Genomic DNA, 53,358 nt, shown 5'->3' on the forward strand with positions numbered 1-53,358 from the left:
TAACTGTAAATCAATTAGTTAATAATTCCGTTTTACGAAATCGGAAATTGTTCGGACAGATATGGTAAAAAATTTAATCTTCAACAATCTCACTGTTAAGCGAGGGTTGCTCCACTATTTCTTCTTTAAAATATACTTTTTGGTATATTAAAATCATTATCACACCTACAGATATTGCAGAATCTGCAATGTTAAATACCGGCCTAAAGAAAATAAATTCTTCTCCAGCCCAAATAGGAAACCATTGCGGGAAGTTACCTTGTAATATTGGGAAGTAAAACATATCAACCACTCTGCCGTGGAAAAGTTTTTCGTAATTATAAATTATGCCGTAAAAAACAGAATCAATAATGTTTCCTAATGCGCCTGCGAAAATAAGCGAAACGTTTAAAATTAAACCACGGTGGTATTTATGCTTAATTAAATGGTGTAAACCATATCCAATGCCCGCAACTGCTACAATCCTGAATAAAGAGAGTGCTAATTTTCCGGCTTCGCCACCAAATTCCATCCCAAAGGCCATCCCATTATTCTCTGTAAAGTGGATAATGGCAAAATTTTTAATTAAATGAAACTCTTGCCCAATAAACATATTAGTTTTTACCCAAGTTTTTAAAACCTGATCAGCAATTAATATAAAAAATATGGCAATAAGTGGCTTTGTGTAACCCTTCATTAATTTTGTTTTAATTTAGCCTCCATACTTAGTGTTGCATGTGGTACAGCCATTAAGCGTTCTTTCTGAATTAAATTCCCAGTTTCCCTGCAAATACCATAAGTTTTATTTTCTATACGTACCAAGGCAGCTTCTAAGTTTTCAATAAATTTTTTCTGACGAGAAGCTAATTGATTAATTTGCTCTTTTTCCAAAGTTGCAGAACCATCTTCTAAAGTTTTATAAGTACCAGCAGTATCATCAGTTCCGTTTTTGTTAGGATTGCTTAATGAACTGGTTAGGCTATAAAGTTCGTCTTTAGCACTTGTTAATTTATCAGTAATTAACGCTTTAAAATCTAATAAGTCAGCGTCTGAGTAACGGTTTTTTGCGGTTTTGTTTTCCATAATTAGTCCTTCGTAATCAATATCAATAATTCTGTTTCTTCTATTTCTATTTTTTGCCCTTCAATTAAGTTTTTACTTAAAGTTAAAGAAGTAGCTAATATCTCGGCGCAAATATAAGATAAATTATTATCCACAGCGTTGGCAATTAAGCTATTATACTGTAAGGTAACTTGTATTTTATCCGTTACTTCAAAGCCTAAATCTTTTCTTAAATTTTGTATTCTGTTTACCACCTCACGGGCAATGCCTTCTTCTTTTAAGCTTTCGCTGATATTCACATCTAACGCAACTGTTAATTTGCCCAAATTAGTTACTTGCCATCCTGGCACATCCTCGGCAATAATTTCAACATCTTCTGGTAAAATAGTATAAACAGTATTCTCTGCATTTAAGTCAGCAAATCCTTTTTCTTCAAAAGCAATGATATCAGCATCCGTGAAAGCATTAATCATACCACCAATCACTTTCATATCCTTTCCTAATTTTTTTCCTAAAGATTTGAAGTTAGGTTTGATTTTCTTTTTAATTATTCCGGCTGTATCAGTAATATACTCAATTTCTTTGATATTGGTTTCTGATAAAATAAGTTCTTTTACGTTTTCTACTTTACTTTCAAAATCTTTATCTAATACGGGCAATAAAATTTTAGCCAAAGGCTGACGAACGTTTATACCTACTTTTTTACGTAAAGAAAGTATCATCGAAGAAATATCTTGAGCCAAAGCCATTCTTTCTTCTAAATCTTTATTTACCAAACTATTATTGTAAGCAGGAAAGTTTGCCAAATGAACCGATTCGCAATTTTCTTTTTTAGTAACGGCATTTAAATCGTTATATAAATTATCAGAAAAGAAAGGTGCAATTGGCGACATTAACTTACTAATGGTAATTAAACAAGTATATAATGTCTGGTATGCAGAAATCTTATCTTCAGTATAATCACCTTTCCAAAAACGACGACGACTTAAACGTACAAACCAATTGCTTAAATGCTCATCAACAAAATTTTGGATAGAACGAGCAGCTTTTGTAGGCTCAAAATCATTATAAAACTCGTCAACCTCTTTGGTTAAAGTGTTTAATAAAGAAATCACCCATTGGTCAATTTCTGGTCTGTTTTCTAAATCAATTTCTGGTTCTGCATAGCTAAATTTATCAATGTTAGCATACAAAATAAAGAAAGCATAAGTGTTATAAAGTGTTCCAAAAAACTTACGTCTAACCTCGTCAATACCTTCAATGTTAAACTTTAGGTTATCCCATGGCGATGCGTTTGAAATCATATACCAACGGGTAGCATCAGCACTGTAAGTTTCTATAGTGCTAAATGGATCAACTGCGTTGCCTAAACGTTTAGACATTTTGTTGCCGTTTTTATCTAGCACCAATCCGTTAGATATTACATTTTTAAATGCAATTCCTTTATTATGGTTTTTCTCGTTAACTTCTTTTATTTCGTCGCTAGTTTCGCTCAACATGGTTGCAATAGCATGTAAAGTAAAAAACCAACCACGGGTTTGGTCAACTCCTTCGGCAATAAAATCTGCTGGGTAGGCAGCTTCAAATTCTTCCTTATTTTCAAAAGGATAATGCCATTGTGCGTAAGGCATTGCACCACTATCAAACCAAACATCAATAAGGTCTAATTCGCGGAACATTTTTTTGCCTTTGGCAGATACTAAAACCAAATCATCAACATAAGGGCGGTGCAAATCAAATTCCCCACCTCCAATAGATTGCAAGTATGTATTGTTTTTTAAAGCTTCATCAGTAGTTAAAATATCGCTATCTAAAACAGCTGATATTTCGTCTTTAAGTTCTTGTACAGAACCTATACATTTCTCTTCGGCTCCATCTTCAGTTCTCCAAATTGGCAAAGGCGTTCCCCAATATCTTGAACGAGAAAGATTCCAATCCACTAAATTTTCTAACCAGTTACCAAAACGCCCAGTTCCTGTGCTTTCTGGTTTCCAATTAATGGTTTTGTTTAATGCAACCAATTTATCTTTAACAGCAGTTGTTTTAATAAACCAACTATCTAAAGGATAATATAAAATTGGTTTATCTGTACGCCAGCAATGTGGGTAGCTGTGTTCGTATTTTTTAACATCAAAAGCTTTGTTTTCCTCTTTCAGTTTAATGGCAATTAAAACATCAGTAGGTTTAAAATCAGCTTCTTTGCGTTCTTCATCGCTGTAATATTCTTCTTTTACATAACGGCCAGCAAAGTCGGTTACTTCATCAACAAATTTACCTTGCTTGTTAACTAAAGGAAATTCGTTTCCGTTTTCGTCTTTAACCATTACCGATGGCACACCTGCTTCTTTGGTAACTCTAAAGTCATCAGCACCAAAAACAGATGCAGTATGTACTACACCAGTACCGTCTTCTGTGGTTACAAAATCGCCAGCAATAACTATAAAAGCATCTTTTTCTAATTCTTCGTTGCTTACATAAGGCATTAATTGCTCGTAACGTAACCCTAACAATTCAACACCTTTAAACTCGGCAGCAACTTCCCACGGAATTACTTTATCTCCGCCTTTGTAATCTTGAAAAGAGGCATCTTTACCTTCGGCTTTAAAATGTTTAGCCAATAAATCTTTAGCTAAAATTACGCTTATAGGTAAAAAAGTGTATTGATTAAAGGTCCTTACCTTTACATAGTCTATTTTTTCGCCAACGGCTAAAGCACAGTTTGATGGCAATGTCCACGGAGTTGTTGTCCAAGCGATAATGCTGGTATTTTCATCCGGAGTATCAAATAACACATTTGTTAAAGGGTGCACTTGATTGTTTTTTACCTTAAACTGCGCAACAATAGAAGTGTCTTTAACATCTCGGTAAGTACCTGGTTGGTTTAACTCATGAGAACTTAAACCTGTACCTGCGGCAGGCGAATAAGGTTGTACCGTGTAGCCTTTATATAAAAATCCTTTTTGGTGTAATTGTTTTAAAATCCACCAAAGTGATTCAATGTAATCATTTTTATAAGTGATGTATGGGTCTTCTAAATCAACCCAATAGCCCATTTTTTCTGTTAAATCGTTCCAAACATCAGTATAACGCATTACCTCTTTGCGGCAAGCGTCATTATATTCTTTTACTGATATTTTTTTACCGATGTCTTCTTTTGTGATGCCTAATGATTTTTCTACAGCCAATTCAATTGGTAAACCATGCGTATCCCATCCACCTTTACGTTTAACTTGAAAACCTTTTAATGTTTTATATCTACAAAAAATATCCTTTATAGACCTAGCCATCACATGGTGAATGCCGGGCATTCCGTTTGCAGATGGTGGTCCTTCAAAAAAAGTATATGGTTTAGATGCTGGTCTGTTTTGAATGCTTTTTTCGAAAATATCATTCGCTTTCCAACTCTCTAAAACGTCTTTCCCTATTTGTGATAAATTTAATTGTTTATATTCCTTATACATCTTTAGCGATCTCCAAAATTTAAGGTTGCAAATTTACGAAATCGTTTGATAAATAAGCTATTTTTAAGCATTTGCAATGTTAAATTTTAAACATATTAAACGGGTTAATAGTTGACTTAAGTATTGTGTTAAGGTACAACAGGTTTTTAATAAGATTAATTTTTAGGATTTCTCATCATGTTTTTAGCGAAGCATGAAAATTTGCTGAATGGATAACTAATTTTTAAAAATTTTAGAACCATTTAATTGCTCTTTCCGTAATAGCAAGAAAGTATTTTAAAAATTAAAAATCTTAGTATGAATATGAAAAAACACCTACTTGCAATTATTCTAATATCAATTAGTTTTAATGGCTTTGCTCAAATCGGTTATACCTTTAACGGAGCAAACAATACATCCATAACAAGTTCAGATCTTAAAAATAAGATATCCAATTTAAACGGATTAACTGTGGAGTTTTGGGCGAAAATGAGTTCTTTAGATAATCAATCTTTTATCAATATAACGGTACCGAGTTTACCTGCAAATGCAGGAGGGTTTAGCTTTTTGCAGGGTAAAATGGCGGTGTCTTTGAGTACGGATTACGGTAGCTTCACTCAGTCCAATGATATAAGTAGTTCCATAGTAACCAATACATGGAACCATTTCGCATATGTTTTTAACAATGGAATCTGGTCTTTTTATTTAAATGGAATAAATGTAGGCTCGTTAGCAGATCAGGAAGTTAGTCCGTCAACTTTTGATTATGCAAGTTTAGGGGCTACCTATTTTGAGTTTGGTAAAGTGCAAACTCCCAATTCATATACAGTACTATTTAAGAGTCTAACTGGTGCAATGGATGAAATCAGGATTTGGAACACAGCCAGAACGGTAACAAACATTTCAAGCAATAAAGACACAGAGTTAACTGGTGCTGAAACCGGGCTTATACTTTATCATAAATTGAATGAAACTTCAGGACAGATAGTTTTAGATAGCAGTCCAAGCAACTTAAATAGCGTATTAGGAAGCACAAGTTCCATAGAAACATCAGATCCGGTAATTAACCAGACAGGAATTGTAACTAACCCAGTTTTACCTGTTGAACTTGTGAAATTTGACTTGTTACAAAGTACAAACGGAGAAGTGGTTATAACTTGGAAAACTGCCTCTGAAAAAGAAAATAGCCATTTTGAAATTTTAAAATCTGATGATGGTAAAAATTTTAAGTTTTTAAGTTCTGTGAATTCATCTAAGATATACAGCGTTACAGATAGAAATCCATATAACGGAATCAGCTATTATCAATTGGTTCAATATGATTTAAATGGTGATAAAAGTATTCTTTCAACTAAAAGTGTCAAATCGGTATTTGAAGAAAGCATAAAAGTTTACCCAAACCCTACAACTGATTTTGTTAATTTATTTTTAAATAATTCTGATTTTACAAAAGTTAGCTTAACAGATGTTAAAGGAAATATATTAGAAACTATAGAGATAAAAAAAGAAACAAAATTGTTAAAATTTGATATTTCTCGTTTTACAAACGGAATATACTTTGTGAATTTAACAGGCGATGGAAAGGTGAAAACTCTGAAAGTTTTGAGAACTGACTTGTAAAAGGACAGATTAGTATTGACAACTTTCGAGAATAAAACTCTTTCAAAAAGGTTATTATGCTTTAAATAACGCTTGATAGAAAGCGAGACTTTGAATTAGGATAAAAATAAAGCATTATTAATTATAGCGATGCCATAAGCACCTGCATATATTTGTAGGTGCTTTAAATAGTTGGAAACATATTTGCTATTAAATTATAAAAAGGAGGATTTATGTTAATGTTAAGGAAATCTATTCCAATTTTTAAAATTGGAGTTATTGTTATTGCAGCCGGAGTGGCTTTATATTTTTACAATGATAATTATGGGAAGTACTTGTTAGGATTAGGAATGATGATTTTATCAGTAGCAATTGTATTTTACATATTATTTATGTTTAAACGATATGGAGAAAAGAAAAGGAGCTAGTTAAATTTTAACAGGCTCTATGTCTTTTTTTAAGTACACACTAATGAGTAAAGCGGGTAAAAATATCAAGTTAAACAACATTGAAGTTAACAAGGTTATCGCTAACAATCCTCCTAAGGCAACAGTGCCTCCAAATGTTGAGAACATAAATACACCAAAACCAAAAAACAATATTATTGAAGTATAAATCATACTAAACCCAGTTTCTTTAATGGTGTTTTTTATAATGGTTAAAATATTAAAATTGCCGGCCTTTAATTCTTGTTGGTAACGCGTTAAAAAATAAATGGTTTGGTCTGATGCTATTCCTAAAGCAATACTGAAAATTAATACGGTTGATGGCTTTAAAGCTAAACCAATAAAACCCATTACACCAGCTGTAATTAGTAAGGGAATTAAATTAGGTATTAAAGAAATTAAAACCATTTTAATACTTCTAAATAAAAACCACATAACTAAGGAGATTAAAAATATTGCTAAAATTAAGCTCTGTTTTAAGTTTTTAACCAAATAATTTGTGCCTTCTACGTACATTATTACTGGTCCAGTTAGTATTACATCATATATTTTTGGGTTAAAAACAGAATCAACTCTGGGCTTTAATTTGGCAATCAAATTATTAACATTTTCAGAACCTATGTCTTTCATTTGTATAGTAAATCTTGTGCTTGATTTAGCACTATCAACAAAACTTTTAGTCATGTTAGTGCCTTTGCCAGAATTGCTTACATATTCTAATATAAAACTACCTTCAAACTGATTGGGTGTTCTGTAATAATTAGGATTTCCGTTGTAAAAAGTTTGAGTGGCATATTTAACGGCGTTATTTAGAGAAATAGCTTTGCCAAATGCAGGGTATTCCTTTAATAAACGCTCTAAATCGTCTATTTTATTTAAAGTACTTAATTTAATAATGTTGTTTTTTTTACGATTTGAAATCTCTAACTCCAGCGGTAAAACACCGTTAAATTTATCTTCAAAAAATTTTAAATCTTGATAAACTGCATTGCTTTTTGGCAAATCATCAACTACAAAACCATTTGTTTTAATTTGGTAAACGCCTAAAACAGCAATAATGATAAGTAATAATGTAGTAACGTAAATAGCTTTTAGTTTGTAAATCACTAATTTTTCTACCCACTCTAAAAATAGAGTAATCCATTTCTTTTCTACTAAAGGTTGGTGTTCTTTGATAACTGGCGGAGCTAAAAAAGAGAAAATAATAGGTAAAATTATCAAACAAATTAACCAAGTAAACATTACCCCAATAGCGGCCGTTATTCCAAATTCTTGTAAAACATTACTATTGGTAAAGTATAAAACCGCAAAACCAATAGCGGTGGTTAAATTGGCAATAAATATAGTTGCACCAATTTTTTCTATGGTTAATAAAAGCGCAGTTTTTTTATTTTGATGAATTTGATATTCAAATTGGTATTTATTGATGATTAAAATACTGTTTGGGATTCCAATTATCACCATTAATGGGGCAATAACACCGGTGAGCAAGGTAATGTTAAAGTCAAAAATCACCATAAAAGCTACACTCCAAATTACCCCGCAAATCACTAAAATTATGGGGTAAAATACAGATGAAAAGCTTTTGAAAAATATAGCTAAAAAACAGCCAGATATAAGAATGGTTAAGGCTAAAAAAAGAGCAAACTCTTTTGCTACCAACTCGCTTAAAACAGTTTTAATATACGCCAAACCAGAAATATGTACTTCTGTATTTTGTGCTTTTTCAAAGTTATTTACGTTTTTTTCAATCGCTTTAATTAGGGCTATTTTTTTTGCGCTTTTTAAAACATTGCTATCTAAAGTAATTGCCATTATGGTGGCAGTTTTGTTGTCGTTAAATAAAATATTTTTATAAAAAGGTAATTTGTAAAGTGTTTTAGCAATACTATCTAAGTAAATTGGTATTAAGGCAATTTTAGTGTCTGGTTTTATTAAATTGAAGCGTTTATTAATAGTGTCTTTTTGTAAAGAAACAAAATTGGAAATGCTTAAAACTTGTTTAACACCTTTTGTTTGCTCAATTTTGATATGTAGTTTTTGCCAATTCTGATAAAACTGTTGATGAAATAAGTTGTTATTCTGAACTCCTAAGACCATCACATTTCCATCATCGCCAAACTTTTGCCTAAAGTTTTGGTATTTTATGTAAGTAGAATCTGTACTTGGTAAAATTTTTCCGGGGTTAAAAGCTATCTTAATTTCACGGGCCTTCCAAAAAAATAACAGAGTGATTACAACAAATATAAAAAGTAAACTTTTGCGATTGTTAATGATAAAGTAGGAGAGTTTATTCCAAATCATTATAATTTTTTTTGTGAGTAAAACTATATAAATTAAATTCCAATATGTTCAGAAATACGTATTTTACATTTTTTTAGATGAACAGGCTTTTATTATTTCTTTTATTATTCTTTTATAATTGGGCAAATGCGCAAGAAGTAGCTTTAGGGCGGTGGAGAACGCACTTGCCATTTAATAATGTAGTTTCTATAGCTGTATCAGAAGAAAAAATATTTTGCGCAACAACTGGGGGTTTATTCACTGTAGATGCACAAAATGGAGAAATAAATAAATTTTCTACTATTAATGGTTTAGCAGATATCAATACCAAAAAAATTGCTTGGGATACGCAAACTAAACAACTATTAATTGCCTATAAAAACTCAAAAATAGATTTACTAGCTGGCGAAAAAATATATGCTTTGCCAGAGATTTTTGAAAAAAGTGGCTTAGGCGATAAAAGTATTAATGCCATAACTTTTAGCAGTGCCAACGCCTATTTAAGTTGTGGTTTTGGTATTGTAATTTACGATTTATTAAAACGAGAAGTAAAAGACACTTATTTTTTAGGTGTAGGCGGTACTAATTTGGCCGTTTTTGAAACCGCAATTATTGGGAATCAAATTTTGGCAGCTACTGCAAACGGTATTTATGAAACCAATTTACAAAACCCATTAATTGCAGATGCTAATACATGGAAAAAACATGGCATTCAACAAAATTACCCAAGTTCCAATCCAGCTTCTTTAGTTCCTTTTAACGGTTATTTTTACGCTTTATTTGATGATGCGATTTTTAGATACAAAGACAATACTTGGGTGCCTACTCAAATTTTTAGGCCTAATGTAAATAGTCTTAGTGTGAGTAATAACCAGTTATTAAGCATTTCTACTTTTAGAGTTATTAGCTATAATCAGCAAGAAGCGATTATTAAAAACATTCAAAATTCAAGTAAATTTAATGCCTTAAATGCTGCAATTATAGACGCTAATAATAACATTTATTTAGCTGATGCTGAAAAAGGCGTTTTGCTTACAAAAGAAGGGACAACTTTTAACTATTTATTGCCCAATGGCCCAAATACTTTAAATGTGAGCCAGTTAAATTATATAAACAATAAAATTTATTTAGCGCCGGGTGCTATTACACAAGCTTTTGCACCAGCCTTTTTTAATGATGGTTTTTCTGTTTTTTCTCAGAATGAATGGCAAGGTTATAGTGAAAAGAATAGTAATATTTTTAACGGTATTAAAGATATTGTTGCTACAACTTATAGTTCATCAGAAAATACTATTTATTTAGCGTCTTATGTTAATGGGCTTTTAGCTTTTGATGCAAACGGGATTTTAAAAGCTTTTGATCAAAACAATAGTAGTTTGCAATTAACCATTGGCGACCCAACAAATATTAGGGTAAATGGAGTAGCTTTTGATAGTAAAAAAAATCTTTGTGTTACGCAGTATGGCGTAAATAAACCTTTATCTGTTAAAAAAAACGACGGTAGCTGGACTGCTTATGATTTTCCAGCTGATTTGCCAAACCCTGTAACTAGTATTACAGGTTTATTGATTGATGGTTCTGATAATAAATGGTTAATGCTTAGAAGCGAAGGTTTATTGATTTTTGATGGTTCAAAAACAAGAAAAATAGGTTTTTCATCAAATAATGGCGCATTACCGGGTTCAAATGTAAATGCTTTAACACTTGATAAAGATGGGGCTATTTGGATAGGGACTAACCAAGGTGTTGCAGCGGTTTTTAATGCTTCAGATTTGTTTTCTGGAGCAAATGTTGAAATTCCTAATTTAATAGAAAATGGATTTCTAAAGCCTTTATTAGCCGACCAAAACATTAAATGTATTGCTGTTGATGGTGCAAATAGAAAATGGATTGGCTCAGATAACGGTGTTTGGCTTTTCAACAGTGCGGGCACTCAACAAATTCAATATTTTAATACTGGAAATAGTCCGCTTTTAAATAATAGTGTAATTAGTATTACAATTGATGATGTTAACGGAGAAGTTTTTTTTGGAACAGCTAGCGGCATTATTTCTTACAAAGGTGATGCAACGGAACCGGTACAAAAAATGGATAAAGTAATTGTTTATCCAAACCCAGTTAGGCCAGGGTTTAATGGAAACATAGGTATAAAAGGCTTGTCACAAAATGCTTATGTAAAAATTACAGACATAAGCGGAACTTTGGTTTACGAGACAAGAGCAAACGGCGGACAAGCAACATGGAATGGCAAAAATTTTAATCAGCAAGAGGCTGCTTCTGGTGTTTATTTGGTTTTAGTAGTAAATAATGATGGAACTGACACTGCAGTGGGCAAAATTTTAATTGTGAGGTAATGCTGCATAAAACAAAAGGGATAGTTTTAAAAACCACTAATTTTGCCGAAACCAGTGTGGTAGCAAAAATTTACACCCAAAAATTTGGCTTACAATCTTATTTAATAAATGGGGTAAAAAAACCAAAAGCAAAAATTCCGTTAAACATGTTGCAGCCCATGCACCTGTTAGATTTGGTGGTTTACCACAAACCCAACGGAAATATGCAAAGAGTTTCTAACGCCCGCAGTTTCCCTGTTTTGCAAAACATTCCTTATGATATTGTTAAAAGTAGTATTGTAATTTTCTTAAACGAGATGATTTATAAGTCTATTAAACAACAGCATGAAGATGAGGTGATGTTTGAATTTATTGCAAAAAGTATTGAGCTTTTAGACCAAACAGAAGAAGGTGTAGCAAATTTTCATTTGGTTTTTTTGTTAAAACTTAGTCGTTTTTTGGGGTTTTACCCCGATTTAAACCAAGCAGAAAAGTTTAAGTTTTTTGATTTAAAGGACGGAGTGTTTGTAGCCAACCAACCTCCACATATTTATTTTATTGAAGAAGAATTAAAAGAAAACTGGCTCAAATTATTTACAAGTTCAATAGAAAACTTTAATAAGTTGAAAATTGGGGCTGCTTTAAGAAAAGTATTACTCCAAAAAATTATTCAATTTTATAGTTTGCATATCGAAGATTTTGGGCAGGTAAAATCTCATGAAATTTTAAAAGAAGTTTTGAGTTAGCTAATGTTTTAATTAGTAATATTTATCTATCTCAGTAATTTATTCTGTTTTTGAATCTTAAAAGCTAAAAATTACTTCACTTTCTAAAAATTCTTAAGCATTTTTTGAGTAAAGTCTAAAATTCTTATTACAAAGCATTTAAACCGTAATTTTCTGTTAAATTGTTTTTTTAAATATAAAGCAATGGACAGAAGAAAATTTTTAATAAATACCTCGGTTGCCACTTTAGCAGCAACATCTTTAGCTGCTAAACCTCTAAGTTTAGTTTCTGATAACGAAAAGCAAAATAATCAAGCGTTTTATTTAGATGATAATTTTTTATTTAATGAAATTACAATTGACCAATTGCAAGAAATGATGAAGAGCGGCAAAACCACTTCTAAAGCCGTTACGAAGTTGTATTTAGATAGAATTAATGCGTTTGATAAAAAAGGCCCAGCTATAAATGCGGTTATTGAAATAAACCCTGACGCTTTAGCCATTGCCGAAAAAATGGATATGGAACGCAAGAGCGGAAAAATAAGAAGTAAAATGCATGGCATTCCTGTATTAATTAAAGACAATATTGATACTGCCGATAAAATGATGACCACAGCTGGCGCAACTGCATTAATAGGTAATTATGCTAAAGAGGATGCTTTTATAGTTGAAAAATTACGCGAAGCAGGTGCAGTTTTATTAGGTAAAACTAACTTAAGCGAATGGGCAAATTTTAGATCAACAAGAAGTACAAGTGGCTGGAGTAGCCGCGGAGGCCAAACACGTATGCCTTATATTTTAGATAGAAATCCATCTGGTTCAAGCGCAGGAACAGGAGCGGCAGTAGCAGCAAATTTTTGTGCAATAGGAATAGGTACAGAAACCGATGGTTCTATTATCTCACCTTCTTCTATAAACGGTTTAGTAGGTATAAAACCAACAGTAGGTTTATTAAGCAGAAGTGGAATTATTCCAATTTCGGCAACACAAGATACAGCAGGGCCAATGGGACGCACCGTAAAAGATGCGGCTATATTTTTAGGGATTTTGGCCGGTGTTGATGCTCAAGACGCTATCACTTTAGAAAGTAAAGGAAAAGTTAAAACAGATTATACCTTAAATTTATCTAAAGATGGTTTAAAAGGGAGAAGAATTGGTGTAGAAAAATCCTTTTTCAAAAGAAGGAATGAAGATGTTATTGCCATATTTAAAGAAGCCTTAGAGAAAATAAAAGAACTTGGAGCTACCATTGTAGAAGTAGATTTAAATAGTAAAATTAATGCTGCCACGGGCGATAGTGAGTTTGAGGTTTTACAATACGAATTTAAAGACGGGGTAAATAATTATTTGGCAAAAGCCAACGCAAAAGTTAAAACCTTGGCAGATGTTATTGCTTTTAATAATGAGCACAAGGAAACGGCAATGCCTTATTTTAAACAAGAAACTTTAATTAGCAGCAACTTAAAAGGTGATTTAGCAGATAAAACTTACCTAGAAGCTGTGGAAAAATCTACAATGTCAAGAAAGATAATCTCTGATATGCTAAAAGAAAATAACTTAGATGCTATATGTGGTATTTCAAATGGAGCATCGGGATGTATAGATGTTATCAATGGCGATTATGGTACGGGTTTTTCTTTTTCTGGACCAGCAGCCACAGCAGGTTATCCCCATATTACTTTACCTATGGGCATGTTACATGAATTACCGGTTGGGATTTCTTTTATTGCCGATGCCTATCAGGAAGAAGAAATAATTAAAATTGCTTATGCTTTTGAACAAAATACGCTGCATAGAAAAGCGCCAAAGTTTATAGTTAGTGCAATTCCTAAGTTTAAATAGTTAAATAAAATTTAAATCAGACAGTATTTTTAAACAGCTTTTCTTAAACTTATTTTTAAGCGAAGATCAAGAATATTCTTTTATCGCCTATTCTTGAAATTTCCTAATTCAGCATACTCTATTTAACCTACAGCCTAAAGCTCAAACACCTCAAAATAAATAAACGGCTTTTTGTCCATTAAGTCATATTTAGTGCAATATTTAACGAGATTTGAAATTAAAATTTCCTACCCAAAATAACAAGATCTTGTTCTTCATCAGTTAAAAGAACATCTATTTTAAAGTAACTAAATATTTCTTTTAGGAGATTAATACTAAAAACGTGGTGATGAAGTGCCCTGTTTTCAAAATTGCTCATTGATCTTTTCTTAAATTGCTCTAAATTTCCAGCTGGTTTATCCATTTCTAAATCGTGTAGCTCTAAAATTTCATCCAAATGCGTCAAATCATCTTCTGTTGTGTTATTTTTAAAATCCTCCATTAAATGAGCAAACTCTGTAACGGGTCTTTTATGGTCAAAACAATGCTTTTTATTTGGTAATAAAATAAGTATTAATCCTCCACTTTTAACTACTCTCAGCCACTCCTCTAATGCTTTAAAAGGATTTGCAACATGCTCTAAACAATTACAAGAAATTATAAAATCATATTTTGAACTTTCAACCAAACTCAAGTCTGTTGCTTCAGAAATATATTGAAATCCAGTCTTATTCCTATAATAATTATACTGCATTCCATTCTTGATTTCCCCTTCCCAAATTGTTTTGTTTGAAAAATTACATCCATCCAAATTCTCTAAAAATCCATATATAGGGATAAACCTTTTATCTTGAAAAGTACGACTAGGTCCTCCAACTTCTAAACCAGACTTTGAACTAAACAAGTTTGTTAAATAATTGATATTCTTTATTTGCTTTCTGAATACCCTATAGTAAATTGTTTTAATTAAAAAACTAAATCCTCTTTCTTTCCAAATGCTTTTAATCTTAAATTCGTTTTTCATATTCGTCTAAGGTAAACTTTTACTTAAAAATATTATAAATCTAAAAAAGGTTTACTTATAGATTTATTACTTTTCAAAACTCTGCATAGAAATCAGTTTTTGGTACAAACCGCCTTTTTCAACTAATTCTTGATGTTTTCCTGTTTCTACAATACTGCCATTTTCTAAAACTACAATTAAATCAGCATTTTTAATGGTACTTAACCGGTGTGCAATAACAATGGTTGTGCGGTTTTCCATTAAATGATCAATAGCTTCTTGCACTAATTTTTCAGATTCGGTATCTAATGCAGATGTTGCTTCGTCTAAAAGCATAATAGGAGGATTGCCTAAAACGGCTCTTGCTATACAAATTCTTTGTTTTTGTCCGCCCGATAATTTAATCCCTCTGTCTCCAATGTTAGTTTCGTAACCTTCATCAGATTTAACTATAAATTCATGTGCATTGGCAATTTTCGCAGCAGCTTCCACATCAGTTTGGCTAAAGCCTTCTCTTCCAAAAACTATATTATTATAAATGGTATCGTTAAAAAGAATAGATTCTTGGTTAACAATTCCCATTAAATCTCTTAAAGATTGCTGAGATATTGTTTTGATATCAACATCGTCTAAAAATATAGATCCTGAGGCAGGGTCAGAAAATCTTGGGATTAAATCTAATAAAGTTGATTTTCCTCCACCAGATGGACCAACCAAAGCAATTGTTTTTCCTTTTGGTAAGGTTAGGTTTAACGAGTTTAAAATCTGTTTTTCACCATAAAAAAAATCTACATTTTTGAAAGTAATTTCATGTTTAAAAGCAGCAACTTTTGATGGGTTTTTGCTATCATTAATTTGTGAGGGAGTATCAATTAAACTTAAAACCCTGTCACCAGCTGCAAGCCCTTGGTTTATATTACTAAAAGAATCTGAAATAGCTTTAGCAGGGCGTAATAATTGAGAAAATGCACCAATATATGTGATAAATCCGGCTGCGGTTATACTTGCATTTTTATCTAAAACTAAAGAACCACCATAAATTAAAATACCAGATAAGGTTAAAACTCCTAAAAATTCAGATGTGGGCGAAGCTAACTGTTGTCTGCGAGCCATTGCTCTATTAATATTAGAGTAATTGAGGTTTTCTGTATTAAATTTATTTTGAATATAAGGTAAGGCATTAAATGCTTTTACAATACGCATTCCGCTAATGGCTTCATCAACATAACTAACCATTACGCCAAAAGATGTTTGCGAAGCAGTTGCCTGCGCTTTTAAACTCTTTACAATGCGGCCAATTACAAAACCAGTTACAGGTAATAATAAAAGCGTAAATAAAGTAAGCTGTGCAGATATACTAAACAATAAATATAGATAACCAATAATTAATAAAGGCTCTCTAATGATTACTTGTAAAGTGTTGGTCACCGAAAACTGAACCACCTGAACGTCTGAAGTTATTTTTGAAATGATATCTCCTTTTCTCTCGCTATTAAAGAAATGTAAATGTAAACGCGTGACAGATTCAAACACCGATTTTCTAAGATTATAAAGCGTGTAAATCCTCAGATTTTCCATAATTCTTTGAGAAAGATACCTGAAAATATTACTCAAAAACATACAAATAATTAAAGAAACTGCTACAAACATTAATGCGCCTTTCGGTCCATTTGTAATTATATATTCATTTACATGATAATTAAAAAGATCTGGAAAATATTCAAGAGACCAGTTAAACTCAAGAACATTATCGGAGTTCTCCGCAACTTTATCTGGCTGTTGTTTAAATAACACATCCAAAATTGGCATCAATAAAGAAAATACTACTGTATTGAAAATTGCATATAACAGCGTGAATATAAAATAGGGGGTAGCAAACCTACCTATTGGTTTTGCAAAAGAAAGTAATCTGAAATAGGTTTTCATCTTAAATTATAAAACATCAAATATATGTTAAATCAATTAAACAAGAATTTTTTAATAAAATTGAGTTTTACTAATTTGTCTTTTTTGAATGAAAGATTGTTGTTGATGTTTTAGCCCAAAAAATAATAGTAGTTTTATTTACCTAAAAACCTTTCTAAATATTTATGGAGTGTTAGCGGTAAGAAAATCTGTTTTTTACTGTTTTAACAATCATGTTTACTTTAGTAGCCTTTTAAATTTTTTATAGATTATTCGTCTTTAAATTAATTGATGAGGTTTTTGCTTAATGGCATTCACCATGAAAAATAAAAAAACAAAAGTGTTAATGGTAATTTGTCTTTCTAATGTGTTTTCTAACATCATGTGAAAAACAAAAGGAATGATAAGCCAAATAAATAATGCGTTTGTTTTGATTTTTTTATAAATCTCTAAGGTTAAAAATAAAATAAATAATAAGCTAAAAGGAATACCAAAACTTAATACCAGGTAAATAAACTGGTTGTGTATAAAAATTCTATTTTCTGGAATTAGCAAATAAGAATTCTTTTCATATTGTTTTTGCATTTCAAACTTTGCGTCTGCTGGGCTAACGCCTAAAATTGGATGCGCTTTTATAACTTCAAAAGCACATTTTACAGCTGCCCATCTTTGCCCTACCGATTGATAATTTGGGTTTTCATTTTCAGTAATGCTTTTTAAGTCTATAATAGAATTTTGCAATCTTTTTTCTACCGATGGTATGGTGTTAATTCCTAAAATAATTACTCCTATCAACACCAAAATACCAAGGAAATATTTAAACTTTTTGCGAATAAAAAATTCTTTGAAACAGTATATGATAATGAGTAAATAAATATTTAAGATGGAGAATCTATAAGCTATTAAATGAATTTCAAAGAATATGATAAACATCAAAAACAAGAAAATAAGTCTATTTCTTTTAATCTTTTCTATACAATAAAGGTAGAATAATAACACAAAGGATATTACAATCAGTAAACCTAATTCTGTATGTTTTGGGCCTATTATAGCTTCTATGTTTTTACTGTCTTTTACATCAATTAAAAATTGATCGTAGTTTAGGAGAACCTCAATTGTATTTACATTTAAACAGACAAAGCAGCAGATAATAAACCATAAGGCAAGTTGGTTTAAGGCCTTAGTATTTATCTCTTTTGAAAATAAAAACGCTATTGGAATAATTAAAAAGACGCTATTTTTAATTAGATGTACTCTCCATTGTGAAAAATCATCGGTATAAAAACCACTAATAATATAAGCTAAATAAAGCAAAGGGAAAAGAAAATAGACAGCCCTTATTTTGATTTTTGTGGGATTTAAAAAATATTGAGTTATAGAAAATATAAAAAGTATGACCGCACTTATGGAAAGGATAGCTCTTGAGAAAAACAAGCCAAATACAAATATTAAACAGATTGAAAAAAAAGTTTTTTCAGTAAAAAAGTAATTTTTTAAAAAATGTTCAAACTTGGGCATATAAAACTATATTTTTACTGTGCTGACGAAGTAAAGTTAAATTAATGCTACAAAACACAAAATTATTAAATGGACTAATTACTGGCGATTTGAAATCTTTAGCAAGAACTTTAACTGTAGTTGAAAATAATTTGGCAGGTGCCGATGATATTCTGAAATCGTTAGTTTTTAGAGAAACTCCAGTAATTGGTATAACCGGCCCTCCCGGAGCAGGTAAAAGTACCTTGGTAAATGCACTGTTAGGCTTAGTTGCTGCTAAAAATAAAGTTGCCATTTTAGCTGTTGACCCTACTTCTCCTTTTAACAAAGGTTCCCTTTTGGGTGATAGAATAAGGATGAGCGAACATTTTATTAACAAAAATGTTTTTATACGGTCAATAGGTACCCGAGGTTCTTTAGGAGGCTTGTCTGCTAAAACCATTGAAATGGTTGATGTTTTAAGAGCATCAAATTTTGATTATATTTTTGTAGAAACAGTAGGTGTAGGGCAATCTGAAGTTGAAGTTGCCGGTTTAGCAGATTTATCAATAGTTGTTTTGGTGCCTCAATCTGGCGACGAAATACAAAGTATAAAATCTGGGTTAATGGAAATTGCAGATTTATTTGTGGTAAACAAAGCTGACAGGGAAGGAGCCGATGAGTTTATTAATCAACTAAAGAAGATGACAAATGATAAGACGTATAAAATTCCTGTAATAGCAACTGTTGCTTCAAAAGGTGAAAACATAACAAGCGTTTTAGACTTTATTAAAAAACAAAACACACTAAACACCAATAAAAACAAGGCTTATTTATTATCAGAAAAAGCTTGGCATTTGATACAAAATGAAAGAATGGCTGGTATTAAAAAAGAAAAGCTCCAACAAGATATTGCTGAAGCTTTAAAATTAGCTGATTTTAATTTGTATCAATTCATAGAAAAATTTAAGCATTCATAAGTTCCTCAATTTCATCAGCATCAATTGGGATTTTTTCCATTAAATCAACTGGGCCTTTCTCACTTATATATATATCATTCTCTAGCCTAATCCCTAAATTTTCTGCCGGTATGTAAATTCCTGGCTCACAAGTTAATACGTTCCCAATAGCAAATGGTTCGTATCTGCTTGCAAAATCATGCACATCTAAACCTAAATGATGCGAAGTGCCATGCATAAAGTACTTTTTATATGCGGGCATATTAGGATTTTGTTTGGCAACATCATGTTTATCTAATAAATTCAGTTTTATTAATTCGCTAGTCATTATTTTTCCCACTTCTTCGTGGTATTCATTCCAAATGGTTCCAGCAACTAGCATTTTTGTCGCTTCTTTCATTACATGGTGTACACTATTATAAACATCTTTTTGTCTTTTGGTAAACTTGCCACTTACAGGTACACTTCTACTTAAATCAGCATTGTAGTTTCCATATTCTGCTCCAAAATCAAATAATATTACTTCTCCATTCTTACAAATCTGGTTATTATCGTTATAGTGAAGTATGCAAGCATTTTTGCCCGATGCAATAATAGGAGAATAAGCATGCCCAGTAGCTTGTTGTTTAATAAACTCATGAATAATTTCAGCTTCTATTTCATATTCTGCTACTTCTGGTTTAATAAATTTAAGTATTCTTCTAAATGCGTCATTGGTAATATCACAAGCTTTCTGTATATATTTTAGTTCACTATCAGATTTTATAGGTCTTAATCCTCTAAAAATTACAGCAGCTCTTTCATATTGGTGTAAAGGATATTTGGCTTTTATCTCTTCAATAAACCTTATATCTCTGTAGGCAACAGTATGAGCATATCTGTCGTTTTCGTTGGTATTCAGATATATAGTAGTTGCATAATTTACAATTGAAGACATAATTGGCCAAAATTCTTCAAGCCATAAAACAGTTTCTATTCCAGATATTTCTTTAGCTCTTTCTTTTGTGTATTTATGACCTTCCCATACGGCAATAAGTTCGTTGGTTTGTCTTAAAAACAGGACTTCGCGGTATAAAGGGTTGGGGCAATCAGGAAAAAGCAGTAAAATTGTTTGCTCTTGATCAATCCCGGTTAAATAAAATAAGTCTGGATTCTGTTTAAAGTTAAAGGCCTGGTCTCCACTTCTTGGAAATTCATCATTTGCATTTATTAAGGTTAAAGAATGTTTTTTAAGCTTTATAGAAAAATTTGCCCTGTTTTTAATGTGTAATTTTGGTTCTACTATTTGATACTTCATACAAATATTTAAAATAATTAGAGATTGTTAAGCTTTTATGATTATTTTTGTCGCAAATTAAATATTTGGAACAGATTTTGAATAAATGCTAAAATCAAACTTAAAATTAATTTTACAAAAAATTATACAATTAAAAATTGTTTAACCTTAAAAAAAAAATGATGAATTATTCTACAATTAAAAAAACAGTTGCTTTGTCTCTAGCTACTGCATTCGCTGTTTCGGCTGGTGCTCAAGAGACAACACCAACTACTTCAAGTTCTGCCAAGATGTTTGGTGGAAGAGGACAGTACCGTACTTGGACACTTGGTGTTTATGGTGGTGCATCTATCCCTTCAGTAATTACTGGTGGAACTAACGATTTTAATAAAAATGTTGGTTTTGGCGAATACACTTTAGGAGCTTATTATGGTCTTTCTCTTAGAAAACAACTAGGTCATGTATTTGGCTTACAAGGTAATCTTTCTAGAGGAAGTGTTTTAGCTTATAATAAAGGTGTTCCTACATTGGCTCAGAGTTTTGGTCCTGCAAATGGAACTCCTTTAAGTACTGCTAAAACTCAAGTTCAATATGATGTTAATTTAAGCGGTGTTTTTAATGTTGCTACTATTGATTTTTTAAACAGAGCTAATGCAGTTAACTTTTACGCAAGTGTTGGTTACGGTTTAATTGCATTTAATCCAGTTTTATACACAACATACGCAGACGGTGATGGTACTCCAGCTCCGGGCGGTGATCAAAAAGGAAATTTCGGTTCTCCAGGTGATAATAATGATTATATCAGACAGGCTTACATTCCAGTAGGAGTAGGTGTTAAATTTAAATTATCTGACAGAATTGCTTTAGATTTAGGTTATGATGCTAAATTTATTGATGGTGATAATTTTGACGGTGTTTATGCTGGTGGAACTTCTAAAGATAAATTCTCAGTTGTTAGAGCTGGATTAGAATTTTCTCTAGGTTCTAAATCTAAACCAGATTTAAATTGGGTTAATCCAGTTGCTATGATGTATGATGAATTAAAAGATCCATCTTTACGTCAAGAAGTTGAAGCATTAAAAGGTCGCGTTACTAACGTAGAACAAGCAGTTTCTGATTTGAAAAAAGATACTGACGGTGACGGTGTTGCTGATCATTTAGACAAATGTCCAAACACACCAGCAGGTGCTAAAGTTGATGGTGCAGGTTGTGAATTAGATACAGATGGTGATGGTATTCCAGATTGGAAAGATAAATGTCCAACAGAAAAAGGAACTGCAGAATTAAACGGTTGTCCAGAAATGGGTTCAGCTACAATGGCTGGTGTTAACAACATCCAGTTCGAGTACAACTCTTCTGTTTTAAGAACTTCTTCTTATGCAACTTTAGATGGTGTATCTTCAATGTTAAGAGCTGATAAATCTAAAGGATTACAATTAGACGGTCATGCTTCTGCTGAAGGAACTGAAGAATATAATATTCAATTATCTTTAGATAGAGCTAACGCTGTTAAAACTTACTTAGTTAACTCTGGTGTTGATGCTAAAAACATTTCAACAACAGGATATGGCGAATCTCGTCCAATTGCTTCTAATGCAACAGAAGAAGGTCGTGTAGCTAACCGTCGTGTTGAGTTCAGACAAAAATAATTAGATTAATTTTTTAATCTTTAAAAGGGAGTTCTTATGTAAGAACTCCCTTTTTTTATTTATAAATTTGTGTATGTATTTTTTTAGAAAGAAAGATCCAAACAGACCAACAAATTTCAATATTAGAGCAATGCATTGGATCAATAAATTCGTGATTATTGTTTTTTTGCTTGGTATTATTTGGAAAGTGATTGATATATTTTTATTAAGTAAATAAATGAAAAGAGTTATAAATACTAAAAATGCTCCAGCCCCAATTGGACCATACAATCAAGCCATAATGGTTAAAGATACTTTGTATGTATCTGGGCAAATTGCTTTAGACGCTGCTACGGGAGAATTATTAGATAGCACCATTGAAGAAGAAACAACACAAGTGATGAGGAATTTAAAAGCGGTTTTAAATGCTGCTGATTTAGATTTTGAAAACATTGTTAAAACCTCCATTTTTTTGAGTGATATGAGTTTATTTGCGAAGGTAAATGAAGTTTATGGAAAGTATTTTGTTGATAATTTTCCCGCTAGGGAAACGGTTGCAGTAAAAACATTGCCTAAAAACGTTAACGTAGAAATTTCTGCAATAGCGGTAAAATTTTGATGAATAAAAAGGCACTAGCTTTATCATCTGCCTTATTAGCTAATGTAATATGGGGATTTATCTCTATTGCGTTTAGGTTTTTAAAAGAATACCCAGCAGAACAAATTTTATATTATAGAATTTTCGTCTCTTTTGTAATCTGCTGGTTATATATATTAATTGTAAACTCTAAAAAATTAAGTGCTGACGTTAAAGAAATAGCTTCTACAAATGGCAAAGATGCTTACAAGTTGTACGGATTAATTCTACTATCAGGTGTTTTTATCACTTTAAATTGGTTTACTTTTATTTATGTAGTAAATAACGTAAACCTCAAATCGGCTGCATTTGCTTATATGGTTTGTCCTTTAATTACTGCTTTAGGTGGTTTTGTAATATTAAAAGAGGAGCTAAGCAGATTTAAAATTATTGGTATAGCATTAGCCATAGTTTCAATTTTTATATTAGCCACCGGTTCTTTTATGGATGTAATGTGGTCTGTTACAACCGCAGCATTTTATGCTTTCTTTTTAATTATTCAAAGAATAATACAAAATATCAGTAAAATAAATATGTTGGGTTTTCAACTAGTGATTGCTTTAGGTTTAGTTTTACCACTATTTTTTATTTTCCCTCAACCTATACCTAATGATATTAACTTCTGGATAGATATACTTATAATTTCAGTTGTTTTTACAATTATTCCGCTACTATTAAGTTTATACGCACTTAGTGTATTACCTTCATCAACAGTTGGGATTTTAATTTACATAAACCCAGTTGTTGCTTTTAGCATAGCTTTTTTTTATTTTAACGAGGGGATAAAAGCAAATCAAGTACTAGCTTATGGCTTGTTGGTTTTTGCCGTAATTATCTTCAATCTTAAGATTATAAAAGACAGCTTCTTTAAATTAAATCAAAAAAGAATGTTAAAGCAGATTTGATTTATTTATGTTCAGCAGTGTTTTAAATACTCCAATTGCCTATTTAAAAGGTGTAGGTCCGCAAAGAGCAGAAATTCTTAAAAAGGAAATAGGTCTTTTTACTTATGGAGATTTAATTACGTATTATCCATTTAGATATATTGATAGAACCCAATATTATAAGATAAGAGAAATTAATCAAGATTTACCTTATTTACAGATACTCGTTAGGCTAAAAACTTTTGAAATTATTGGCGAAAAGCGAACTAAACGTTTGGTTGCACAAGCAATAGATGATACCGGCGAAATAGAATTGGTTTGGTTCCAAGGAATAACATGGGTACAAAAATACTTAGAGATAAATCAAGCTTATGTTATTTTCGGGAAGGTTACTTTTTTTAATGGGAAAGCTCAAATGGCACACCCTGAAATTGAACTCTACAGTAATAAAACAATAAGTAGAGGCAATTTAAAATTGCAACCTGTTTACTCATCAACAGAAAAATTAAAACAATTTAACCTAGACTCTAAAGGCATACAAAAGTTAATGGCCAATGCTTTAGATAGCTGTGTCTCAGAAATTGAAGAAATTTTACCTCACCATATTCAAGAAAAATATAAACTAATAGCTCGTAAAAAAGCAATTAATAACCTTCACTTTCCATCCAGCACTCAAGAACTTTTAATTGCGCAAAACACGCTAAAGTTTGAAGAATTATTTTTAATACAGTTTAGAATGCTAAAATCTAAACTAATTAGAACTCAAAAATTTAAAGGAAATATCTTTGAAAATGTTGGGGAAAAATTCACTTATTTTTATGAGAATTTACTTCCATTTAAATTAACAAATGCCCAAAAAAGGGTAATTAAAGAAATAAGGCAGGATACCCAAAAAGGTATTCAAATGAATAGATTGGTGCAGGGCGATGTTGGTTCGGGTAAAACTGTTGTAGCTTTAATGACGATGCTTTTAGCAGTTGATAATGGTTTTCAAGCTTGTTTAATGGCTCCAACCGAAATATTAGCCACACAGCATTACCACTCTTTAAAAGGATTGCTGAGTGACGATTTTGTTTCTATAGCTTTGTTAACTGGCTCGTCTAAAAAGAAAGATAGAAAAATTATTGCCGATGAATTAGAAAATGGTAAACTATCTATTTTGATTGGTACGCATGCTTTAATTGAAGACCCAGTAAAGTTTAAAAATTTAGGTTTTGCAGTAATTGATGAGCAGCATCGTTTTGGGGTTGAGCAAAGAGCCAAGCTTTGGCGTAAAAATATAGTGCCACCGCACATTTTGGTAATGACGGCCACACCTATTCCGCGTACTTTAGCTATGACTTTGTATGGTGATTTAGATGTTTCTTTAATAGATGAGTTACCTGCCGGTAGGAAACCAATTGAAACTCGCCATTTATATGAAAACCAACGTTTAAGAATGTTTGGTTTTATGAAACAGGAGATTGCAAAAGGACGGCAAGTTTATATTGTGTATCCGTTAATACAAGAAAGTGCAAAATTAGATTTAAAAAATTTAATGGATGGTGTAGATACCATGAGCCGAGAGTTTCCTTTGCCAGATTATAGAATAAGCATCGTTCATGGGCAATTAAAAGCTGCCGAAAAAGAATTTGAAATGCAACGTTTTGTAAAGGGAGAAACGCAAATTATGGTTGCAACTACGGTAATTGAGGTTGGTGTAAATGTTCCAAATGCATCTGTAATGATTATTGAAAATGCTGAAAGATTTGGACTATCCCAGTTACACCAATTAAGGGGTAGAGTAGGGCGTGGTGCAGAACAGTCTTATTGTATTTTAATGTCTGGCGAAAAACTAAGTAAAGATGGAAGAGTGAGGTTGGATACCATGGTTAAAACTAACGACGGTTTTGAAATTGCTGAAATTGACTTACAATTACGTGGGCCAGGTAATATTGAAGGGAAACAACAAAGCGGTTTAATGGAACTTAAAATTGCAGATTTAACAGTAGATCAAAATATTTTGGCTGAAGCTAGAAAAACAGTGATTCAAATATTTGAGGAAGACCCTGATTTGCAAAACCCCGAACATTCAGTTTTGCAAAAAGTATTACTAAAATCAGAGACTGGTATCATGCTGAATAAAATATCTTAACATCGATATCAAAATCTTTTAGCAAATAAACTTTTTGAATGGCGATTTGCAATTAGCATTAGTTAAATAATAGTACATTTATTCAAAAACATAAAACAATGAAAATATTAAAAATTGCTTTCTCTTTTTTACTCTTTATTAATGTTGGTGCAAGAGCCCAAGATTCTTTAATGCTTAGGAAAATATACGATGAGGCGTTGGTAAATGGAGAATGTTATGAAAATTTAAGGTATTTATGTAAACAAATTGGACCAAGAATAAGCGGTTCTGCAAATGCACAAAAATCTGTTGACTGGGGCAAAAGTTTAATGGAAAAGTATGGTTTTGATAAAGTTTTTTTGCAGGAGTGCATGGTGCCAAATTGGGTGCGTGGAGATAAAGAAGTTGGTAAAATTATAAATGGTAAAGAAATTATTGATGTACCAATTTGTGCTTTGGGAATGTCGCCTGCAACACCAAAAGAAGGCATTAAGGCTAAAGTAATTGAAGTAAAAAGCTTGGCAGAGTTAGAACAGTTAGGTTCAAAAATGGTAAGCGGAAAAATAGTTTTTTTTAACCGTCCATTTGATCCTCGTTTTATAGAGACAGGCAAAGCTTACAGTGCCGCTGGCGATCAAAGATTTGCAGGCCCAGCTTTAGCAGCTAAATTAGGTGCAGTTGGTGTGATTGTAAGATCTTTAACAGAAAGTATAGACGATTATCCGCATACCGGAACAACTAGGTTTATAGATGGCGAGCCTAAAGTAGCTGCTGCGGCAATTTCAACAAAAGCAGCTAACAAATTAAGTAGTTTATTAAAACTTAAAAAATTCCCAGAAATAGAATTTTACTTTAAACAAAATTGTGAACTTTTTCCAAACGTAAAATCGTACAACGTGGTAGGCGAAATTATAGGTTCACAAAAACCAAACGAATTTATAACTGTTGGAGGCCATTTAGATTCTTGGGATTTAGCAGAAGGAGCGCATGATGACGGTACTGGAGTTGTACAAGGTTTAGAAGTTTTAAGAATTTATAAAGCATTGAACATGAAACCGAAACACAGCATAAGAGCAGTAATGTTTATGGATGAAGAAATAGGAGGTAATGGAGGTGCAAAATATGCTGAATTGGCCATGACTAACAAAGAAATTCATGTGGCAGCTATTGAGTCAGACGGTGGGGGATTTACACCACGTGGTTTTACTTTTCAGGATATTTCTAATGATGGTTTAAAATACATTAATGAGAACTGGAAAAATTTATTGTCGCCTTATTTAATAGATAAATTAGTAAAAGGTGGTAGCGGAAGTGATGTTGCTCACCTTCAAAAACTAAATACTGCTGTTTTAATAGGTTTCAGGCCAGATTCGCAGCGTTATTTTGATATTCATCATACACCTAACGATGTTTTTGAAAACGTAAATGAAAGAGAATTAGAATTAGGAGCCGCAGCTATGACAAGTTTAGTTTATTTAATAGACACTTACGGAATACAGAGAAAATAATATATTTACTACCTCAATTAAATTTGAAATTGAGGTAGTAAAATTAAAATGTATCTTTTAAATGAGGTTTGTAAGTATCTGTTTTAACTGTAGCACCTAAATCATTTAAAATATTATATAAACCAAAATTTGTGCGGTTTACATAAATAAAATGTTTAACACCTCTGGCTTGTTTAAACTCAGGCATTTTGGCTATTTTCTCTCCAAAACCGTATAAAGAATCAAAAAATTCTGGTTTGCTAAAGTCAAATTCTCCTTGGGTATAAGGTTGTGCAAACAAGGCAATCATTTCTTTATAGGTTTGATAATAAAATTCAATTTGTGCTTCATTATCTTTTGGTAAAATCATTTCTAAAGCTCTAAAAGCTTTAATGGTTTCTTCTCTATTATTCAATAAATTTGTTGATGTAGTAGCGAAAAAAGGGTAATAAAAACTATCTGGAAGTTCTTTTATACAGCCAAAATCTATTATTCCTAATTTATTATCTGGTGTAATTAAGAAGTTTCCAGGATGAGGGTCTGCGTGTACTGCCCTTAACTCATGTTGCTGAAAGTTATAGAAATCCCATAAAGCTTGTCCAATAGTGTTTCTAACTTCCTGAGTTGGGTTTGTAGCTAAAAATTCTTTTAAGTGCATCCCTTCTAACCAACTCATGGTTATAATTTTAGGTCCAGAAAGTTCGGGGTAATAAGTAGGGAAAACTAAGTTTGGAATATGAACGCAAGCAGCAGATATTTTTAAAGAATTTTCAACTTCTAATTCATAATCTGTTTCTTCTAATAAGCGCTCTTCAACCTCTCTCATGTAAACTGCCAACTCTTTTTCGCTCATCCCTAATAACCTAAATGCAAAAGGTTTAACCATTTTAAGATCTGATGAAATAGAACCACCAACTCCAGGATATTGAATTTTCACAGCTAGTTTTTTGCCTTTTAACTCTGCCCTGTGAACTTGACCAATTGAAGCAGCATTGGTTGATTTTAAATCGAATTTATCGAAAATTTTATCAGGGGTGCTACCGAAATTTTTTTTGAAAGTTTGCATAATAAGCGGGCCACTCAATGGAGGCGCATTATACTGCGAAAGTGAAAATTTATCTACATAAGCTTTTGGAAGTATGTTTTTATCCATACTTAGCATTTGCGCCACTTTTAATGCACTACCTTTTAATTCACTTAAAGAGCTATATATATCATTAGCATTATCCTCATTTAATTCGTCTCTGGTTAAATCCGGATTAAATATTTTTTTAGAATAATGTTTGATGTAATTGCCACCTATTTTGATACCAGTACCCACAAACTTTGCAGAACGGGCTACTTTACTTGCTGGAATACTGTTTTGTTCTTTCATTTTATAAATTTAGTACTGAGATGTGAGTATTTATATATGAGAATGATTTGCAGAATTAATAAGAATATTGAGATACAATGTCGTTCTTTAAAATGATTATAAGAGTAAAAATTTTTGTAATTAATTCAAAAATCTCGAAACTCAATACTCATATCGCAATACTCAATACTTAATACTTAATCAAAATCCCATTTTAAAGCCCGCGTTTTGTGCTAAGAATTTACCATAGTCTAATAAATTATCAATTGGGCTTCGCTGGAATAAATCAAAAGTTACATTAACACCTTTTTCAATTGCTTCATCAGTTTTTTCAAACCCGGCAGAAAAATCTTTAAGCCAAAAGTTAAGTAAAAAAGCCAATTGTAGCCACAAAGCATCTTTGTATTTAGCGGTTACAAATTTTCTTTCATTTATTTCACCAGTTTCTAAACCTTCGTTAATTAGGGCGGTGCTAAATTCTTCAAATGTTTCTTTGCTTTCTTTTAGTTGTACTGGCGTATGAATTCCTTTTTTAAATTGCGCCATGCTGTAGTTTACAAAGCTTCTTTTTGATTTTAAAAGTTCAAAAAATGAATAATAAAATGAAAGTGCTTTTTCTCTAACGCTGTACGTATCCCAAATTTCTTGGGCTTTTACTTCATTAATAGTTTGTGTAAATAGGGATGTCCAAATTGCGGCATCAATAGCTTCAAAAGAACCAAAATGTTTGTAGAATTCTTCTTCGGCAAATTTGTTTTTTTTTGCAAAAGCAAAAACCGATGTTGGTTTTTTACCTTCCGTTAAAACATAATCAATGTAAGCGGTTTCTATTTTTTGTTTTGTAGCCATTTGATTTATTTTTTATTTTGAGTTAGGAAAAGTACCGAAAATCTTTTTTATTATGATTCTGAGCGGAGTTCAAGAACTACAAAAAGATTGTTGCAAATACCCCGCCTTAACTACCTAATTATTTATTTTCTTTATTAACGTTCAAAAACTCTGGTTGTTTTTCTGGTTTGGCATAAGAAAGCCTTCCTAAAAAATGAGTAGTATAATAAGCGTCTAAACCAGAAGATGTGACAGATTCGGCTTTATGCAAATCTACAAATCCATCTTCACTTAATAATTCACCGTCAATTAAAATATGCTTTACCTCCCCAATTACAATTTTAGTTTTATTTAATAAGAATGGTAAATATTCTTTAAATTCTAAACCAATTTTAATATTTGCCTCTTTTACAAATGGAGCGCTAAAACCATCAATATATTCTTCGGTAAAACCACAAGCATCAAATTCTGATTGCCCTGCTAAATACCTTGCGCTTGTTTGGTGGGCATTTACAAAACAATTTGATATAACATTGTTTAATGTATAATTTTTTGTTTGTAAAATGTTAAACATGGTCTCATGCTCACTACCTTTTGGCCTAACTACTAAACCAATATAAGGTGAGTTTGCCCCAACATGGAAAATTGAATTAAAAATGGCCAAATTAGTTTCTCCACTATCATTGGAGGTTCCTACCAATTGTAAACTTTTAAAACCAGAAATACTATTAATAAATGTAGTTCTGAAACCTTTATCCATCGCCGTTATATCTGCAGAGTTAAATTCTAACATTTAAAAACTTTTAATAGCAGACATTCCACCATCTATACCTAAAATTTGTCCGGTTATCCAAGAACTGTTAGACGAAAGTAAGAAAAATGCAGCTTCTGAAAGTTCTTTAGATGTACCAATTCTACCTAAAGGGTGTCTTTTGCCAGAAGCTTCTTTTTTTTCTGGGGTAGAAATTAAAGCATGTGCCAAAGGTGTATCTGTTAAAGAAGGAGCAATTGCATTTACACGAATTTTGCTTGTTGCAAACTCTGCAGCTAAAGATTTTGTTAAACCTTCTAAAGCACCTTTTGATGCTGCTATGCTGGCATGAAAACTCATCCCTGTTTGTACAGCTACTGTGCTAAACAATAATATTGAAGCACTTTCAGATTTTTTTAAAGCATTAAAACTAGCTTGAATGGCTTTAACAGCACCCAAAACATTTACGTTAAAATCGGTTATAAAATCTGACTCTGTTAAACGCATAAATGGTTTTAAATTGATGGTTCCTGGACAATAAGCTAAACCGTCTAAAACGTCGGGCAAATCGTATTTCAGTTTATCAAAATCATTTAAAACATCTAACTCTATATAGTTTACTTGTTCTGGTATTTCTCCTCTTTGGCGAGAGGCCGACCATACTTGATGACCTTCTGCTACCAATTTCTTTACCAAGTCTAAGCCAATTCCTGAGCTACCACCTACTACTAAATAATTCATAATTAAGAGATATGTTTAAGAAATTCGTTTCTAACATCAGGATTTAAAAAAGCACCACCATACTCTGCCGTAATGGTTGAACTTTGCGTATCTTTTATCCCCCTTGATGAAACACATAAATGACTTGCGTCTATTACTACTGCAACATCTTCGGTTTCTAAAACTCGTTTTAATTCATTAGCTATTTGTATGTTTAAGCGTTCTTGTACTTGTGGGCGTTGCGCATAATATTGTACAATACGGTTTAGTTTTGATAAACCAATAACCTTACCGCTGCTAATGTACGCAACATGTGCTTTTCCAATAATTGGCACAAAATGATGCTCGCAATTGCTAAATAAGGTGATGTTTTTTTCTACCAGCATTTGGTTGTACTGGTACTTGTTGTCAAAAAGCTTAATATCAGGCTTATTAGCTGGGTTTAAACCGCTAAAAATTTCATTAATATACATTTTTGCAACTCTTTTTGGAGTTCCTTTTAAGCTATCATCAGTTAAATCTAAACCCATAATATCCATAATGCTTTTGAAATGTTTTTCTATCATTTCAATTTTAGTTTCATCGTCTAAATCAAAAGCATCCTCACGTAATGGGGTATCATAAGATGTACCTACATGTTCATCGCCTATGGCATCTATTAAAAGATTTTCTACTGTATTATTAAGCTGGGTATTCAACATAGTTTCTTTCAGTTTCATAAAGTGTAACTTTTAAATCTAAATCTGCAGATATTAATGGTCTCATAATATCATAAATCACCATAGCAATGTTTTCTGTTGAGGGATTTAGTGTTTTAAATTCTTGGGTATCTAAATTTAAATTTTTATGGTCAAATTTCTCTATTACATGCTTTTTCAATAAATCCGAAAGAACTTTTGTATCCAATAAATAACCTGTCTCTTCATCAACAAAACCACTAATTTTTAAAATTAAATCGTAATTATGTCCGTGAAAATTTGGGTTATTACATTTTCCAAAAAACGCTTTGTTTTTTTCGTCTGTCCAATTCGGATTGTTTAACCTATGTGCGGCATTAAAATGTTCTTTTCTAAAAACGGCTACTTTCTGTTTCATTACTGATATCAACTTTAAAAAAGGTTTTTTGTTTTAACCAATTTACAAGAATTTGGATGAATAAGTTTTAGTAATTATAGATATTTAAATACCTATCGCTTACTTATTTTGTTAAAACTAATAATTCGCTGTTGTTTGCACTTAAAGGTAAGCATGTCTAACGTTCTTTTTTTTACATGTTTATGAGAAATCTTTTGCGCTCTTTCTCTCCACAACCGCCAACTACTAGGTTTTAGTTGATTTCGCATCAAAACAATTACTTCTTTTTCGCTTAATCCAAATTGTATTTTAATCGCTTCAAAAGGAGTTCTGTCTTCCCAAGCCATTTCAATTATGCGGTCTATATCGGCAATGCTCAATAAGTTTTCTTCTTTAATCATCAATGTAAAAACAGCTTATTTTAAAATTTGTTTTTAGGTTATGAGCATTAAATGCGATGGCTTATTCTGTAGCTTTTAAAATTTACTTAATTTACAGCCTGTTTAAAATTTGTCTCATAATTTGTTTATGCTTCTTTTTGGCTCCAACTTCGTTAAATTTTTCGAAATAGCTTCCGGCTATCTCTACAATATTTGCCTGGTTTCACTTAAAAATAATTCATACCCATTCTTAAAATTCAAATCTAAACAGGCTCTTAGATTTTTAACCTTTTGTTTATGGAATTAGCTTTTGTATTTGTTGCTGTAATTATTTTATTTGTTGCTGTTTTTATTTTTTTGAAGAAGCCTGCCAACAATGCTTCTGTTGATTTAGCAGAATACCAAAACTTAATAACAGATTTGGCCGTTGCACAGCAACAAATCTTAAATGTTAAGGAAGAAAAACTAGCGATAGAAAATAATTTACAATTAAGAATTAATAAGCTCGAAGCCGAGAAAGCTAATTTAATTGAGCAGGTATCTTACGAAAAACAACAGATAGTAAAATATCAAGAAGGTTCTAAAGCACAAGAAGAAAAGTTAGTTGCGCAACAAGAATTTATTGCTCAAACACAAGAAAAATTTTCTAAAGATTTTGAATTAATGGCTACAGAAATTTTAAAACAAAAATCCGCAGAGTTTACACAGGTTAACCGTACTAATTTAGATTTACTATTAAATCCTTTAAAAGAGAATATTAAAGCTTTTGAAGATAAGGTTGAGAAAGTTTATAAAGCCGAATCGGACGAGCGGAACGTTTTGAAAGGCGAAATTACCAAAATGATGGAGCTGAATAAAAAAATTAGCGAAGAAGCTCAAAATTTAACCAAAGCCCTTAAAGGCGATAATAAAAAGCAAGGTAATTGGGGCGAAATGGTTTTGGATAAGCTAATGGAAGGTTCTGGCCTAATTGAAGGAATAAATTATAGTAAACAAGGAAGTTATATTTCTGATGATGGGAATAGGTTATTACCTGATGTAGTGGTTTTTTTACCTGATGAAAAACACATTGTTATTGACGCTAAAGTTTCTTTAATTGCTTATGAAAGATTGGTAAATGCAGAAACTGATGAAGAAAAAGCTATTTTTATTAAACAACATATTAATGCTATTAAGTCTCATGTTACAGGTTTAGGGACTAAAAATTACCAAGCTTTGTACAAAATAAATTCGCCGGAATTTGTGTTGTTATTTATGCCAATAGAATCTTCTTTTGCTATTGCCGTACAGTACGACCAAGAATTGTTTAATTACGCTTGGGATAAAAAAGTAGTTATTGTTACACCATCTACTTTATTAGCAACATTAAAAACGGTAGCTTCTATTTGGAAACAAGAGCAGCAAACCAAAAACGCTATTGATATTGCCACTAAAGCAGGTGCTTTGTACGATAAGTTTGTAGGTTTTGTTAACGATTTACAAAAAGTAGGGGAGCATATTGATAAATCGCAAAAAGTGTATCAAGATGCGATGAGCAAATTAAGTGTTGGTAACGGAAATTTAGTTAGCAGAGTTGAAAATCTTAGAAAATTAGGCGCAAAAGCTACTAAAAGTATTGATGCAAATTTATTGGATGAGTAAAGAATTTCAACCTTGCTCTGTTTCCGCACAAACCATTCCTTGATTTGTAATTTCGGTCTGTGAGGATACCGACCGAAGTGGATTTTGTTTGTGGTAACAGTAGTGAAGATACCGACCGATGTTGAGTTTGTTTTATCTCAGTCTGTGAGGACACAGACCGAGGAGATGAGGATATCAATTACAGCAATTCCATTAAACTTTCTAATTTCATCACACGGCTACCTTTTACTAAAACTAAAGTATCTGTTATAGGATGCTTTTTCAAATAGTCATAAGCTAGTGCTGTACTTTCAAAGTATAAAGCACCCGGATTTAAACTTAGTTTTTTAAACTCTTCTCCAATTAAAATAACCTGATCAAAATTAAATGATAATGCTTTTTGTAAAATAATCAAATGTTCTTCGGCAGTTGTTTCGCCAACTTCAAACATTTCACCTAAGATTAAAACCTTTTTTGGAGCGTTTAACCTGCTAATATTTTCTACGGCAAGTGCCATACTACTAGGATTTGCATTATAATAATCTCCAATTACGGTGTTTTTTGTAGTTTTAATTATTTGAGATCTATTATTTTGAGGTGCATAGTTTTCTACGCCTTTATTTATTTCTTGGGCACTTAACCCAAACTTTAAACCAATTGCTATCGCTGCTAAAATATTCTCGAAATTATATATTCCCGTTAACTGCGAAGCTACTTCATAATTGTTCTCACCATTAGTCCATTTTAATTTTAGATATGGATCATTTTCTGTTAATTCTCCTCTTGTTTTGCACAAATTGCTTGTGCCGTAATAAACAGTTTCTTTAAAACTTCTTTGGGTAGCCATCTCTGTTAATGCTAAACTATCTCCATTTAAAAAAACTATCCCATTATGGTTTTGCAAATAATCATACAATTCGCCTTTACCTTTTTTTATCCCTTCAACGCCTCCAAAACCTTCCATGTGTGCTTTCCCTATATTGGTAATTAAACCATAAGTTGGCTGGCAAATTTCTGAAAGCATTTCAATTTCTTTTTGGTGATTAGCACCCATCTCTATAATGGCAACTTCAATATCCTGTCCAATTTCTAACAAAGTAAGCGGGACGCCAATATGATTATTTAAATTCCCTTTGGTAGCTAATGTTTTAAATTTGCAGCTTAAAACACTATTTATTAGTTCTTTAGTGGTGGTTTTTCCGTTGCTTCCTGTTAAGCCAATTACAGGGATATTTAATTGTTTTCTGTGGTGTTTAGCAAGTTCTTGTAAAGTGGTTAAAGCATCATCAACCAAAATATATTTAGCACTTAATTGATATTCTGCATTATCAATTACAACAAAAGCAGCACCTTTTTCTAAGGCTTGTTTAGCAAACGTATTTGCATTAAAATTATCGCCTTTAAGGGCAAAAAACAAACAGCCAACTTCTATTTTTCTTGTATCGGTACAAATAATTGGATGGGCTAAATAATGCTTGTATAATTCTGTAATTGTCATTAATGATGATTTTGAGCCATAAAGTTAAAGGGTTTTTTGGATATTTTTATGTTTAATAAATCTTGGGACAATGAACAAGGATTAAGAATAAAAAAATGGCCTGCAAAATTGCAAGCCATTTGATTTTAAACAATCTACTTTAAGCAAAAATTATTGCTTAGGTTTTGATTTAAGTTTTAAATCGTAAAAATCTGTACGTCTATCTTTTAAGTTTTTAACGCTTCCAAACTCATGTAATTCTTTCAGCAAATCTAGGTTTACATCTGCAATTAATATGTTTTCTGTATTTGGAGTGGTTTCTGCAACTATTGCGTTTGATGGGAAAGCAAAATCTGATGGAGAAAATATAGCTGATTGTGCATACTGTAAATCCATGTTATTCACTTTAGGTAAATTACCTACAGAACCAGTTATAGCCACATAACATTCGTTTTCAATAGCTCTGGCTTGCGAGCATATACGCACTCGGTTATAAGCATTTTGAGTATCTGTCCAAAATGGAATAAACAAAATGTCCATTTTTTCAAGAGCTTGTAACCTTGCCAATTCCGGAAATTCAGAATCATAACAAATTAAAATACCAATTCTTCCAGCATCTGTATCAAATACTTTAAGCTCATTACCACCGCTCATTCCCCACGAGTTTATTTCAGAAGGCGTTGGGTGTATTTTAATAGATCTATCGTAACTTCCATCTCTACGGCACAGGTATGATACATTGTATAATTTATCATCTTCTATTAAAGGCATGCTGCCGGCAATAATATTTACATTATAAGAAACCGCGAGCTCACAAAATCTGTTTCTAATATATTCAGTGTGTTTTGCTAACTCTCTAATTGCTTTTGCTTCGCCTAAATGGTTATAATCGGCCATTAAAGGCGCATTAAAAAACTCAGGGAAAACCACAAAATCAGAAGAATAATCACTTACTGCATCCACAAAATATTCTGCACTTTCCATTAAGTCAGATACGGTTGGGAACAAACGCATTTGCCATTGTACCAAGCCAATTCTTACTGTTGATTTTTTTAGATAGTTATCTATATGCTCATAGTAAATATTATTCCACTCTAAAAGTGTAGCAAACTCTTTTGATTGTTGGTCTTCGGGTAAATAATTTTTCAATATTTTTCTAACATGGAAATCGTTAGAAATTTGGAAAGTAAGTGTAGGATCATAAATTTCCTTCATCTTCACTTTGTCAATATATTGGCGTGGACTTAATTCTTTACTAAATTTTTCGTAATTGGGTATTCTGCCTCCTAAAATAATAGATTTCAAGTTCAAATTTTCGCACAATAATTTACGGGCATCATATAATCTACGAGCAAGGCGCATTCCCCTGTAATCAGGATGTACAAAAACCTCAATTCCGTATAAAATATCTCCTTTATAAGTATGGGTATTAAAAGTGTAATCTCCTACAGCTTGTACATAAGTATGTGTTTCTCCAAGTTTAGCATAATCTACAATTATACTTAATGCAGTGGCAACAACTTTTCCATTTATTTCTACGCAAAGCTGGCCTTCCGGAAAAATCTCTATTAACTTGTCAATTGATTTTTCTCTCCAATAACTTTCTCCCATTCCAGAGTAAGCCGATATCATGGCTGTTTTTAAATCATGGTAATCTTCTTGCTTTAGGGTTCTAAGTTCTACAGTTTCTATTTGATTTGGTTTTGTTGACATATATTTTAATTTAAATAGAAAACCCTGAAAAAAGAAATTTTTCAGGGTTCAGTTTAAGTATTAATTCTATTACTTTAATAACAATTTTCGTACCGCAGTTTTGCCACCACTTGTTATACGCATTAAGTAAAGCCCTCTATTGTATGTTGTAAGGTCAATTGTTTGTTTGCCTTGCAAGTTTTGTTTTGATAAAATTTTGCGTCCCGTAAAGTCAAAAAAATCTAAGTCGTATCGTTCTGTAAAATCAACAGAAACATCAGTTGTTATTGGGTTTGGGTAAAAGCTAAAAGCACCAAAAACAGCATCTTCTTTTATTGCTGTTCTAACATAGTTAAAGCCATCAGAAAAAACGCTGCAACCACCAGCTGATACAGCTTCTACAATATATACACCATTGGTAATGGGCGCAAATGATTTTGCAGTGGCACCGCCAACAGGAGCGCTATTTAAATACCATTGATAACTTGTTGCAGTTGTACTTGATTGTATTTCTGAACCAACTTGGCTTATTATTGGTTTATTTGGGGTATTACTAACCGAAATAGTTTTTGTAACAGCAGTGCCTAAACAGGTTCCGTTTTTTGGAACTACACTAATTGAAACAGCAGCAGAGCCGAAAACTATGCTGTAACGAGTTGCAGATAGGCGTGTATTTCCAGAAGCACCAGTAATTGTCCATTCGTAGTCATTAGCGCCTGTAACACCAGTTATTTCATAAATTTCTACCCTATCTGTGCATCCGCTTGATTTACCAGTAATACTACCGCCAGTTGGGTTGGTACATTGCGCAAAAGCGTTGTTTAAAGTAAAAATTATAACAAAAAGAAATGGTAGTATTTTCTTCATAAGATTAAAAATTTCTTAAAGTTATTAAAAAAAAAAATTCAAATATCATTTATTTTGATGTTATACTGCATCTATACCAAAATAGATACATAATTGTTTATTTTTGCCAAATGAAATTACCAATAGTAGCTTACGGAGATCCAGTTTTAAAGAAAATTGCAACAGATATTGATGAAAACTACCCACAACTAGGTATTTTAATCGATAACATGTTCGAAACTATGTATGCTGCAAGTGGCGTTGGTTTAGCAGCACCTCAAATTGGTTTGGCTATCAGGTTATTTGTAATAGATGCTTCTCCATTTGTTGATGAGGATGATAAAGAAGATAAAGAAGATAAAGAAGGGTTAAAAAACTTTAAAAAGGTTTTTATTAATGCTAAAATTGAAGAAGAAACCGGAGAAAAATGGGTTTTTAATGAAGGCTGTTTAAGTATCCCTGATGTTAGGGAAAACGTGAGCAGACATAAAAATATTTTAGTAAGCTATTACGATGAAAATTTTAAACTGCATAAAGAGAAGTTTACAGGTTTAGCTGCCCGAGTGATACAACATGAGTATGATCACATAGAAGGTAAACTTTTTACGGATAGAATAAACCCGCTGCGAAAAACAATGTTAAAAGGTAGGTTAGACGCTATTGCTAAAGGTGCTGTAAAAGTTGATTATAAAATGAAATTTCCTTTGATGAAAAAGGGGAGGTAGGTTTTGGGGTTTGTAATTTAGTTATATTTAATGAAAACATTTCATTCAAAGCAAGTTCTCTCTTTTTGAGGACCCTTCGTACTTTAAGGCTTTTAAATTTCTTGTAAAACTGTGTGTTATAATCTTAAAAATAATCCGCTTTAAGAAATAATCAGATCCAACTTGTTTAAGGTTCGCTATTTCAGCGGTCACTTAAATCTTAAATTAAAAATTGAGGACTGTGTTCGGTCGCGTCACAATAACTTTCCCATCAGTTTACCTAAAGCATTTTTGGTGATGCAGAATACTTAACGAAGTTGTAAATAATATCAGAACCTATAAAACTTGTAGAAGCAATTATTTTTGTAAATTTGTTTTAGTTAAACTATGAGCATGAAAACAGCAGATATAAACAGCAACTTGATAGAAAGTTACTTTACATTGCTAAAAAGCCTAAGCCCTAATAATAAATTAGAGCTAATTGCAAAGCTTTCTAAACCAATGAAAACTACAAAAAACGAAAAAGATAATTCCTGGCAATCTTTATTTGGTTCATTAGAGTTAGATCAATCAGCTGATGAATTTGTGGAAGATTTAAAGAATGAAAGAAAATTCAGTCGTAAATCTATTGACTTTTGAAAAAGTATCTTTTAGACACAAATATCTGTGCATATTTTTTAAATGGAAAATTTAATTTGGGAGAAAGAATTGAGAACATTGGGATAGAAAATTGTTTTATCTCAGAAATAACCGTTGCTGAACTAAAGTATGGCGTTGAGAAAAGTGCACAGAAATAAAAAAACCTGCTAACACTAAATAGTTTTCAAGAAAAGTTTGTTATAATTCCAACATACCCTTCCTTGGATATCTATGCTAAAGAGAAAGCGAGATTAAAAACTAAAGGAAAAATTTTAGATGACTTTGATTTACTTATCGGTGCAACTGCAATTTTCAACAATCTAACTTTGGTTACAAAAAATGTAAGTGATTTTGATCGACTTGAAGAAATTGACATAGAAGATTGGACTCTGCAAAATTAAAAATTAAGTCAAAGCAGGGTCTCTCTTTTCGAGGACACTTCGTATTTTAAGGCTTTTAAATTTATTGTAAAACTGTGTGTTGTAATGTTAAAAAGTAATCCGTTTTGAAAAATAATCAGACACACATATCTTTAAAATAAAACCTACGTAACATGACGACCAAACTCACTTTAACAGTTAAAAAGTCCGTTGTAGAACGGGGTAAAATTTATGCTAAAAGTACTGGTAGAAGCTTATCCGAGATCATTGAAAACTACCTTGGTACCATCACACAAGAATCTTCATCAAATGAATTATCTCCAAAGCTGAGGAAAATTGTTGGTGTTGTAAATCTTCCTAAAGATTTTGATGACAAAAAAGAATTAAAATTAGTATTAGAAGAAAAGCATTTAAGAGTAAGATTTTTATAATTCCTTTATATTAAAAACCTAAAGATTCTGTCAGTCAGAATTCCTCTTAAACCTTTTTAAAAGATTTAATCAAAATAAAATCTGCAAAGCTTGCAAATAGTTATCTTTTGAGATAACTTTGCGTAATGAATAGAGAACTTGTTTTTTATGAAAGTTATTTTATTGAATTTTACCGAAAACAAGATGAAAAGGTAAAAGGAAAGATTCAATATGTATTTGAACTTATAAAACAGGTTGATAAAGTGCCCGAAAAATTCTTCAAACATATAACTGGAACAGATGGATTGTATGAAATCAGAATTGAATATCAATCAAATATATATCGAATATTTTGCTGTTTTGATGAAGGCAAATTAGTGGTTCTATTTAACGGATTCCAGAAGAAAACTCAGAGAACACCTTCAAATGAAATTAGTAAAGCTCAAAAGTTAAAAGACGAATATTTTAAATCTAAAAAATACTAAAATGAAAAATTACGATAACATTAAAACATTTGAACAACTTATTGAAGTTGAACATGGTAAAATTGGAACTGAAACTAGAAATATATATGAAGAAAAGTCTCAAATGTTTATCATTAGTGAAATGCTAAAGGATGCTAGAAAAGAAGCCAAAATAACCCAAGAACAATTAGCTAATAAAGCGGGGACTAAAAAAAGTTATATTTCAAGAATCGAAAATGGGAGAGGAAATATTCAACTCTCAACTTTAATAAGAATATTTGAGGTAGGACTAAATAAAAGAATTGGTTTAACCTTTTTGTAGAATAAAACGAGGCAATTCTATAAACCTCTAAATTCGCACTATAAATATCAAATAATAATTACAGCTTAGTTTCTGAAGTGGAGTAGGGTAAATAAATTACAATTGTTTAAAATAATCTAACCACCCTAATCATCAGCCCTTCTTTTATCCCCATCCATTATTTGCTTAATTAAAGCACCCCATGCAAACGGATTTAAAAGTGGATTGGTTTGCACCATGTTTTTATTGCTTAAGTTATAATGGTTGCTTTGGAAACTGTTTGAGCGGTACTCTTGCCCATCTCTTGGTAAATTAGCAGATAATTCTCTTAAACTGCTTTTTGAAAGATTTTTCATCGCAATTTCTAAATCATCATCTGCAAATTTCATTGATAAAAATTCTTTTTTAAACTCATCAACACTTGCCCAAGGGAAAACCGTAACCATTGGTAGTTCTATGTTATCAGGTTTTATTTTTATAATGGCGGTAAATTTTTTATCTTTTACTTTAGTTGGGATAATCAATTCGAGTTTTTTATAACCTACAGAACTAAAAACAATACTATCACCTTCATGTACAACAAAAGAGAAATAGCCTTTATAATTTGCAGAAGACGATTTTCCGTTATCAGTAACGTTTCTGATTGTTACATAAGGAACAACAGAATTGCTATCGGCATCGTAAATAACACCAGAAAATTGAACCAAAGGTTTTTCTTGCTGTGCAAATGATTGCAAGCCAATAAATAAAAACAGAAGGAGGATTATATTTTTCAATGTTCTAAAAAAAATAAAACTAAAAAACATTTTAGATTTATTGTGTTAATTTTTGTTAAAGCAAAAAGCCTTTCCTATTTAACGAAAAGGCTATTAAAATGTTTTAATTATAAAGATTCAACTAATTTTTAAATCTAAATAATTTGCATTAAGCTGAATGCATATTGCTTTTAGCCTTTTTATGTTAAACTTCTAAAGGTGTAACATTAATAGCTTCAACAGAAACAATTTCTGGTACAGCTTTTTTTACCGCTTGTTCAATGCCTGCTTTTAAAGTCATCATACTCATTGGGCATGATTCGCAAGAACCTAAAAGTTTTAATTTTAAAATTTTGTCTTCTGTAATTTCAATAATAGAAACGTTTCCGGCATCAGCAATAAGATAAGGCCTTATGGTATCTAATGCGGCCTCAACCTTAGCTAATAAATCTTCTTGATCACTCATCATTTTTGAATTTGTATAAAAATACGGATTATTTAACTTCTTTTAGAACCTGTTTAAATTTTAGCTTCGTTATTTCTAATGGCTACTTGTTGTGCTACTTTTTGGGCAAGCTCTATAAATGCTTTAGATATTGGATGCCCTTCTTGCATCACAACTGGTGTGCCTGCATCTCCGGCTTCACTTACGCTTTGTACCAAAGGTATTTCGCCTAAAAACGGGGTATTATATATTTCAGCTAATTCTCTACCTCCATTTTTACCAAAAATATAGTATTTATTGTCTGGTAATTCTGCAGGTGTAAAATACGACATGTTTTCTACCACTCCTAAAATAGGGACATTAATTGCCTCCATCTTAAACATTCCAATTCCTTTTTTTGCATCTGCTAAAGCTACTTGTTGTGGTGTAGTTACAATTACTGCACCTGCAATTGGGAAACTTTGAGTAACAGTAATGTGTATATCGCCAGTGCCTGGAGGCAAATCAACTACTAGATAATCTAACTCGCCCCAACTTGCGTCGTTAAATAATTGTTTTACAGCATTAGAAATCATTGGGCCACGCCATGGCACAGGTTGATTTGGATCTGTAAAAAAACCTATAGATAATAATTTTATACCATGTTTCTCAATGGGTTCTATACTTGTTTTTCCATCAACCTCGCTTGCTTTTGGTTTTGCATCTTGTACACCAAACATAATTGGGACAGATGGACCATAAATATCAGCATCAATAAGTCCAACTTTTGCGCCATTTAGTTTTAAACCTAAAGCTAAATTTGCAGCCACGGTAGATTTACCAACCCCGCCTTTACCAGATGCTACCACAATAATATTTTTAATATTACCCCTTAGTTGTGTTTGGGTTGGGGTAACTCTACTGGTCATATTTATTTTTATCTCTGCTTCTTTACTTACAAAATGTTTAATTGCATTTCTACAAGCGTTTTCAAGCATTTCTTTCATTGGGCAAGCTGGTGTTGTAAGCACAACAGAAAAACTCACATTATTGCTATCAATCACCAAATCCTCAATCATTCCAAGCGTTACCAAGTCTTTTTTTAAATCAGGGTCTTCAACGTTTTTAAGTGCTGCAAGTATATTTTCTTTTGTTAAAACCATTTTAAATTAAATTATGTTCGAAATTACAAAACTTAGCCCGATAAAATTAGATGAGGCTCAGTTTTTGACATAAAAACAAAAAATATAAGAATATATTTGACGTTAAATTTTAGCGTTTATGCTATTGCTATGAATGAAATGAAAAAGAATTCTTTTTTTAAAAAATATAAAAAAACGATAATAATTGCCGCTTCTTGTGTTGTTTTAGCACTTTCAATTGGTGTTGTACTTATTTATCAAAAAAGAGATGCGATACTAAAATCAGCAGTTCAGAAAGGAATTATCAAGGCCAAAAGCACGTATAATTTGAATGTAAAAATAGCTTCTTACGGTTTTAGTGGCTTATCAAGCGTATATTTTAATGCTATTGATGTAGTGCCGCAAGACAAAGAAAAATTAGCTTCAATTAATGATTTAACAGTTGGGGTAAAGCTTTGGCCACTACTATTTGGCAATATTAAAATTGCAGAATTGGCCATTCATAATGCTACCATATCCTTGGTGAAAAAAGACACCATTAGTAATTATGATTTTCTATTTAAAAAGGACACTAAAGATACTGTAAAAACCGATTCTAAAGCTGATTTATCTGAATTGGCAAACAAACTCTTAAGCCAAACCTTAGACAAAATTCCGGATGATTTGGATGTGAAAAACTTTTTGATAAAGTTTGATCATGATACTACTCAGTTTAATGTTTTAGCAGAAAGTGCAACCATAAATGGTGGTGAAGTAAACTCTACTATAAAATTAAATACCAACCAAGCAGTTTGGCATGTAGCGGGTACGGCAAATCCGTCTAAACAGCAATTAGATTTAAAGTTTTATGCTGATAATAAAAAGGTAGAAGTGCCTTATTTATTCGGTAAATATGGGCTTAAACTAAGTTTTGATACCGTACGAACCATTATGACAAGTGCCGAAAGAGAAGGGGATAATTTTGAGATTGAAGGAACTTGGTATGTTAGAAATTTACTAATAAACCACCCAAGAATTGCTGCTAAAGATGTAATTGTAAAAACTGGCAGTATTGATGCCAAAATGCTAATTGGGAAAAATTATATTGCCCTAGATAGTTCTTCTATTGTTAGTTTGGGCAATGCCCAGATAAATCCATTTGTTAAAATTACTTTAGGAGAGAAGAAAATTTACGAATTAAAAGTTAATGCTTACGATCAAGTTGCACAGCATATTTTTGATGCTTTTCCAATAGGATTATTTGAGTCTTTAGAAGGTATTAAGGTACAAGGTAAATTAGATTATGCCCTTAATTTTCACTTAGATGCTGCAAAACCAGAAAAAGTAATATTTAATTCTACTTTAACTGGGAGCGATGATTTTAAAATCTTGAAATTTGGAGAAACCAATTTTCAAAAAATTAATTCATCTTTTGTTTACACTCCTTACGAAAAAGGAAAGCCAGTAAGAGATATTATCATTGGACCAGAAAACCCTAATTATACACCAATAACGTCCATTTCTCCAAATATTAAAAATGCTTTATTAACATCGGAAGATCCTTCTTTTTATAACCACAAAGGTTTTGTAGAAGAATCTATAAGGCAATCTATAGCTACAAACTTCAAAGCCAAATCTTTTAAAAGAGGTGGCAGTACTATTTCTATGCAACTGGTAAAAAACGTTTACTTAAGCCGTAATAAAAATTTAGCTCGCAAATTTGAAGAAATTTTAATTGTTTGGTTAATAGAAAATCAGCATTTAACCTCGAAATCTAGAATGTATGAAGTGTATTTGAATGTAATAGAGTGGGGGCGTAATGTTTACGGAATTGGCGAAGCATCAAGATATTATTTTAGTAAGTCTCCGGCAGAGTTAACTATTGGAGAGGCTATTTATTTAGCGCATATAGTTCCTAAACCAAAATCTTCTTTATATAGCTGGCAACCCAACGGTGGTTTAAAATATTACTTAACTGGTTATTTTAATTTAATTGGAAGATTAATGGCAAGAAGAGGTTATATAGAACAAGACAGTAGTAATTACGGGTTTTATAATGTACGCTTAAGAGAAAGTTTACGTAAGCAAATTGCACCTAGCGATTATTTGCCGGATAGTTTAGCCGAGGAAGATGAAAACGGATTTTTTAATCTGGATATTTTTAACAGAAGAACACCAAAAGATTCGTTAGAAAAGAAAGAAACTTTTTTAAAGAAAATTTTTACTCCAGAGCAACAAAAAGTAGATTCTTTGTCTAAAACGCCTAAAGAATTACGTCAAGAACGACGAGATAAGCGTAAGGAAAGTCAAAAAGACTAATTTTTTATAACGTTTTTGCAAAATAATTTGTATTTTAATTGGCATTAGGTATGAACCTTGTAATGCATGGTTGAATTAAAAATAAATTATTTTATGGCAAGACACGTTTATGAAACCGGGTTAATTGGAAATTGTTCTTATTTAGCTCATGTACACAAAAACACAAATATAGCTTGGCTTTGTTGGCCAAGATTTGACAGTTCTTTTGTTTTTGGCTCTCTATTAGATGAAAAAAAAGGCGGAGAATTTTCTATAAAACCATCCGGAGATTTTACCTCTCACCAATATTACTTAGAAAACACCAATATACTTTGTACAGAAATAACCACAGAAACAGGTAAATATAGAGTTACAGATTTTGCTCCTCGTTATGAGCAATACGATAGATATTTTAAACCTTTAATGCTGGTAAGAAAAATTGAACCTTTAGAAGGTAACCCGCATATAAAAATAGTTTGTAACCCAGTTTATAATTATGGTAAAACAGCATTAAAATCTGTTAGAGGAAGCAACCATATCAACTACACAGGTTGCGAAGAAAAAATGCGTTTAACCACAAACGCAACAATATCTTACATCGTAGAAGATCAATATTTTATTCTGAAAGAAACTAAATACGTTGTTTTAACTTACGGAGAACCACTCGAAGCGGCAGTAGGTACAACTTCTGAAATTTTTTTAGATAAAACAATTTCTTATTGGAGAACATGGATTAAGCGTTCCTCTATCGGAGATTTTAATCAAGATTATGTAATTAGGTCTGCTTTGGCTCTAAAAATTCATCAGTACGAAGATACGGGTGCAATTATAGCGGCAAGTACAACTAGTTTACCAGAATTCCCAGGAAGTGGCCGTAATTGGGATTACAGATATTGTTGGTTAAGAGATACGTATTATGTAATTAACGCCTTGCATCATATTGGGCATTTTGAAGAAACTGAAAAATATTTTGATTATATTACTGATATTTCTTTTGAAGAAGGTTTAAGGTATCAACCTCTTTACAGCATTTCTCGTCAAAAAGATTTAACAGAAAACATTGCCGACCATTTAGAAGGTTACCTAGGTAATGGACCTGTGCGTATAGGGAATCAAGCTTATGAACATATACAGAATGATATTTATGGTCAAGCACTAATTTCTTTATTACCGTTATATACAGATCATCGTTTTGTTTTTTCTGAACGTAAAGATTCTGCCCATTTGGTAGAAATGGCACTTAAAAGAATTGAACACACCATAGATGAAAAAGATGCCGGTATTTGGGAGTTTAGAAACAGCGCTTTTATGCATTGTTATAGCAATTTATTTCAGTGGGCTGGATGTAGTGCGGCATTAAAAATTGCTAAAACCATAAATAATAAAGAATTGGAAGAAAAGGCGACCTCTTTAATGAACAGAGCTGCTAAGCATATCGAAGATTGTTACGACCCAGTTAGGAAAGTTTATACCCATGCAGTTGGAAGCCCTTATTTAGATGCAAGTACTTTGCAGTTAATTATGATGAATTACTTAGATCCGAACTCGCAAAGAGCCAAAGATCATTTGATTGCGTTAGAGAATGAGCTTAAAACACCAAGTGGTTTGTTTTATCGCTATTTACATACCGATGATTTTGGAAAACCAGAAAGTACTTTTTTAATATGCGCATTTTGGTATGTAGAAGCTTTAGCTTGTGTTGGCAGAATTGATGATGCAATTAGAGAATTTGATAAATTAATGCCTTATGCAAATCATCTAATGTTATTTAGTGAAGATGTTGATGAGAAAGATGGTAGCATGTGGGGAAATTTTCCGCAAGCATACAGTCATGTTGGGTTAATGAATGCAGCTTACAGAATTTCCAATAAATTAAATAAACCTCTGTATTTATCTACAGAGATGGTAAAGTAAGTTTCTAACTTCTTGTACGTTTCTGAGGTAATAATTTGCCTCAGAAACGCTACTTCCTACCTTAATAGTAATTGCAGCGTCGTTAATTGCTGTAAATATATCCTCATCAGTATGGTCGTCTCCCATTGCTAAAATAAAGTCAAATTCTTTCTTGTAAAGATATTCAAGTGCTGCTTTTCCTTTGTTAATTTCAGCATTCTTAATTTCAACAACTTTATTTCCGGGTAACAACTGTAAACTTTTTTCTCTGGTTAAATAGCGCATGTTGCTAATTAATTCGTTAGCTCTTAACTCACCCAAACCTTCTTCAACTTTGCGATAATGCCAAGCCAAAGAATATCTTTTTTCCTCTATAGCGCTTCCAGGTGTTCTATCACAGTAAGATTCTAACATTGCTCTAACACTTGGTTTCCATCTATCCGTTAAATTTGGAGTTTCTTCCCAACTTTCGCCGCTAGTTTTTTTCCAAGCACCATGTTCTGCAATTAAGTCAACATTTAAATGGCTAAACCATTGATCTAAAGTTTCGTGTTTTCTTCCACTAATAATAATAACTTGATTTCTATCATCACTGGCTAACTTATTAATGGTTGCATATAATTCTGCATCTGGCGATGCTTCATCAATATTTGCTTTAAAACCAACTAAAGTTCCGTCATAATCTAAAAACAAAGCTCTTTTCTTTGACTGATCAAATTTAGTCTCAAACTCGGCCAACAAGATTTTATTTACGTGTCGGGCATATCTAGATTTTTCAAGCTCTTTCACTTCTTTAAGTTGGTCCATAAAAATCTTAACCCAGTGGTTAATGTCAAACTTTAAAACAGTTTGTCTTAAACTTAACATTCTTGTTTGCTGTTCTTCTTTGCCCATTTCTAATGCCTGTACAATAGCATTAGACATCTCGGCTAAATTGTTAGGATTAATAATTATAGCTTCAATTAATTCTTTTGAAGCACCTGCCATTTCACTCAATATTAAAACGCCTGGCTCATTTGTTTTACTAGCAACATATTCTTTACTCACCAAATTCATCCCATCTCGCATTGGAGTAACTAAGCAAATATTTGCTCTGTTATAAAGCGCAGATAATTCTGTTATTGGGAAAGAACGGTAGAAATAATGTATGGGGTGCCAAGCAGAAGTCCTAAACCTTGAATTAATATTTCCAACTAATTTATCAATATCATCTCTTAAATCTCGATATTGTGGGATGGTGTCTCTTGATGGTACAACAATCATGTGAAGAGATATTTTGCCAATATATTCGGGATGTTCAATAAGCACCTTTTCAAAAGCAAGCAAGCGTTGTACAATTCCTTTGCTATAATCTAATCTATCTATCGATAAAATAATTTTTGTATCACCCAAAATTTCATTGTAATTATCATTGATTAGGCGTACCTCTTCTGTTTTAGATAAAGCATCAAATTTTTTTGCATCAATTCCCATAGGAAAGGCATCAATGGTTATATTTCTATCGTCTTGGTGAATTGTATTTGCATTAGTTTGTACCGGTAAAACCCGAGTTGCTGAACTTGTAAAATGTCTCACGTCATCGTAAGTATGAAAACCAATTAAATCTGCACCAAGCATACCGTTTAATAATTCGGCCCGCCAAGGGATTAATCTAAATAGCTCAAAAGATGGGAAAGGGATATGTTGAAAAAAGCCAATGGTGGTATCTGGCAATTTTTCTCTTATTAATTGTGGAAGTAATAAAAGCTGATAGTCGTGTATCCAAATAATGTCTCCAGGTTGTGCAAGTGCTATAACGGCATCTCTAAATTTTTCATTAACCTGCTTATAGCTTTCCCAGTAGCTCTCATCATATTGTGCATAAGTGCTCATATAATGAAAAACAGGCCATAATGTTTCATTAGAAAAACCTTCGTAATAAAGTTTTATTTCATCCTCTGTTAAAAAAACAGGAGCTAAATTTTCCTTTTCAAGTTCGTTTATAATTCTACTTTCATCCTCTTTAGGTACATCTAAACCACACCAACCAATCCAAATATTATCCCCTTCTTTATATATAGAACCTAAACCTGTGGCTAAACCTCCTTCGCTCACTTGCAATTCATATTCGTTATTTTGTTGGGTAATTTTTACTGGTAATCTGTTAGATATAATAATAGTTTTACTCATAATATTTTTTTGATGTTAACTGGATAAAATGAAGCAATAATTTGTCCAAACACATTTAAAATTTTAATTTTTTGATAATTTAGTAAAAAATATTGGTTAATTATAGAAAAATAGTATATTAATGGCTTGTTTTTTGTTTATTTATTAAGATAGTTGAATAGAGATAGATAAAATATGGAAAAATTAAACAACAATACTTTAGATTTGCCAAACTGGTTGTTCAATATTTTAATAGTAATAATAGCCGTACTTGCAGGTGTAATATTAAAATACATCATTGTTAGACTTACAAAATACTACAGAAAAAAAGAAAGGTTCTCTTTTTTAAGATCGATAGTTTTAAACCTGGGAAAACCTTTAAACTTCTTTTTGCCATTATTTTTCTTGAACATAGCTGGTTCGTTAATGCTTTTGCCTCCTAAAATAAATCTCATCTATATTAAATTTATAGAAATTGGCTTAATATAATCTTTTGCATACATACTTATAAATGCAATAAAAGTTTTTCAAGATTTTGTTGCTTCTACCTATAATCTTCAAAAAGAAGATAATTTGAAAGAACGGAAAATTAGGACACAGCTACAATTTCTAAGAAAGTTTTTTGCTGCTTTAATTATTGTTTTAACAATTGCTGCCATACTTTTTAGTTTTGAAGGCATGAGGAAGATAGGCGCTGGATTGCTTACAGGTGTAGGTATTGGAGGTATTATAATCGGTTTTGCAGCGCAAAAATCTTTAGGCAATTTATTAGCAGGTTTTCAAATTGCATTTACACAACCTTTAAGAATTGATGATGTTTTAGTTGTAGAAGGAGAGTGGGGCAAGGTAGAAGAAATAACATTAACTTATGTTGTAGTACAAATTTGGGATCAAAGAAGGTTGATTTTACCAATCAACTATTTTATAGAAAAACCTTTCCAAAATTGGACAAGAATTAGTGCTGAGATTTTAGGAACTGTTTTTATTTATGCAGATTATACCTTGCCAATTGATGCTTTAAGAGAAGAGTTTTATGCGCTTTTAGAAAAGCATCCGTTGTGGGATAAGAAAGTAAAAGTTGTACAAATAACAGAATCAAAAGAAAGTGTGATGGAAATAAGAGCATTAATGAGTTCTAATAATTCGGGCAATGCATTCGATTTACGTTGCGATATTCGTGAAGGTTTAATTAATTTCATCCAAAAAAACTATCCTCAATCATTACCTAAAGTTAGGGCAGAAATCAACAATAAAACTTAAATAATCATTTAAAAGTCAAAAAAGTAAAAGAGATAAAAAATAGATGTTCAAACATGTATTTTTGATAAAAAAATATATAAATGAAAAATATAATAGAATCCTTAAATTGGAGATACGCAACTAAGTCATTTGATACGAACAAGAAATTAGATGATGCGCAACTACAAGAATTATTAACAGCTGTACAATTAGCACCAAGTTCTTATGGCTTACAACCATTTAAAGTTTTAGTGGTAAGTAATCAAGAAATTAAAGAAAAATTAAAAGCAGCGGCTTATGGTCAAGTTCAATTAACAGAAGCATCTCATGTATTTGTTTTTGCAATTGAGAAAAATTTCTCTGTAGCGCATGTAGATGCTTATGCGAAAAATATATCTGCAACTTGGGGCGTATCAATTGAAGACATAAAGGGTTTTGTGGATACCATGAAAGGCACTGTAGACTCGAGAACTGAGGCTGAATTAGATAATTGGAATGCAAAACAAGCTTATATTGCTTTAGGCTTTCTTTTAGAAAGTGCTGCTTTGAGCGAAATAGATGCTTGCCCAATGGAAGGTTTTGACAATGCTGCCTTTGACGAAATTTTGGGTTTGCAAGAAAAAGGATTACATGCTGTAGTTATTGCACCAGTTGGCTTTAGGTCAGAAAACGATAAATATCAGCATAACGCTAAAGTAAGAAAATCAAAAGAAGATTTATTCATTCATATTTAGTACGATACATTTTTTTAAGTAAATAAAGGCAATCAAATTAATTTGATTGCCTTTTATGTTTTTCGTAACTATTTAAAGTTCCAAAATAAGTCTTAAATTTAAGCGTCTGCAATACCTAAAAATGGGTATTTTTACATTCTAATTTTCGAAATTATAAATGGGAGAGGAAGATAAAACACAAAAAAATAATTTATTACATGGTTTAACATTAGAAACCATACTTACAGATTTGGTAAAATATGTAGGTTGGGAAAAAATGTCTGAAAAAATCTCAATAAATTGTTTTTCTAATAATCCAACAATAAAATCGAGTCTTTCTTTTTTAAGAAAAACCCCTTGGGCAAGAAAGAAAGTTGAAGTGATGTATGAGTTTAATTTTAAACGTATCCAAAAAGGTAAAGCAGAGGAGGCCTAATCTTATATTTTAAATTTTTTGGTTAAAAATTCATCTAAATAATTAAAAACAATCATTCATCATTTTTGGTAATTATTGAGTTAATATATCTTAAATAACATATTAATAGCATAGTTCGCCTAACAAACAATTATTATATTTGCCAATTAAACAAAAATCCCTACTTTAGTGTAATTTTAACACTAAGTAAAAGGTAGACTTAAAATAAATTAAATAAGATGAGCTTAATTCTTGACGTACACGCAAGACAAATCCTTGATTCAAGAGGAAACCCTACTATTGAAGTAGATGTAATTACCGAAAACGGCATTTTAGGAAGAGCAGCAGTTCCATCAGGAGCTTCAACTGGCCAGTACGAAGCAGTAGAACTACGTGATAAAGATAAATCTGTATATTTAGGTAAAGGTGTTTTAAAAGCCGTAGCCAATGTAAATGAAAAAATTGCTGAAGCATTAAGAGGAGTTGACGTTTTTGAACAAAACGCAATTGACCAATTAATGATTGATTTAGATGGAACAGAAAATAAAGGAAATTTAGGTGCAAACGCTATTTTAGGTGTTTCTTTAGCAGTTGCTAAAGCAGCAGCACAAGAAAGCCGTCAGCCTTTATACCGTTATATTGGTGGTGTTAATGCAAACACGCTTCCAATCCCAATGATGAACATTGTAAACGGTGGTTCTCATTCTGATGCGCCTATCGCTTTCCAAGAGTTTATGATTATGCCAGTTGGCGCTTCTTCTTTCTCAGAAGCTTTACGTTGGGGAACTGAAGTTTTCCATAGCTTAAAAGCAATTTTACATGATAGAGGATTATCAACAGCAGTAGGAGATGAAGGTGGTTTTGCGCCAACTTTTGCCGGTACTGAAGATGGTGTTGAAACTATTATGCAAGCAATTGAAAAAGCAGGTTACAAACCAGGTGTTGATATCTGTTTAGCTTTTGATTGTGCTGCTTCTGAGTTTTACAAAGACGGTATTTACGATTATTCTAAATTTGAAGGTGCAAATGGTGCAAAACGTACCAGTGCTGAACAAGTTGATTATTTAGCTTCTTTAACTGAGAAATATCCAATAATTTCTATTGAAGATGGTATGGACGAAAACGATTGGGACGGATGGAAATTATTAACCGAAAAAATTGGCGATAAAGTACAATTAGTAGGTGATGATTTATTTGTTACTAACGTTACTCGTTTAAAACAAGGTATTGATAACGATACTGCTAACTCAATTTTAGTAAAAGTTAATCAAATTGGATCGCTTACTGAAACTATTAATGCAGTAACCATGGCTCAACATGCAAATTATACTTCTGTAATGTCTCACCGTAGTGGTGAAACTGAGGATGTTACCATTGCTGATTTAGCGGTTGCTTTAAATTGTGGTCAAATTAAAACTGGTTCTGCTTCACGTTCTGATAGGATTGCAAAATACAATCAATTATTACGTATTGAAGAAGAGTTAGGATCTAGAGCTAAATTTATAGGTAAAGATTTCAGATTTTTCAAAAATAGAAAGTAATTTTTGAATAAGAAATAAAGAGTAAGTGATATTAATTTCTTACTCAGATTCATAACTGTCCGAACAAATAATATACAAAAAAGGCCTGTATAATTCTAATTTTGAGTTGCGAAAC

Annotated in this window: 49 protein-coding genes; 27 read left to right on the plus strand and 22 right to left on the minus strand. The window is 31.9% G+C overall.

Features of this window, described 5'->3' with window-relative positions; all coding sequences use genetic code 11:
- Positions 1 to 73: 73 nt before the first annotated feature.
- The 3 genes from ACFSSE_RS00005 to ileS are packed head-to-tail and all read right to left on the minus strand — an operon-like array spanning position 74 to position 4,502.
- On the minus strand, positions 74 to 676 hold the full coding sequence (locus ACFSSE_RS00005) for a lipoprotein signal peptidase (protein ID WP_379045003.1): 603 nt from the start codon (positions 674 to 676) through the stop codon (positions 74 to 76).
- Positions 676 to 1,062 carry a TraR/DksA family transcriptional regulator gene (locus tag ACFSSE_RS00010; RefSeq protein ID WP_379045000.1) on the minus strand — a complete coding sequence of 129 codons (387 nt, stop codon included), beginning with the start codon at positions 1,060 to 1,062 and terminating at the stop codon, positions 676 to 678. The genes ACFSSE_RS00005 and ACFSSE_RS00010 overlap by 1 nt, the downstream gene beginning before the upstream one ends.
- A 2-nt stretch (positions 1,063 to 1,064) precedes the next feature.
- Positions 1,065 to 4,502: an isoleucine--tRNA ligase gene (gene ileS / locus ACFSSE_RS00015; protein ID WP_379044997.1), complete on the minus strand. Its 3,438-nt coding sequence runs from the start codon at positions 4,500 to 4,502 to the stop codon at positions 1,065 to 1,067.
- Positions 4,503 to 4,805: 303 nt separating this feature from the next.
- Here ileS and ACFSSE_RS00020 point away from each other — a divergent pair, with 303 nt between their 5' ends.
- Positions 4,806 to 6,101 (plus strand): LamG-like jellyroll fold domain-containing protein, encoded by a 1,296-nt coding sequence (locus ACFSSE_RS00020; RefSeq protein WP_379044992.1) that lies wholly within the window; start codon positions 4,806 to 4,808, stop codon positions 6,099 to 6,101.
- A gap of 212 nt (positions 6,102 to 6,313) precedes the next feature.
- Positions 6,314 to 6,508, plus strand: coding sequence for a hypothetical protein (locus ACFSSE_RS00025; protein ID WP_379100634.1), 195 nt, complete (start codon positions 6,314 to 6,316; stop codon positions 6,506 to 6,508).
- On the opposite strand, the gene ACFSSE_RS00030 is transcribed toward ACFSSE_RS00025, so the two are convergent.
- A complete protein-coding gene (locus ACFSSE_RS00030; protein ID WP_379044987.1) occupies positions 6,509 to 8,830 on the minus strand; it encodes an efflux RND transporter permease subunit in 2,322 nt (773 codons plus the stop codon).
- Between the two features lie 77 nt (positions 8,831 to 8,907).
- Here ACFSSE_RS00030 and porZ point away from each other — a divergent pair, with 77 nt between their 5' ends.
- The 3 genes from porZ to ACFSSE_RS00045 all read left to right on the plus strand — a co-directional run bounded on the left by porZ (position 8,908) and on the right by ACFSSE_RS00045 (position 13,709).
- The gene (gene porZ / locus ACFSSE_RS00035; RefSeq protein WP_379044984.1) at positions 8,908 to 11,163 is read left to right on the plus strand and encodes a type IX secretion system anionic LPS delivery protein PorZ; all 2,256 of its coding nucleotides are present in this window, start codon (positions 8,908 to 8,910) and stop codon (positions 11,161 to 11,163) included.
- Complete coding sequence (gene recO, locus ACFSSE_RS00040; RefSeq protein ID WP_379044981.1) at positions 11,163 to 11,888, plus strand: DNA repair protein RecO; 726 nt, start codon at positions 11,163 to 11,165, stop codon at positions 11,886 to 11,888. Before porZ ends, recO begins: the two co-directional genes overlap by 1 nt.
- A 183-nt stretch (positions 11,889 to 12,071) precedes the next feature.
- Positions 12,072 to 13,709 (plus strand): amidase, encoded by a 1,638-nt coding sequence (locus ACFSSE_RS00045; RefSeq protein ID WP_379044978.1) that lies wholly within the window; start codon positions 12,072 to 12,074, stop codon positions 13,707 to 13,709.
- A 217-nt stretch (positions 13,710 to 13,926) separates the two neighbouring features.
- Here the strand turns inward: ACFSSE_RS00045 and ACFSSE_RS00050 are convergent, their stop codons facing one another.
- The 3 genes from ACFSSE_RS00050 to ACFSSE_RS00060 all read right to left on the minus strand — a co-directional run bounded on the left by ACFSSE_RS00050 (position 13,927) and on the right by ACFSSE_RS00060 (position 18,114).
- Positions 13,927 to 14,712 carry a class I SAM-dependent methyltransferase gene (locus tag ACFSSE_RS00050; RefSeq protein ID WP_379044974.1) on the minus strand — a complete coding sequence of 262 codons (786 nt, stop codon included), beginning with the start codon at positions 14,710 to 14,712 and terminating at the stop codon, positions 13,927 to 13,929.
- 66 nt (positions 14,713 to 14,778) lie between these two features.
- Positions 14,779 to 16,617 carry an ABC transporter ATP-binding protein gene (locus ACFSSE_RS00055; RefSeq protein ID WP_379044971.1) on the minus strand — a complete coding sequence of 613 codons (1,839 nt, stop codon included), beginning with the start codon at positions 16,615 to 16,617 and terminating at the stop codon, positions 14,779 to 14,781.
- A gap of 258 nt (positions 16,618 to 16,875) precedes the next feature.
- The gene (locus ACFSSE_RS00060) at positions 16,876 to 18,114 is read right to left on the minus strand and encodes an O-antigen ligase family protein (protein ID WP_379100637.1); all 1,239 of its coding nucleotides are present in this window, start codon (positions 18,112 to 18,114) and stop codon (positions 16,876 to 16,878) included.
- Positions 18,115 to 18,158: 44 nt separating this feature from the next.
- On the opposite strand from ACFSSE_RS00060, the gene meaB reads away from it, so the two are divergent.
- The gene (gene meaB, locus ACFSSE_RS00065; protein ID WP_379044965.1) at positions 18,159 to 19,052 is read left to right on the plus strand and encodes a methylmalonyl Co-A mutase-associated GTPase MeaB; all 894 of its coding nucleotides are present in this window, start codon (positions 18,159 to 18,161) and stop codon (positions 19,050 to 19,052) included.
- Here the strand turns inward: meaB and ACFSSE_RS00070 are convergent.
- Positions 19,039 to 20,328 (minus strand): aminopeptidase P family protein, encoded by a 1,290-nt coding sequence (locus ACFSSE_RS00070; RefSeq protein ID WP_379044962.1) that lies wholly within the window; start codon positions 20,326 to 20,328, stop codon positions 19,039 to 19,041. The two genes, meaB and ACFSSE_RS00070, sit on opposite strands and share 14 nt — an antisense overlap.
- A gap of 158 nt (positions 20,329 to 20,486) precedes the next feature.
- Here ACFSSE_RS00070 and ACFSSE_RS00075 point away from each other — a divergent pair, with 158 nt between their 5' ends.
- The 6 genes from ACFSSE_RS00075 (at position 20,487) to ACFSSE_RS00100 (ending at position 27,077) form a co-directional block, all read left to right on the plus strand.
- A complete protein-coding gene (locus tag ACFSSE_RS00075) occupies positions 20,487 to 21,956 on the plus strand; it encodes an OmpA family protein (RefSeq protein ID WP_379044959.1) in 1,470 nt (489 codons plus the stop codon).
- A gap of 67 nt (positions 21,957 to 22,023) precedes the next feature.
- The gene (locus tag ACFSSE_RS00080) at positions 22,024 to 22,173 is read left to right on the plus strand and encodes a DUF6728 family protein (protein WP_379044956.1); all 150 of its coding nucleotides are present in this window, start codon (positions 22,024 to 22,026) and stop codon (positions 22,171 to 22,173) included.
- Positions 22,174 to 22,554 (plus strand): RidA family protein, encoded by a 381-nt coding sequence (locus tag ACFSSE_RS00085; protein WP_379044953.1) that lies wholly within the window; start codon positions 22,174 to 22,176, stop codon positions 22,552 to 22,554.
- Positions 22,554 to 23,477: an EamA family transporter gene (locus tag ACFSSE_RS00090; protein WP_379044950.1), complete on the plus strand. Its 924-nt coding sequence runs from the start codon at positions 22,554 to 22,556 to the stop codon at positions 23,475 to 23,477. Before ACFSSE_RS00085 ends, ACFSSE_RS00090 begins: the two co-directional genes overlap by 1 nt.
- A 7-nt stretch (positions 23,478 to 23,484) precedes the next feature.
- Positions 23,485 to 25,590: an ATP-dependent DNA helicase RecG gene (recG, locus tag ACFSSE_RS00095; protein WP_379044947.1), complete on the plus strand. Its 2,106-nt coding sequence runs from the start codon at positions 23,485 to 23,487 to the stop codon at positions 25,588 to 25,590.
- Between the two features lie 98 nt (positions 25,591 to 25,688).
- Entirely contained in the window at positions 25,689 to 27,077 is a 1,389-nt protein-coding gene (locus ACFSSE_RS00100) for a M20/M25/M40 family metallo-hydrolase (RefSeq protein WP_379044944.1), read from the plus strand.
- A gap of 43 nt (positions 27,078 to 27,120) precedes the next feature.
- Here the strand turns inward: ACFSSE_RS00100 and ACFSSE_RS00105 are convergent, their stop codons facing one another.
- The 7 genes from ACFSSE_RS00105 to ACFSSE_RS00135 all read right to left on the minus strand — a co-directional run bounded on the left by ACFSSE_RS00105 (position 27,121) and on the right by ACFSSE_RS00135 (position 32,184).
- Complete coding sequence (locus tag ACFSSE_RS00105; protein ID WP_379044941.1) at positions 27,121 to 28,431, minus strand: ABC1 kinase family protein; 1,311 nt, start codon at positions 28,429 to 28,431, stop codon at positions 27,121 to 27,123.
- Between the two features lie 180 nt (positions 28,432 to 28,611).
- Entirely contained in the window at positions 28,612 to 29,259 is a 648-nt protein-coding gene (locus ACFSSE_RS00110) for a TetR family transcriptional regulator C-terminal domain-containing protein (protein ID WP_379044938.1), read from the minus strand.
- A 118-nt stretch (positions 29,260 to 29,377) separates the two neighbouring features.
- The gene (locus ACFSSE_RS00115; RefSeq protein WP_379044935.1) at positions 29,378 to 30,031 is read right to left on the minus strand and encodes a flavin reductase family protein; all 654 of its coding nucleotides are present in this window, start codon (positions 30,029 to 30,031) and stop codon (positions 29,378 to 29,380) included.
- Positions 30,032 to 30,730, minus strand: coding sequence for an SDR family NAD(P)-dependent oxidoreductase (locus ACFSSE_RS00120; protein ID WP_379044932.1), 699 nt, complete (start codon positions 30,728 to 30,730; stop codon positions 30,032 to 30,034).
- Positions 30,731 to 30,732: 2 nt separating this feature from the next.
- The gene (folE, locus tag ACFSSE_RS00125) at positions 30,733 to 31,428 is read right to left on the minus strand and encodes a GTP cyclohydrolase I FolE (RefSeq protein WP_379044929.1); all 696 of its coding nucleotides are present in this window, start codon (positions 31,426 to 31,428) and stop codon (positions 30,733 to 30,735) included.
- Complete coding sequence (locus ACFSSE_RS00130; RefSeq protein ID WP_379044926.1) at positions 31,391 to 31,804, minus strand: 6-pyruvoyl trahydropterin synthase family protein; 414 nt, start codon at positions 31,802 to 31,804, stop codon at positions 31,391 to 31,393. Before ACFSSE_RS00130 ends, folE begins: the two co-directional genes overlap by 38 nt.
- Before the next feature lie 92 nt (positions 31,805 to 31,896).
- Positions 31,897 to 32,184 (minus strand): TIGR03643 family protein, encoded by a 288-nt coding sequence (locus ACFSSE_RS00135; protein WP_379044923.1) that lies wholly within the window; start codon positions 32,182 to 32,184, stop codon positions 31,897 to 31,899.
- A gap of 276 nt (positions 32,185 to 32,460) precedes the next feature.
- On the opposite strand from ACFSSE_RS00135, the gene rmuC reads away from it, so the two are divergent.
- On the plus strand, positions 32,461 to 33,804 hold the full coding sequence (rmuC, locus tag ACFSSE_RS00140; RefSeq protein WP_379044920.1) for a DNA recombination protein RmuC: 1,344 nt from the start codon (positions 32,461 to 32,463) through the stop codon (positions 33,802 to 33,804).
- 178 nt (positions 33,805 to 33,982) lie between these two features.
- On the opposite strand, the gene ACFSSE_RS00145 is transcribed toward rmuC, so the two are convergent.
- The 3 genes from ACFSSE_RS00145 to ACFSSE_RS00155 form a co-directional block, all read right to left on the minus strand.
- On the minus strand, positions 33,983 to 35,281 hold the full coding sequence (locus tag ACFSSE_RS00145; RefSeq protein WP_379044917.1) for a UDP-N-acetylmuramoyl-tripeptide--D-alanyl-D-alanine ligase: 1,299 nt from the start codon (positions 35,279 to 35,281) through the stop codon (positions 33,983 to 33,985).
- Between the two features lie 150 nt (positions 35,282 to 35,431).
- Positions 35,432 to 36,973, minus strand: a complete 1,542-nt coding sequence (locus ACFSSE_RS00150; protein WP_379044914.1) for a GNAT family N-acetyltransferase — start codon at positions 36,971 to 36,973, stop codon at positions 35,432 to 35,434.
- A 69-nt stretch (positions 36,974 to 37,042) separates the two neighbouring features.
- Positions 37,043 to 37,819, minus strand: coding sequence for a T9SS type A sorting domain-containing protein (locus ACFSSE_RS00155; protein WP_379044911.1), 777 nt, complete (start codon positions 37,817 to 37,819; stop codon positions 37,043 to 37,045).
- Positions 37,820 to 37,929: 110 nt separating this feature from the next.
- On the opposite strand from ACFSSE_RS00155, the gene def reads away from it, so the two are divergent.
- From def to ACFSSE_RS00190, 7 genes are all read left to right on the plus strand, one after another.
- Positions 37,930 to 38,523: a peptide deformylase gene (gene def, locus ACFSSE_RS00160; RefSeq protein WP_379044908.1), complete on the plus strand. Its 594-nt coding sequence runs from the start codon at positions 37,930 to 37,932 to the stop codon at positions 38,521 to 38,523.
- A gap of 372 nt (positions 38,524 to 38,895) precedes the next feature.
- On the plus strand, positions 38,896 to 39,141 hold the full coding sequence (locus ACFSSE_RS00165; protein WP_379044905.1) for a hypothetical protein: 246 nt from the start codon (positions 38,896 to 38,898) through the stop codon (positions 39,139 to 39,141).
- Complete coding sequence (locus ACFSSE_RS00170) at positions 39,138 to 39,299, plus strand: PIN domain-containing protein (RefSeq protein ID WP_379044902.1); 162 nt, start codon at positions 39,138 to 39,140, stop codon at positions 39,297 to 39,299. The genes ACFSSE_RS00165 and ACFSSE_RS00170 overlap by 4 nt, the downstream gene beginning before the upstream one ends.
- A gap of 63 nt (positions 39,300 to 39,362) precedes the next feature.
- Positions 39,363 to 39,542 (plus strand): hypothetical protein, encoded by a 180-nt coding sequence (locus tag ACFSSE_RS00175; protein ID WP_379044899.1) that lies wholly within the window; start codon positions 39,363 to 39,365, stop codon positions 39,540 to 39,542.
- A 152-nt stretch (positions 39,543 to 39,694) separates the two neighbouring features.
- Positions 39,695 to 39,952: a DUF6364 family protein gene (locus ACFSSE_RS00180; protein WP_379044896.1), complete on the plus strand. Its 258-nt coding sequence runs from the start codon at positions 39,695 to 39,697 to the stop codon at positions 39,950 to 39,952.
- 125 nt (positions 39,953 to 40,077) lie between these two features.
- A complete protein-coding gene (locus tag ACFSSE_RS00185; protein ID WP_379044893.1) occupies positions 40,078 to 40,416 on the plus strand; it encodes a type II toxin-antitoxin system RelE/ParE family toxin in 339 nt (112 codons plus the stop codon).
- A gap of 1 nt (position 40,417) precedes the next feature.
- On the plus strand, positions 40,418 to 40,717 hold the full coding sequence (locus ACFSSE_RS00190) for a helix-turn-helix domain-containing protein (RefSeq protein WP_379044890.1): 300 nt from the start codon (positions 40,418 to 40,420) through the stop codon (positions 40,715 to 40,717).
- A 125-nt stretch (positions 40,718 to 40,842) separates the two neighbouring features.
- Here the strand turns inward: ACFSSE_RS00190 and ACFSSE_RS00195 are convergent, their stop codons facing one another.
- The 3 genes from ACFSSE_RS00195 to ACFSSE_RS00205 all read right to left on the minus strand — a co-directional run bounded on the left by ACFSSE_RS00195 (position 40,843) and on the right by ACFSSE_RS00205 (position 43,038).
- A complete protein-coding gene (locus ACFSSE_RS00195) occupies positions 40,843 to 41,472 on the minus strand; it encodes a carboxypeptidase-like regulatory domain-containing protein (RefSeq protein WP_379044887.1) in 630 nt (209 codons plus the stop codon).
- Between the two features lie 184 nt (positions 41,473 to 41,656).
- Positions 41,657 to 41,917 carry a NifU family protein gene (locus ACFSSE_RS00200; RefSeq protein WP_379045006.1) on the minus strand — a complete coding sequence of 87 codons (261 nt, stop codon included), beginning with the start codon at positions 41,915 to 41,917 and terminating at the stop codon, positions 41,657 to 41,659.
- Positions 41,918 to 41,970: 53 nt separating this feature from the next.
- Positions 41,971 to 43,038 (minus strand): Mrp/NBP35 family ATP-binding protein, encoded by a 1,068-nt coding sequence (locus ACFSSE_RS00205; RefSeq protein WP_379044884.1) that lies wholly within the window; start codon positions 43,036 to 43,038, stop codon positions 41,971 to 41,973.
- 138 nt (positions 43,039 to 43,176) lie between these two features.
- On the opposite strand from ACFSSE_RS00205, the gene ACFSSE_RS00210 reads away from it, so the two are divergent.
- Together ACFSSE_RS00210 and ACFSSE_RS00215 are read left to right on the plus strand one after the other, a co-directional pair.
- Positions 43,177 to 45,315, plus strand: a complete 2,139-nt coding sequence (locus ACFSSE_RS00210) for a transglycosylase domain-containing protein (protein WP_379044881.1) — start codon at positions 43,177 to 43,179, stop codon at positions 45,313 to 45,315.
- A 93-nt stretch (positions 45,316 to 45,408) separates the two neighbouring features.
- A complete protein-coding gene (locus tag ACFSSE_RS00215) occupies positions 45,409 to 47,208 on the plus strand; it encodes a glycoside hydrolase family 15 protein (RefSeq protein WP_379044878.1) in 1,800 nt (599 codons plus the stop codon).
- On the opposite strand, the gene ACFSSE_RS00220 is transcribed toward ACFSSE_RS00215, so the two are convergent.
- The gene (locus tag ACFSSE_RS00220) at positions 47,185 to 49,356 is read right to left on the minus strand and encodes a bifunctional alpha,alpha-trehalose-phosphate synthase (UDP-forming)/trehalose-phosphatase (protein WP_379044875.1); all 2,172 of its coding nucleotides are present in this window, start codon (positions 49,354 to 49,356) and stop codon (positions 47,185 to 47,187) included. The genes ACFSSE_RS00215 and ACFSSE_RS00220 overlap by 24 nt on opposite strands.
- Positions 49,357 to 49,530: 174 nt before the next feature.
- Between ACFSSE_RS00220 and ACFSSE_RS00225 the strand changes: the two genes are divergently transcribed.
- The 5 genes from ACFSSE_RS00225 (at position 49,531) to eno (ending at position 53,243) form a co-directional block, all read left to right on the plus strand.
- Entirely contained in the window at positions 49,531 to 49,824 is a 294-nt protein-coding gene (locus ACFSSE_RS00225; RefSeq protein WP_379044872.1) for a hypothetical protein, read from the plus strand.
- Positions 49,825 to 49,908: 84 nt separating this feature from the next.
- Complete coding sequence (locus tag ACFSSE_RS00230) at positions 49,909 to 50,595, plus strand: mechanosensitive ion channel family protein (protein WP_379044868.1); 687 nt, start codon at positions 49,909 to 49,911, stop codon at positions 50,593 to 50,595.
- An 80-nt stretch (positions 50,596 to 50,675) separates the two neighbouring features.
- Positions 50,676 to 51,308 (plus strand): NAD(P)H-dependent oxidoreductase, encoded by a 633-nt coding sequence (locus ACFSSE_RS00235; protein ID WP_379044865.1) that lies wholly within the window; start codon positions 50,676 to 50,678, stop codon positions 51,306 to 51,308.
- 157 nt (positions 51,309 to 51,465) lie between these two features.
- On the plus strand, positions 51,466 to 51,723 hold the full coding sequence (locus ACFSSE_RS00240; protein ID WP_379044862.1) for a VF530 family protein: 258 nt from the start codon (positions 51,466 to 51,468) through the stop codon (positions 51,721 to 51,723).
- A 218-nt stretch (positions 51,724 to 51,941) separates the two neighbouring features.
- A complete protein-coding gene (gene eno, locus ACFSSE_RS00245; protein WP_379044859.1) occupies positions 51,942 to 53,243 on the plus strand; it encodes a phosphopyruvate hydratase in 1,302 nt (433 codons plus the stop codon).
- Positions 53,244 to 53,358: the final 115 nt, after the last annotated feature.

The sequence above is a fragment of the Pedobacter alpinus genome (genome assembly GCF_042684645.1).
Taxonomy (GTDB): Bacteria; Bacteroidota; Bacteroidia; order Sphingobacteriales; family Sphingobacteriaceae; genus Pseudopedobacter; species Pseudopedobacter alpinus.

Coding starts and splice junctions, on each gene's coding strand:
- ACFSSE_RS00005 (WP_379045003.1), bottom strand. CDS start 676: ATGAAGGGTTACACAAAGCCACTTATTGCCATATTTTTTATATTAATT.
- ACFSSE_RS00010 (WP_379045000.1), bottom strand. CDS start 1,062: ATGGAAAACAAAACCGCAAAAAACCGTTACTCAGACGCTGACTTATTA.
- ileS (WP_379044997.1), bottom strand. CDS start 4,502: ATGTATAAGGAATATAAACAATTAAATTTATCACAAATAGGGAAAGAC.
- ACFSSE_RS00020 (WP_379044992.1), top strand. CDS start 4,806: ATGAAAAAACACCTACTTGCAATTATTCTAATATCAATTAGTTTTAAT.
- ACFSSE_RS00025 (WP_379100634.1), top strand. CDS start 6,314: ATGTTAATGTTAAGGAAATCTATTCCAATTTTTAAAATTGGAGTTATT.
- ACFSSE_RS00030 (WP_379044987.1), bottom strand. CDS start 8,830: ATGATTTGGAATAAACTCTCCTACTTTATCATTAACAATCGCAAAAGT.
- porZ (WP_379044984.1), top strand. CDS start 8,908: ATGAACAGGCTTTTATTATTTCTTTTATTATTCTTTTATAATTGGGCA.
- recO (WP_379044981.1), top strand. CDS start 11,163: ATGCTGCATAAAACAAAAGGGATAGTTTTAAAAACCACTAATTTTGCC.
- ACFSSE_RS00045 (WP_379044978.1), top strand. CDS start 12,072: ATGGACAGAAGAAAATTTTTAATAAATACCTCGGTTGCCACTTTAGCA.
- ACFSSE_RS00050 (WP_379044974.1), bottom strand. CDS start 14,712: ATGAAAAACGAATTTAAGATTAAAAGCATTTGGAAAGAAAGAGGATTT.
- ACFSSE_RS00055 (WP_379044971.1), bottom strand. CDS start 16,617: ATGAAAACCTATTTCAGATTACTTTCTTTTGCAAAACCAATAGGTAGG.
- ACFSSE_RS00060 (WP_379100637.1), bottom strand. CDS start 18,114: ATGCCCAAGTTTGAACATTTTTTAAAAAATTACTTTTTTACTGAAAAA.
- meaB (WP_379044965.1), top strand. CDS start 18,159: ATGCTACAAAACACAAAATTATTAAATGGACTAATTACTGGCGATTTG.
- ACFSSE_RS00070 (WP_379044962.1), bottom strand. CDS start 20,328: ATGAAGTATCAAATAGTAGAACCAAAATTACACATTAAAAACAGGGCA.
- ACFSSE_RS00075 (WP_379044959.1), top strand. CDS start 20,487: ATGATGAATTATTCTACAATTAAAAAAACAGTTGCTTTGTCTCTAGCT.
- ACFSSE_RS00085 (WP_379044953.1), top strand. CDS start 22,174: ATGAAAAGAGTTATAAATACTAAAAATGCTCCAGCCCCAATTGGACCA.
- ACFSSE_RS00090 (WP_379044950.1), top strand. CDS start 22,554: ATGAATAAAAAGGCACTAGCTTTATCATCTGCCTTATTAGCTAATGTA.
- recG (WP_379044947.1), top strand. CDS start 23,485: ATGTTCAGCAGTGTTTTAAATACTCCAATTGCCTATTTAAAAGGTGTA.
- ACFSSE_RS00100 (WP_379044944.1), top strand. CDS start 25,689: ATGAAAATATTAAAAATTGCTTTCTCTTTTTTACTCTTTATTAATGTT.
- ACFSSE_RS00105 (WP_379044941.1), bottom strand. CDS start 28,431: ATGAAAGAACAAAACAGTATTCCAGCAAGTAAAGTAGCCCGTTCTGCA.
- ACFSSE_RS00110 (WP_379044938.1), bottom strand. CDS start 29,259: ATGGCTACAAAACAAAAAATAGAAACCGCTTACATTGATTATGTTTTA.
- ACFSSE_RS00115 (WP_379044935.1), bottom strand. CDS start 30,031: ATGTTAGAATTTAACTCTGCAGATATAACGGCGATGGATAAAGGTTTC.
- ACFSSE_RS00120 (WP_379044932.1), bottom strand. CDS start 30,730: ATGAATTATTTAGTAGTAGGTGGTAGCTCAGGAATTGGCTTAGACTTG.
- folE (WP_379044929.1), bottom strand. CDS start 31,428: ATGAAACTGAAAGAAACTATGTTGAATACCCAGCTTAATAATACAGTA.
- ACFSSE_RS00130 (WP_379044926.1), bottom strand. CDS start 31,804: ATGAAACAGAAAGTAGCCGTTTTTAGAAAAGAACATTTTAATGCCGCA.
- ACFSSE_RS00135 (WP_379044923.1), bottom strand. CDS start 32,184: ATGATTAAAGAAGAAAACTTATTGAGCATTGCCGATATAGACCGCATA.
- rmuC (WP_379044920.1), top strand. CDS start 32,461: ATGGAATTAGCTTTTGTATTTGTTGCTGTAATTATTTTATTTGTTGCT.
- ACFSSE_RS00145 (WP_379044917.1), bottom strand. CDS start 35,281: ATGACAATTACAGAATTATACAAGCATTATTTAGCCCATCCAATTATT.
- ACFSSE_RS00150 (WP_379044914.1), bottom strand. CDS start 36,973: ATGTCAACAAAACCAAATCAAATAGAAACTGTAGAACTTAGAACCCTA.
- ACFSSE_RS00155 (WP_379044911.1), bottom strand. CDS start 37,819: ATGAAGAAAATACTACCATTTCTTTTTGTTATAATTTTTACTTTAAAC.
- def (WP_379044908.1), top strand. CDS start 37,930: ATGAAATTACCAATAGTAGCTTACGGAGATCCAGTTTTAAAGAAAATT.
- ACFSSE_RS00165 (WP_379044905.1), top strand. CDS start 38,896: ATGAAAACAGCAGATATAAACAGCAACTTGATAGAAAGTTACTTTACA.
- ACFSSE_RS00180 (WP_379044896.1), top strand. CDS start 39,695: ATGACGACCAAACTCACTTTAACAGTTAAAAAGTCCGTTGTAGAACGG.
- ACFSSE_RS00185 (WP_379044893.1), top strand. CDS start 40,078: ATGAATAGAGAACTTGTTTTTTATGAAAGTTATTTTATTGAATTTTAC.
- ACFSSE_RS00190 (WP_379044890.1), top strand. CDS start 40,418: ATGAAAAATTACGATAACATTAAAACATTTGAACAACTTATTGAAGTT.
- ACFSSE_RS00200 (WP_379045006.1), bottom strand. CDS start 41,917: ATGAGTGATCAAGAAGATTTATTAGCTAAGGTTGAGGCCGCATTAGAT.
- ACFSSE_RS00205 (WP_379044884.1), bottom strand. CDS start 43,038: ATGGTTTTAACAAAAGAAAATATACTTGCAGCACTTAAAAACGTTGAA.
- ACFSSE_RS00210 (WP_379044881.1), top strand. CDS start 43,177: ATGAAAAAGAATTCTTTTTTTAAAAAATATAAAAAAACGATAATAATT.
- ACFSSE_RS00215 (WP_379044878.1), top strand. CDS start 45,409: ATGGCAAGACACGTTTATGAAACCGGGTTAATTGGAAATTGTTCTTAT.
- ACFSSE_RS00220 (WP_379044875.1), bottom strand. CDS start 49,356: ATGAGTAAAACTATTATTATATCTAACAGATTACCAGTAAAAATTACC.
- ACFSSE_RS00225 (WP_379044872.1), top strand. CDS start 49,531: ATGGAAAAATTAAACAACAATACTTTAGATTTGCCAAACTGGTTGTTC.
- ACFSSE_RS00235 (WP_379044865.1), top strand. CDS start 50,676: ATGAAAAATATAATAGAATCCTTAAATTGGAGATACGCAACTAAGTCA.
- ACFSSE_RS00240 (WP_379044862.1), top strand. CDS start 51,466: ATGGGAGAGGAAGATAAAACACAAAAAAATAATTTATTACATGGTTTA.
- eno (WP_379044859.1), top strand. CDS start 51,942: ATGAGCTTAATTCTTGACGTACACGCAAGACAAATCCTTGATTCAAGA.